Annotated in this window: 36 protein-coding genes, 1 pseudogene and 1 riboswitch (1 of these 38 running past the window's edge); of the genes and pseudogenes, 21 read left to right on the top strand and 16 right to left on the bottom strand. The window is 71.9% G+C overall.

Translation table 11 applies throughout. The features are described from left to right. The 3 genes from ACFVJX_RS17525 to ACFVJX_RS17535 form a co-directional block, all read right to left on the bottom strand. Positions 1–764: the 5' portion of a sulfite exporter TauE/SafE family protein gene (locus ACFVJX_RS17525; protein ID WP_384122562.1), read on the bottom strand. 16 nt of this gene lie to the left of the window's left edge; the window shows 764 of its 780 coding nt (coding positions 1–764); it begins with the start codon at positions 762–764; the stop codon falls past the left edge of the window. A 4-nt stretch (positions 765–768) separates the two neighbouring features. Next, positions 769–1,488, bottom strand: coding sequence for a GntR family transcriptional regulator (locus tag ACFVJX_RS17530; protein WP_384122564.1), 720 nt, complete (start codon positions 1,486–1,488; stop codon positions 769–771). Positions 1,489–1,689: 201 nt separating this feature from the next. Continuing rightward, positions 1,690–2,007 carry a hypothetical protein gene (locus tag ACFVJX_RS17535; RefSeq protein ID WP_384122566.1) on the bottom strand — a complete coding sequence of 106 codons (318 nt, stop codon included), beginning with the start codon at positions 2,005–2,007 and terminating at the stop codon, positions 1,690–1,692. A gap of 452 nt (positions 2,008–2,459) precedes the next feature. Between ACFVJX_RS17535 and ACFVJX_RS17540 the strand changes: the two genes are divergently transcribed. The 8 genes from ACFVJX_RS17540 to ACFVJX_RS17575 all read left to right on the top strand — a co-directional run bounded on the left by ACFVJX_RS17540 (position 2,460) and on the right by ACFVJX_RS17575 (position 18,831). After that, entirely contained in the window at positions 2,460–12,878 is a 10,419-nt protein-coding gene (locus ACFVJX_RS17540; protein ID WP_384122568.1) for an amino acid adenylation domain-containing protein, read from the top strand. Further along, positions 12,875–13,081 (top strand): MbtH family protein, encoded by a 207-nt coding sequence (locus ACFVJX_RS17545; protein ID WP_384122570.1) that lies wholly within the window; start codon positions 12,875–12,877, stop codon positions 13,079–13,081. Before ACFVJX_RS17540 ends, ACFVJX_RS17545 begins: the two co-directional genes overlap by 4 nt. Positions 13,082–13,119: 38 nt before the next feature. After that, positions 13,120–14,187, top strand: coding sequence for an ATP-binding cassette domain-containing protein (locus tag ACFVJX_RS17550; protein ID WP_384122572.1), 1,068 nt, complete (start codon positions 13,120–13,122; stop codon positions 14,185–14,187). Further along, positions 14,184–14,984, top strand: coding sequence for an ABC transporter permease (locus tag ACFVJX_RS17555; protein WP_384122574.1), 801 nt, complete (start codon positions 14,184–14,186; stop codon positions 14,982–14,984). The genes ACFVJX_RS17550 and ACFVJX_RS17555 overlap by 4 nt, the downstream gene beginning before the upstream one ends. A gap of 179 nt (positions 14,985–15,163) precedes the next feature. Further along, positions 15,164–15,361 carry a hypothetical protein gene (locus tag ACFVJX_RS17560; protein ID WP_384122576.1) on the top strand — a complete coding sequence of 66 codons (198 nt, stop codon included), beginning with the start codon at positions 15,164–15,166 and terminating at the stop codon, positions 15,359–15,361. Positions 15,362–15,566: 205 nt separating this feature from the next. Then, positions 15,567–16,319 (top strand): (5-formylfuran-3-yl)methyl phosphate synthase, encoded by a 753-nt coding sequence (locus tag ACFVJX_RS17565; protein WP_384122578.1) that lies wholly within the window; start codon positions 15,567–15,569, stop codon positions 16,317–16,319. An 8-nt stretch (positions 16,320–16,327) separates the two neighbouring features. After that, positions 16,328–17,740, top strand: coding sequence for an aldehyde dehydrogenase family protein (locus ACFVJX_RS17570; protein WP_384122580.1), 1,413 nt, complete (start codon positions 16,328–16,330; stop codon positions 17,738–17,740). Then, complete coding sequence (locus tag ACFVJX_RS17575; protein WP_384122581.1) at positions 17,737–18,831, top strand: NAD(P)-dependent alcohol dehydrogenase; 1,095 nt, start codon at positions 17,737–17,739, stop codon at positions 18,829–18,831. Before ACFVJX_RS17570 ends, ACFVJX_RS17575 begins: the two co-directional genes overlap by 4 nt. Here the strand turns inward: ACFVJX_RS17575 and ACFVJX_RS17580 are convergent. Together ACFVJX_RS17580 and ACFVJX_RS17585 are read right to left on the bottom strand one after the other, a co-directional pair. After that, positions 18,809–19,747 carry a class I SAM-dependent methyltransferase gene (locus ACFVJX_RS17580; protein WP_384122583.1) on the bottom strand — a complete coding sequence of 313 codons (939 nt, stop codon included), beginning with the start codon at positions 19,745–19,747 and terminating at the stop codon, positions 18,809–18,811. The genes ACFVJX_RS17575 and ACFVJX_RS17580 overlap by 23 nt on opposite strands. Positions 19,748–19,833: 86 nt before the next feature. Further along, positions 19,834–20,367, bottom strand: a complete 534-nt coding sequence (locus ACFVJX_RS17585) for an EF-hand domain-containing protein (protein ID WP_384122585.1) — start codon at positions 20,365–20,367, stop codon at positions 19,834–19,836. A 398-nt stretch (positions 20,368–20,765) separates the two neighbouring features. Here ACFVJX_RS17585 and ACFVJX_RS17590 point away from each other — a divergent pair, with 398 nt between their 5' ends. Both ACFVJX_RS17590 and ACFVJX_RS17595 read left to right on the top strand, forming a co-directional pair. Beyond that, positions 20,766–21,680, top strand: coding sequence for a diiron oxygenase (locus ACFVJX_RS17590; RefSeq protein WP_384122587.1), 915 nt, complete (start codon positions 20,766–20,768; stop codon positions 21,678–21,680). A 28-nt stretch (positions 21,681–21,708) separates the two neighbouring features. Beyond that, complete coding sequence (locus ACFVJX_RS17595; RefSeq protein WP_384122589.1) at positions 21,709–23,346, top strand: FAD-dependent oxidoreductase; 1,638 nt, start codon at positions 21,709–21,711, stop codon at positions 23,344–23,346. Between the two features lie 130 nt (positions 23,347–23,476). On the opposite strand, the gene ACFVJX_RS17600 is transcribed toward ACFVJX_RS17595, so the two are convergent. Continuing rightward, positions 23,477–24,001 carry a DoxX family protein gene (locus ACFVJX_RS17600; protein WP_384122591.1) on the bottom strand — a complete coding sequence of 175 codons (525 nt, stop codon included), beginning with the start codon at positions 23,999–24,001 and terminating at the stop codon, positions 23,477–23,479. A gap of 235 nt (positions 24,002–24,236) precedes the next feature. On the opposite strand from ACFVJX_RS17600, the gene ACFVJX_RS17605 reads away from it, so the two are divergent. After that, positions 24,237–26,252 carry an FAD-dependent oxidoreductase gene (locus tag ACFVJX_RS17605; RefSeq protein WP_384122593.1) on the top strand — a complete coding sequence of 672 codons (2,016 nt, stop codon included), beginning with the start codon at positions 24,237–24,239 and terminating at the stop codon, positions 26,250–26,252. Between the two features lie 57 nt (positions 26,253–26,309). Then, positions 26,310–26,861, top strand: a complete 552-nt coding sequence (locus ACFVJX_RS17610) for a PadR family transcriptional regulator (RefSeq protein WP_384122595.1) — start codon at positions 26,310–26,312, stop codon at positions 26,859–26,861. A gap of 121 nt (positions 26,862–26,982) precedes the next feature. Here ACFVJX_RS17610 and ACFVJX_RS17615 read toward each other — a convergent pair whose 3' ends face one another. Together ACFVJX_RS17615 and ACFVJX_RS17620 are read right to left on the bottom strand one after the other, a co-directional pair. Then, complete coding sequence (locus tag ACFVJX_RS17615; protein ID WP_384122597.1) at positions 26,983–27,939, bottom strand: hypothetical protein; 957 nt, start codon at positions 27,937–27,939, stop codon at positions 26,983–26,985. Next, positions 27,936–28,811, bottom strand: coding sequence for a phosphatase PAP2 family protein (locus ACFVJX_RS17620; protein WP_384122598.1), 876 nt, complete (start codon positions 28,809–28,811; stop codon positions 27,936–27,938). Before ACFVJX_RS17620 ends, ACFVJX_RS17615 begins: the two co-directional genes overlap by 4 nt. A 165-nt stretch (positions 28,812–28,976) precedes the next feature. Here ACFVJX_RS17620 and ACFVJX_RS17625 point away from each other — a divergent pair, with 165 nt between their 5' ends. The 8 genes and pseudogenes from ACFVJX_RS17625 (at position 28,977) to ACFVJX_RS17660 (ending at position 35,376) form a co-directional block, all read left to right on the top strand. Then, the gene (locus ACFVJX_RS17625) at positions 28,977–29,606 is read left to right on the top strand and encodes a TetR/AcrR family transcriptional regulator (RefSeq protein ID WP_384122600.1); all 630 of its coding nucleotides are present in this window, start codon (positions 28,977–28,979) and stop codon (positions 29,604–29,606) included. 162 nt (positions 29,607–29,768) lie between these two features. Next, positions 29,769–30,782, top strand: coding sequence for an SPFH domain-containing protein (locus tag ACFVJX_RS17630; protein ID WP_384135909.1), 1,014 nt, complete (start codon positions 29,769–29,771; stop codon positions 30,780–30,782). After that, entirely contained in the window at positions 30,779–31,678 is a 900-nt protein-coding gene (locus ACFVJX_RS17635) for a hypothetical protein (RefSeq protein ID WP_384135907.1), read from the top strand. Before ACFVJX_RS17630 ends, ACFVJX_RS17635 begins: the two co-directional genes overlap by 4 nt. Positions 31,679–31,772: 94 nt before the next feature. Then, positions 31,773–32,279 carry an NUDIX hydrolase gene (locus ACFVJX_RS17640; protein WP_384135905.1) on the top strand — a complete coding sequence of 169 codons (507 nt, stop codon included), beginning with the start codon at positions 31,773–31,775 and terminating at the stop codon, positions 32,277–32,279. A 50-nt stretch (positions 32,280–32,329) separates the two neighbouring features. Beyond that, the gene (locus ACFVJX_RS17645; protein WP_384135903.1) at positions 32,330–32,824 is read left to right on the top strand and encodes an FBP domain-containing protein; all 495 of its coding nucleotides are present in this window, start codon (positions 32,330–32,332) and stop codon (positions 32,822–32,824) included. 374 nt (positions 32,825–33,198) lie between these two features. Further along, positions 33,199–33,396, top strand: a pseudogene (locus tag ACFVJX_RS17650) (hypothetical protein); the annotation flags it as partial. Further along, positions 33,363–33,457, top strand: a riboswitch (TPP riboswitch). It overlaps the preceding pseudogene by 34 nt. Next, positions 33,448–34,845, top strand: coding sequence for a purine-cytosine permease family protein (locus ACFVJX_RS17655; RefSeq protein ID WP_384135901.1), 1,398 nt, complete (start codon positions 33,448–33,450; stop codon positions 34,843–34,845). Its footprint overlaps the riboswitch before it by 10 nt. A gap of 174 nt (positions 34,846–35,019) precedes the next feature. Further along, entirely contained in the window at positions 35,020–35,376 is a 357-nt protein-coding gene (locus ACFVJX_RS17660; RefSeq protein ID WP_384135899.1) for a DoxX family protein, read from the top strand. A 15-nt stretch (positions 35,377–35,391) separates the two neighbouring features. Here ACFVJX_RS17660 and ACFVJX_RS17665 read toward each other — a convergent pair whose 3' ends face one another. Together ACFVJX_RS17665 and ACFVJX_RS17670 are read right to left on the bottom strand one after the other, a co-directional pair. Next, entirely contained in the window at positions 35,392–35,934 is a 543-nt protein-coding gene (locus tag ACFVJX_RS17665; RefSeq protein ID WP_384135897.1) for a hypothetical protein, read from the bottom strand. 29 nt (positions 35,935–35,963) lie between these two features. Beyond that, the gene (locus ACFVJX_RS17670; RefSeq protein ID WP_384135911.1) at positions 35,964–36,728 is read right to left on the bottom strand and encodes an ArsR/SmtB family transcription factor; all 765 of its coding nucleotides are present in this window, start codon (positions 36,726–36,728) and stop codon (positions 35,964–35,966) included. Positions 36,729–36,904: 176 nt separating this feature from the next. Between ACFVJX_RS17670 and ACFVJX_RS17675 the strand changes: the two genes are divergently transcribed. Then, complete coding sequence (locus ACFVJX_RS17675; protein WP_384135895.1) at positions 36,905–37,459, top strand: NUDIX hydrolase; 555 nt, start codon at positions 36,905–36,907, stop codon at positions 37,457–37,459. 471 nt (positions 37,460–37,930) lie between these two features. On the opposite strand, the gene ACFVJX_RS17680 is transcribed toward ACFVJX_RS17675, so the two are convergent. From ACFVJX_RS17680 to ACFVJX_RS17705, 6 genes are all read right to left on the bottom strand, one after another. Beyond that, positions 37,931–38,581, bottom strand: coding sequence for a LuxR C-terminal-related transcriptional regulator (locus tag ACFVJX_RS17680; protein WP_384196037.1), 651 nt, complete (start codon positions 38,579–38,581; stop codon positions 37,931–37,933). 378 nt (positions 38,582–38,959) lie between these two features. Next, positions 38,960–41,719, bottom strand: coding sequence for an AAA family ATPase (locus ACFVJX_RS17685; RefSeq protein WP_384135891.1), 2,760 nt, complete (start codon positions 41,717–41,719; stop codon positions 38,960–38,962). Beyond that, complete coding sequence (locus ACFVJX_RS17690) at positions 41,709–44,510, bottom strand: LuxR C-terminal-related transcriptional regulator (RefSeq protein WP_384135889.1); 2,802 nt, start codon at positions 44,508–44,510, stop codon at positions 41,709–41,711. The genes ACFVJX_RS17685 and ACFVJX_RS17690 overlap by 11 nt, the downstream gene beginning before the upstream one ends. A gap of 23 nt (positions 44,511–44,533) precedes the next feature. After that, positions 44,534–47,440, bottom strand: a complete 2,907-nt coding sequence (locus tag ACFVJX_RS17695) for an AAA family ATPase (RefSeq protein ID WP_384135887.1) — start codon at positions 47,438–47,440, stop codon at positions 44,534–44,536. Between the two features lie 405 nt (positions 47,441–47,845). Further along, on the bottom strand, positions 47,846–48,601 hold the full coding sequence (locus ACFVJX_RS17700; RefSeq protein ID WP_384135885.1) for a thioesterase II family protein: 756 nt from the start codon (positions 48,599–48,601) through the stop codon (positions 47,846–47,848). 324 nt (positions 48,602–48,925) lie between these two features. Then, positions 48,926–52,117: type I polyketide synthase (locus tag ACFVJX_RS17705; protein WP_385745017.1), on the bottom strand; the 3,192-nt coding region annotated here is incomplete at its 5' end.

Genomic DNA, 52,117 nt, shown 5'->3' on the forward strand with positions numbered 1-52,117 from the left:
AGGTAGGGCGCCATGGCCAGCAGGGAGACGACCAGGGCGTATTTCAGGCGTCTGGCCGGGATCCGGTGGGCGATGCGCCAGCCGATCAGGACGCCGGCCAGCTCCGGCACGCCCACCAGCGCGGCCAGCGGCCAGTTCACGTCGCCATGGATCACGTACGCGACCGTGCCGACGCTCGCGATGACGATGGACTGGGCCTGGGCCGCGGCCAGCGACGCGAGCACGGGCATCCCGCAGACGACGAGGAGGGGCACGCTCAGCATCGGGCCGCCGAGGCCGAACAGACCCGCCACGAGCGATACGACGACACCGATCGCGGCCGTGCGCCCCCACGGGATGCCGGGGGCCGTGAGCTCGTCCGGCAGGTCGCCGGCGCGCCGGTCGCGCACCCACACCAGCGCCCCGGTGACGGTGACCGCGAAGGCGAGCAGGAGCCCGAAGCCGCGTCCTTCGACCATGGTGTTGCACAGCACGCCCAGCGGGGTGCCGGCCAGTGCGGCGGCGGCGAGTACGGCGGCGCAGCGGCGGGTGCCCGGTGCCTTCAGCTGACCGGAGTGGGTGTAGGCGGTCGTGCCGAGGACGCCGGTGGCGACGTGCGTGACGATCGCGGTGCCGGCGACACCGGACGGTGGCAGGCCGGTGAGCAGGAAGAGGCCGATGGTCGGCAGCACGCCGCCCGGCCCGATGGCCGTGATCCCGATGCCGCCGAGCAGCCCGATCAGCGCCAGGAGGACGAGGTGGGCCGCGTCCGGTTGGGCCGTCATGCGGTCAGTTCCTCGGGAGTACGGCGCGCAGCGCGAACCGGTCGGCCCGTACGCGCAGGGACTCCACGTCGACCGGGCGCCCGTCGGGCAGCCGGGTGATCCGGTCGATCGCGAAGAGCGCCGCGCCGTCCGCCACGTCGAGCACGCGGGCGGTGTCCGGCTCGGCAGTGACCGCGTGCACGGTGACCTCGGCGCTTCCCAGACGGGCCCCGGTCACCTCCTCGATGAGCGCGAACAGGTCGCGTCCCGCGAGGTCGCGGTCGAGCAGTGGACGGCCGATGTCGGGTGCCAGCCACGTCGAGTCCAGGGAGAGCGGGGTGCCGTCGAGACGGCGCAGCCGTTCGATGTGGACGGCTGCCGAGCCCTCGGGGAGATCCAGCCGTGCGGCGATCGCCGGGGGCGGGTCCGGGACGACGCGCGCCTCGCGCACGTCGTTGGAGACGGTGCCGTACGGGGTGAGTTCCTCGGCGAGACCCGCGAGGCGGTCGAGGCCGTGCCGGTAGGTGTGTGCCGTGAGGAGGGTGCCGATGCCGCGCCGCCGGGTGACCAGGTTCTCGTCCCGCAGCAGGTTCAGCGCTTCGCGGACGACGTTGCGCGAGGTGCCGAGCGACCGGCTCAGTACGTACTCGTCGGGGAGTCTGCCGTCCGTGAACTCGCCGGCGACGACGCGCTGTCGCAGCGCGTCCGCGGCCCGCCGTGCCTGTGCTGCCCGGCCCGTGGCCATGTGCTGCCTCCCGGATGTGTCAAGGGTTGCAGACCGTACCCCCACTCATGTTTCGCCGGTGTTACGCCACCCCCTGTGACCTGGGGGAACGCCTGACCTGCGGTTCCGTCTCCGAGGCGGCGGCCAACGCCGGGTCGCCGCGGGCGGGGCGGTGCCCCAGGAGTGCCCGCGGCGACCCGGCACCGTGGCCGGGGGACGGTGTCAGGGCCGCACGGTGCAGAGTGCGAGCAGGCACAGGTTGAAGCCCTGGGTGTTGCTCGGCCCCGCGTCACGGCCGGGGGCGGACTCCCCCACCGAGCAGCGTGAGAGCAGGCAGAGGTTGCCGCCCTGGACGCCGCGGTAGGAACCGGTCGACGCGATACCGCCTCCGCGCGACTGGTCCGCCCGTATGGAGTGGCCGGCCGGGGCCGGCTGACCGGCGGCCGAGACCGCTCCGGCACCGGCCGCCGACGCCATCACCAGTGCCCCCGCGGCCGCCAGGGTGAGGAACGGGCGCGGGACACCTGCGGAAAACTTCATGGACGCTCCAGAGATCTCGTGATGTTCCGAGTGGTCGTTTTCGACATGGACACTTCGAAGCTGTCGGCCGCTCCGGCTTGGTCGCCGGCTCGAATCCATCGCTCCACCGGCTTTATGCACACGCGAAGCGCAAAGCCGAAGGCTCGCGACTGTGTCCCGCGTCACATCGCCAATCCGGGACATCTGTGACTCCGAACAACTGCTGTGACAGCCCATTCGGGGCGGCAGCGACTTTCGAAGGAGCACGGCACGGTGTCGGTGCGTCAGATTTCCGCTTCACAACCGCGACGCGTGAAGGCCCGTCAGCGCGGAGCGGGGGCGCGGCCATGAGGTAGCCGCCCGCCATGGAGCCGCCCGTGCGAACAGGGGCTCCCGTACCGAATCCGTCCTGAACCGGCGCAACGCCTTGAGCCGTTCCCCGGCCCTCAGGCCTTCCACAGAGGTGAGAACGCGTGACCGACGCCCCACACACCATGGCTCCCCAGGATGTTCTGCCGCTGACAGCCGCCCAGCGGGGCATCTGGTTCGCGCAGCGCATCGACGCGGACGACCCCGCGTACAACGTGGCGGAGTACGCGGACGTCCGGGGCCGGCTGGACCCTGCCGTGCTGCGGGCCGCCGTCAGCCGTGTGGTGAGCGGGAACGAAGCGCTTCGGGTGACGTTCGGTGAGCGTGACGGTGTCCCCTTTCAGCGGATCCACGGCGCCGACGGCACCGGCCGGCCCCCGCTCGACGTACCCCTGGTCGATCTCTCCGGTCACGCGGATCCCCATGGCGAGGCGTTGCGGCGCATGGAGGCAGCGCTGCGGCGGCCCGTGGACGTCACCAGCGGTCCGCTGGTGCGGATGACCCTCTACCGCCTGGCCGAGACGCGTCATCTCTTCCACCAGCAGGTCCATCACCTCGCGCTCGACGGGTACGGCGCCGCGCTGGCGCTCTCCCGGATCGCCGAGGCCTACACCGCTTCGCTCGACGCTGCCGGGGGCACGCCGCCGGCCGGCGCGGGCGGCACACTCGCGGCGCTCATCGACGAGGAGGACGCCTACCGCGCGTCCGGACAGCACGCCGAGGACAGCGCGTTCTGGTCGCGGTACCTGGCGGGCGCCCCCACTCCGGCCGGGGCCGGCCGGACCCGGCCCGTGTCCGGCCGAGGTTCGCTGCGGGTACGCGAGGAGCTGTCGCCCGCGCGGGCGGACCGGCTGCGGGCCGCGGCCCGGGAGTCGGGGGTGGGATGGCCGACGTTCTTCATGACCGCACTGGCCGTCTACCTGCACCGGAGCCAGGGCGTCGGTGAGGTCGTGCTGGGGCTGCCGGTCACCGCGAGGCGGACCCCGCTCGCCCGTGCCACACCGGGCATGCTCAGCTCCATCCTGCCGATGCGGCTGGCACTCGCCCCGTCGGACCGGGTGGCCGATGTGGCCAGGCGCGCCTCCGCCGAGGCCCGAAAGGTTCTGCGGCATCAGCGCTACGCCGCGCAGGAGTTGCGGCAGGACCGGGGTCTCGCGGGCACGGACGTGCCGTTGAGCGGCCCTTCGGTCAACATCCTGGCCTTCGACGACAGCCTCCGCTTCGGCCCGCACCCGGCCACCCTGCACAACCTGTCCATCGGTCCGGTGGACGACCTGGCCGTCGCCGTGCACGCCTCCTACGCCGACGGCGGCCTCCACATCGACCTGCACGGCAACCCCGAGCGCCACACCGCGCAGGAGCTCGCGGGACATCACCGGCGGCTGTGCCGGCTGATCGAGGACTTCGCCGACGAGCCGTCCCGCACCGTCGGATCGCTGAACTTCCTCAGCGACGCCGAACGCCGGCTCGTCCCGGGGCTCGGCGCACCGCACACCCCCGCAGCGGGCGGCACCCCGCCCGTCCCCCTGCCCGAGCAGCTCTCCCGGCAGGCCAGGATCTCCCCGGACCGCACCGCGGTCGTGTCCGGGTCCACCCGGCTGACCTTCGCGGAGCTGGACAGCCGAGTCGACGCGCTCGCCGGAGTGCTCGCCGCCGCCGGGGCCCGCCCCGGGGTCCGGATAGCCGTCGGCCTGCCCCGCACCACGGAACTCGTCGTGGCGATGCTGGCGGTGATGCGGGCGGGGGCCGCCTATCTGCCGCTCGACCCGTCCTACCCGGCGGACCGGCTGGCCTTCATGATCGAGGACTCGGCCCCGGCCGCGCTGGTCGCGACCACCGAGTCGGCGCACCTGATCGATCCCGCACGCTCGCTTCCGCTCGTGGACCCGGACCTCGTCCAGCAGGAACCCGACGTGAGCGCGCCGGTCAGCCCCGGCCCCCGGGACGCCGCCTACGTCATCTACACCTCGGGTTCCACCGGCAGGCCCAAGGGCGTCGTCGTCGAGCACCGCTCACTCGGCAACCTCCTCGAACACCACCGGCGGGAGTCCCACGCCCTGGCGGAGCGGGCGTACGGCCGCGGGCTCCGTGTCGCTCTCACCGCGCCGGCCTCCTTCGACGCGTCCTTGGACCCGGTCCTGTGGATGGCCGCCGGACACGAGCTGCACATCGTCGGCGACGCCGTCCGGCGTGACCCCGAGGCGCTCGTGGAGCACCTCGTCCGGGAGCGGATCGACGTCATCGAGACGACACCCGCCTACCTGCGCCAGCTGCTCACCGCCGGGCTGCTCGCGACCCCCGGGCACCGGCCGCGCGTCATCGCCCTCGGCGGCGAGCCCGTCGACGACGCCCTGTGGAAGCGGCTCTCCGCCCTGGACGACCTCCTCGTCTTCAACTTCTACGGACCGACCGAGGCCACCGTGGACGCCGTGACCGCCCGGCTCGCGGGCCCGGCCCCCGTCATCGGACGGCCGGTCGCCGGTGTCCGGGCGTACGTGCTCGACCCGTCGCTGCACCCGGTGCCGCGCGGCGGATCCGGTGAGCTGTACCTCTCGGGCGAGGGCGTGGCCCGTGGATACTCCGGACGTCCCGGGCTCACCGCGGAGCGCTTCATGCCGGACCCGTTCGGAGCGCCCGGGGGCCGCATGTACCGCACCGGGGACCTCGCCCGGTGGGACGACGACGGAATGCTGGAGTTCCTGGGCCGCGGCGACCGTCAGATCAAGATCCGCGGCCACCGTGTGGAGACCGGCGAGATCGAGTCCGTCCTGCGGGAGGTGCCGGGGGTCACGGCCGCGGCGGTCACCGCCGCCCCGGACCAGGACGGTGCCGAACGCCTCGCGGCCTTCGTGGTGCCCGCCGACGCCACGGCCGGTCTCGATCTCGCAGCCGTGCGGGACGCCCTCGTCGAGGCCCTTCCCGACCACATGGTGCCGTCCGCGTACGCGACGGTGGAGCGGCTGCCCCTCACACCGAACGGAAAGCTGGACGCCGGGCTGCTGCCGCCCGCCCACCCCGTGGCCACCCGGGGCGGGGCACCGCGCACACCCGACGAGGAGCGGATGTGCGCCGTGTTCGCGGGGTGCCTGGAACTGCCGCGGGTGGGCCGGGACGACAGCTTCTTCCTGCTGGGCGGCCACTCGCTGATGGCGACGCGTCTGGTGGGCCGGATCCGGGCCGAGTTCGGCGTCGAACTGCCGATCCGGTCCCTGTTCGAGTCGCCGACGCCGGCCGGGCTCGTCGCGCTGCTGGCCACCGCCCCGCCCGCCCGGCCCGCCGTGACCGCGGTCCTGCCCCGCCCGGAGCGGCTGCCCGCCTCGTCCGGACAGCAGCGCCTGTGGGTGACGGAGGCCATGTCGGACGCCGGAACCGCCTACCACGTACCCCTCGCCCTGCGCCTGTCCGGGCCGTTGGACCGGGACGTCCTGGCGATGGCGCTCGGTGACGTCGTCGCCCGGCACGAGAGCCTGCGGACGGTCTTCGCCGAGGACGCGGAGGGCGTGCGGCAGCACGTGCTGACCGCCGCCGCCGCCGGGTCGCCCCTGGTGGTCGAGGAGGCCGGCGACGCCCTGACCGTACGGCCCGACCCCGCGCCCTTCGCGCTGGACCGGGAGCTCCCACTGCGGGCGCAGCTCTTCCCGACCGGAGCGGACGAGCACGTCCTGGTGCTCGTGCTCCACCACATCGCCGCCGACGGCTGGTCGATGGGGCCCCTGCTGCGCGACCTCTCCACCGCGTACGCGGCCCGCGCGTCGGGCACCGCGCCCGGGTGGGAGCCGATGCCGGTGCAGTACGCCGACTACACGTTGTGGCAGCGGTCGCTGCTCGGTGACCCCGGACAGCCGGACAGTGTCGCGAGTCGGCAGCTGGCGCACTGGGCGGCGGCCCTTGACGGGCTCGCCGAGGAGAGCGGGTTCCCCACGGACCGCGCCCGGCCCGCCCGTTCGTCGGGCCGCGGCGGGCGGGTGCCGGTCGTGGTCGACGCGGCCGCACACCGGGCGCTCGCGGAACTGGCCGCCGACAGCGGGGCCAGCGCCTTCATGGTGCTGCACGCGGCGCTCGCGGCCCTGATGACCAGGCTGGGCGCCGGGAACGACATCGCCGTCGGCACACCTGTCGCCGGCCGCACCGACGAGAGCCTCACCGAACTGATCGGGTTCTTCGTCAACACACTGGTCCTCAGAACCGACACGTCGGGGGCCCCCGCCTTCCGGGAACTCCTGGCACGGGTCAAGCGGTCCGACCTCGCGGCCTACGCACACCAGGACCTGCCGTTCGAACGTGTCGTGGAGGCGCTGGCACCGCAGCGGTCCGCCTCCCGCCACCCCCTCTTCCAGGTCATGCTCAGCCTCAACAACACGCCGCTGCCCCGCCCCGTGCTGCCCGGTCTCGCGGTCAGCCACGAGACCTCCGTACGGGGCACCGGCGCGAAGTTCGACCTCACCTGGGACCTGGCCGAGCGGTACGACAGCGCGGGCGCGCCCGCCGGTATCGAGGGTGAGCTGGAGTTCGCCCGGGATCTCTTCGACCGGGCCACGGCAGAGCGGTTCGCCGAACACTTCTCCCGGCTCCTCACCGCGTTGCTGGCCCATCCCGACCGGCCTGCCGACGACGCCGGTTTCCTCACGCCCGGTCAGCGCGACGCGGCACTGGACGAGTTGCCGCGCGCCTCCCGCGCCAGGCCGGCCGCCGGTTCGCCGGGCTCCGGCGACGGCTCCGACTGGACGGTGCTGGACGTCCTCACCACACGCGCCGCCCTGCAGCCCGGCCGCACCGCAGTCGTCGCGCCCGACGGGCGGCTCACCTTCGGCGAACTGCTGGCCGGCACCGAGCGGCTTGCGCGGCACATCCGCGCGGCGGGCGTCGAACGGGGCGACCGGGTGGCCGTGGCCCTGCCGCGCACCTCCGGTCACATCGTGGCGCTGCTGGCCGTGTTGCGCGCCGGCGCCGCCTACGTACCGCTGGACCTCGCCCAGCCGCCGGCCCGCAACGCGTCGATCCTCGACACCGCGGCACCCCGGCTGTTGCTGACCGTGTCCGGCACGCAGGACATCCCGGACGGGAGGGTGCCCCGTCTGTTCCTGGACGGGCAGAGCCGGCCGGACACGCACGCCGAGGACGCCCTGCCGCCCCTGCCGCGTGCCGGGGACGTGGCCTACGTACTGCACACCTCGGGATCCACCGGCCTGCCCAAGGGGGTCACGGTGGAACACGGCGCCCTTGCCAACCTGTACGCGGGACACCGCGAGCGGCTCATGGAGCCCGTGGAGGCCTCAGCGGACGGCCGCCCCCTGCGGGTCGCCCTGACAGCCGCCCTCACCTTCGACGCCTCCTGGGACCCACTGCTCTGGATGATCGCCGGCCACGAACTCCACCTGGTGGACGACACCGTCCGGCGCGATCCCGAGTCCCTCGCCGCGCTGGTGCACGACCGCGCGATCGACGTCGTCGAAACCACCCCGTCCTTCCTCGAACAGCTCGCGCTGAACGGTCTGTTCGCTCCCGGCCGGCGCCGTCCCCGAGTGGTGGCGCTGGGTGGTGAGGCGCTGGGCGAGCAGCTCTGGGAACAACTGGCCGCGATGCGCGATGTCATCGTGTGGAATCTCTACGGGCCGACGGAGACCACGGTCGACAGCGTGATGGGACGGGTCACCTTCGGCACGTCCGCGCACCTGGGCAGCTCGGTCGCCGGTTCCCGGGCTCGGGTGCTGGACGCACGGCTGAGGCCGGTCGCTCCGGGGGTGACGGGTGAGCTCTATATCTCCGGTGCCGGACTGGCCCGCGGCTACGAGAACCTCCCCGCCGCCACCGCCTCCCGCTTCCTCCCCGACCCGTACGGGGTCCCCGGCGCCCGCATGTACCGCACGGGTGACCTCGTGCGGCGACGGGAGGGGCGGCTCGTCTACGTGGGCCGGGCCGACGGCCAGGTCAAGGTGCGCGGCTTCAGGGTCGAGACCGGCGAGGTCGAGAGCGTCCTGCGCGGCCACCCCGACGTGGCGCAGTGCGCGGTCGCCGTCCGCGCCGGCACGGACGGTGCCGGACAGCTCGTCTGCTGGGTCGTACCCCGTGACGGCCGCGGGCTCCCGGCGGGTGAGCTGCGTTCCTTCGTGGCGGAGCGGCTGCCCGCGTACATGGTGCCTGCCGTCGTGCTCTCCGTCGCCTCGATGCCCTTGACCGCGCACGGCAAGGTGGATTTCCGGGCCCTTCCGCAGGACGGGGGTTCCTCCTCCGGCCCGGGGGCAAAGCCGTCGGCGGCGGAACCGCCCCGCTCACCGCGCGAGGAGATACTCTGCGCGCTGTTCGCCGAGTGCCTGGGGCACGAACACGTGGGCAGGGGCGAGGACTTCTTCGACCTGGGCGGGCACTCGCTGCTGGCCACCCGTCTCATCGGCCGCGTCCGGGGCGCCTTCGGGGTGGAGCTGCCGGTGCGCACCCTCTTCGAGTCCTCGACTCCCGCGGCGCTCGCCGGCCGGCTGGACGGAGCGGAGAGCGCACGGCCTGCGTTGCGTCCGGCCGTCCGCCCCGACCGCCCCCCACTCTCCCCGGCGCAGCAACGGCTCTGGTTCCTGCACCAGTTGGACCCCAATGGCGCGTCCTACCACATCGCGTTCGCGGTGGAACTGGAAGGCGCCGTGGACCGTACGGCGCTGCGTCGGGCCATCACGGATCTGGTCGACCGGCACGAGAGCCTGCGGACCCTGATCGGGGTGAGCGACGGCGAGCCGTTCCAGTCCGTGCTGCCGCCCGCGGACGCCGGCCCCGCGCTGCCCGTCACGGAGACGGCGGAGGCGGACCTCCCGGGTGCGCTGCGGGAGGCGGCCGGCCGGCCGTTCGACCTGGCGCACGAACTCCCCCTGCGCGCCCGACTCTTCAGTACCTCGGAGGAACGGCACACCCTGCTCGTCGTCGTGCACCACATCGCGGCCGACGGGTGGTCGATGGGACCGCTGGCCCGGGACCTGGCTGAGGCCTACGCGGCGCGGACGGCAGGCCGGTCACCGGACTGGGCCCCGTTGCCGGTGCAGTACACGGACTACACCCTCTGGCAGCGGGATCTGCTGGGAGACCCCGGCGTGCCCGGCTCGGCCCTCGCCACGCAACTCGCCTACTGGAAGGCGGCGATGGCGGGTGCACCGGAGGAGACGCCGTTGCCCGCCGATCGTCCTCGGCCCACCGTGCCGAGCGGCCGGGGCGGGTCGGTCGCCTTCCGTGTCCCGCCGGCGACGACGGCGGCGCTCGCACGCCTGGCCGGGGCGTCGGCCACGAGCACCTTCATGGTGCTGCACGCCGCACTGGCCGCGGTTCTGCACAGGGCCGGTTCGGGCGACGACATCACCATCGGTACACCGGTGGCGGGGCGGACCGACGAGGCGCTGGAGCCACTGGTCGGCTTCTTCGTGAACACACTGGCGCTGCGGGCCGACGTGAGCGCCGATCCCACCTTCGGTGAACTGCTGGCCCGGGTGCGGGAGACCGATCTCGCCGCCTACGCCCACCAGGACCTCCCGTTCGAACGACTCGTGGAGGAGGTGCGCCCGGCCCGCTCGCTCAGCCGCCATCCGCTCTTCCAGGTGATGCTGACCCTCAACAACACCAGGCCGCCCCGTGCCGAGCTGCCCGGTCTGCGTACGAGGATCCACGAGGTCGACACCTCCGCGGCCAAGTTCGACCTCTCCTTCGGCTTCACCGAACGTCCGGGCACCGGCGATGACGGTGCGTTCCTCGACGGCACGCTGGAATTCGGCCGGGACCTCTTCGACACCGCCACCGCCGAACGGATCGTGGAGTGGTTCCTCGCGCTGACGGCCCAGGCCGTCGGTTCGCCGGACACCCCGGTGAGCGAACTGCCGTTGCTGGCTCCGGCCGAGCAGTCCCGGCTGCTCGCGCTCGGGGACGGCGGACCCGGCAGTGGGGCGGCCACCGTCCTGGACCGGTTCGCCGAGACCGTCGCCGCGCACGGCGACGCCGTGGCGGTGGCGGCTCCGGACGGAGAGGCGACGTTCAACCAGCTCGACGCGGGCTCCGACCGCATCGCCGCCCTGCTGCACGCCGAGGGCGTCCGGGCCGGTGCGTGCGTGGGGGTGCTGCTGCCCCGGTCCCTCGACTCCGTCGCCGCACTTCTCGGTGTGCTCAAGGCGGGCGCGCTCTACGCGCCGCTCGACGCGAGCCTCCCGGCGGGGCGGATCGAGGCGGTCCTGGACGACGCCCGGCCGGTACTGGTCCTCGCTGCCGAAGCCACCGCCCACCGGGTGCCGGCCGGGTGGCGTCCGCTGGTACTGGGCGCCGGTCCGCACGGGACGGCGCACGCTTCCCCTCCCCCGGCCCGTCCGGCTCCCGGGGACGCCGCGTACCTGATCCACACCTCGGGCTCCACCGGCCGCCCCAAGGGCGTGCGCGTGGGCCACGGCTCGCTGGGCCGTCTGCTGGACCACCACCGTTCCCAGGTATTCGCCCCCGCCGTGCGGGCCCGTGGCGGCCGGCGGCTGCGGGTCGCCCTGACCGCCGCGCTCTCCTTCGACGCGTCCTTCGACCCCGTGCTGTGGATGATCGACGGCCATGAACTCCATCTCCTGGACGACGGCACCCGACGCGACTCCGAGACACTGGTGGACGTCGTACGCGGCCGGGGCCTCGACGTGCTGGAGTCCACCCCCACCCATGTCGGCCAGTTGCTGGAGGCGGGGCTGCTCGCCCCGGACGCGGCACACCGTCCGACGGCCCTGGTCCTGGGCGGCGAGGCGGTACCGGCCGCCCTGTGGACAGCACTGCGGGCGATCCCCGATGTCCAGAGCTGGAACTTCTACGGTCCTACGGAGGCCACCGTCGACACCCTGGTCGCCCGGATCGCCGACACCGTCCGCCCGGTGCTCGGCGGGCCCGTCACCGGCACCCGGGTCGCGCTGCTCGACGGCAGGATGCGCCCGGTGCCGCAGGGGGTGACCGGGGACCTGTACCTCTCGGGCGAGAGCCTCGCCCACGGCTACCACGGCCGCCCGGCCGAGACCGCCCGCAGTTTCGTACCCGACCCCTACGGGCCGGCCGGCGCCCGGATGTACCGCACGGGCGACCGCGCTCTGCGCGCGTCCGACGGCTCCCTGCTCTTCGCGGGCCGGGCCGACGGCCAGATCAAGGTGCGCGGCTTCCGGGTCGAGCCGGACGAGGTCGCGGCCGTGCTGAGTGCCCACCCCGACGTCGTGCGGGCCGCGGTGGTCGCGCACGAGGACGATGCGGCGGGCACTTCGCTGTCCGCCCATGTAGTCCTGTCCGGAGCACCGGACATCGACGGCGCCCGCCCTGCCTCCGGGCGTCTGGTGGCGCTCAGGGAGTACGCGCTGCGGCAGCTGCCCGGCTACATGGTCCCGACCGGCTGGCAGTCCCTGGAGCGTCTCCCGCTCACCCGGAACGGGAAGCTGGACCGCGCCGCCCTGTCCCGCCCGGCTCCCCTCGTAGCGGCGGACGCCGCCGGGCGCAGCCCGCGCAATCCGGCCGAGGACGTGCTGTGCACCCTGTTCGCCGAGGTGCTCGGTGCCGAACGCGTCCTGATCGACGACGACTTCTTCGCACTGGGCGGGCACTCCCTGCTCGCCGCACGGCTGATCGGCCGTGTCCGGTCGGCCCTCGGCGTCGAACTCACCATCCGCAGCCTCTTCGAGGCACCGACGGTCGCCGGGCTCGCCGAACGGCTCCTCGACGGGAAGACGGACAACCCGCTGGCCACGCTTCTCCCGCTGCGCACGGCGGGCAGCCGGCCCCCGCTCTTCTGCATCCATCCGGCCGGCGGGCTCGCCTGGTCCTACGGCGGACTGCTGCCCCACCTGGACCCCGGTCAGCCGGTGTACGGACTGCAGACGCCGAACCTCGACGGCAGCCGGCCGTTCCCCACCAGCATCGAGTCGATGGCCGCCGTGTACGTCCGTGAGCTCCGGGCCGTCCAGCCGGACGGGCCGTACCACCTGATGGGCTGGTCCTTCGGCGGCAACGTGGTGCAGGAGGTGGCGGTCCAGCTCCAGGAGGCCGGCGAACAGGTGGCTCTGCTGGCCATCCTGGACGCGTTCCCGCTCGCCCCGCTGGACGACCTCGACGACGCGGACCGGGACACCGTGTTCCGGGCCCTGCTGACCAACATGGGGGTGGGCGACGAGGCCCTGGGCCGGGACGGCGCGGTCGAGGCGAGCGCGGTCCGCGACGAGTTCCGTCGCAGCGGAAGCCCCCTCGGTTCGCTGGAGCCCGCCACCATCGACGCGATGGTGGACAACTTCGCGGGCCAGGCCCGGCTGATGCGGACGTACACACCCCGCCGCTTCGAAGGCCCGGCACTCTTCTTCACCGCGACCGAGGGCCGCCCCGCCGACACCTTCGGCCTCGGACTCTGGGCCCCGTACATCACGGGCCCCATCGACAACCACGACGTCGCGTGCGCGCACGCCCAGATGATGCAGCCCACCGCACGCGCGCAGATCGGCACCACCCTGGCCGCCGCACTGAGCGACGCCCACGACACCTCTCAGGGAGAGAACCGATGACCAACCCCTTCGACGACCCGCAGACCCAGCACCGTGTCCTGGTCAACGACGAGGACCAGCACGCCCTGTGGCCCTCGTTCGCCGAGATCCCGGCGGGCTGGCAGGCCGTGTACGGGCCCGCCGGACATACCGCGTGCCTGGAGTACGTCGAGGTGCACTGGACGGATCTGACCCCGCGGAGCGCACGCGTCGCCGTGGCCTGACGCACCCGTTCACTCCGACCGCACGACGAGAGGCAATGATGACGGAGCGGCGGAACCAGCCGGCGATACGTGCCGAGGGGCTCACCAGGAGGTTCGGCGACAGGACCGCCCTGGCCGGGGTGGATCTGGAGGCGGCGCCGGGCACCGTACTCGGTGTCCTGGGGCCCAACGGCGCGGGCAAGACGACCGCCGTACGCATCCTGAGCACGCTGCTCCGTCCGGACAGCGGGGAGGCCTGGGTGGCCGGGCACGACGTACGCAGGGATCCCGAGAGCGTCCGCCGGAACCTGGGCCTCTCCGGCCAGTACGCGGCGGTCGACGAGAAGCTGACGGGCCGGGAGAACCTCTGTCTCGTCGCCCGGCTCTACGGGATGGGCCGGCACGCCGCCCGGCGCAGGGCGGGGCAGCTGCTGGAGAGCTTCCATCTCCAGGACGCCGCCGACCGGCCGAGCGGCACCTATTCGGGCGGCATGCGCCGACGGCTGGATCTGGCCGGCGCTCTCGTCGCCCGTCCGGTCGTCGTCGTACTGGACGAGCCGACCACCGGGCTGGACCCGCGGGGCCGGGCCGACACCTGGCGCTGCATCCGGGAGCTGGTCGCCGGCGGCACCACGGTGCTGCTGACCACGCAGTACCTGGAGGAGGCGGACCAGCTCGCGGACACCATCGTCGTCATCGAGCACGGCCGGGTCATCGCCCGCGGCTCCGCCCTCCAACTGAAGGGGCTGGTGGGGGGTGAGCGGCTGTCGCTGACCGTGCCCGATCCCCTGCTGCGGACGACGGCCGCACAGATCCTGGACGCGCTGGGGCGGCACACACCGACGCTGGACGCGCGGACGGGCCGGCTCACGGTCACCACCGATCACGGCGCCCTCACCCTGGAGGACGCGCTCGGCCGGCTCCGGCTGTCGGCGGTGGGAGTGAGCGAGGTGGAACTCGCCCCGCCCACCCTGGACGACGTTTTCATGGCCCTGACAGGACAGTCGGAAACCGGACCGTCGGATCCCGGACCATCGGACTCCGGACCGTCGGACCCCAGGCGCGAGTGGGCCGCCGCGCCGGCCGGCGCACCGGGCGCGGCCACCGGTGTGGAGGGTCCCCGATGAACACGCTCCGACGGCCGGCGCGCGACGCCTGCCTCATCGCCGGACGCAATCTCCTCAACCTGCGCCGCACCCCGGGCTCCGTGATCGCCGCCCTGGTGCAGCCGGTGATGTTCGTGCTGCTCCTGGCGTACGTCTTCGGCGGGAGCCTCGGAGGCGCCGGATACCGCACCTTCCTGATGGGAGGGATCTTCGCCCAGTCGGTCACCTTCAACGCGGCGTTCACCGCCCTGGGACTCGCCAACGACATGGACAAGGGCATGGTGGACCGATTCCGCGCCCTGCCCATGCCCCGGATCGCCGTGCTGCTCGGCCGCACCCTGTCCGATCTGGTCATGAGCGCGGTGACCGTGTCCGTGACCTCGCTGTGCGGTCTCCTGGTGGGCTGGCGCATCGCCGCTTCCGCGGCCGACGCCGTCCTCGCCTACCTGCTGGTCCTGCTCTTCGCGTTCGCCATGTCATGGGTCGGGGCCACCATCGGACTGATGGCCCGGAGCGTGGAGGTCGCCCAGAGCGCCGGACTGATCTGGCTCTTCCCCGTGACCTTCGTTTCGTCAGCGTTCGTTTCGACCCACACGATGCCCGGACCACTGCGCACCGTCGCCGAGTGGAACCCGGTATCGGCGACGGCGACCGCCGTGCGGAAGCTCTTCGGCAATCCACCGCCCGCGGGCATGCCGGTGAGCGAGGCGTGGCCGGTGGTCCACGCGCTGCCGTACGCACTGCTCTGCGCGGGCCTGGTCATCGCGTTCTTCATGGCTCTCGCCCTCTCCCGCTTCCGCCGGATCACGCTCGGCTGACGTGTGGGAGCCGGCTCACGACGGGCGGTAAGCCGCGGCTGCTCGCCGACTCGTTGGGGTGGATCCCGGCATGTCGCCTGGCTCCTGGGCACCGCCGAGAAAAGGATCAGGACGTGCGGCGGGCCCGCCGAGGGCTGCCGCCCACAACAACGCCGGGCGAGGGACCGAGGAGCGGACAGATGTCGCAGCAGGAAAGCATCGCGGCCCGGACCGGGCTCGGGGAAGTGGCGGGCTCCGGCGGTCCCGATCTCCCGACGGACCCGGTCGCACCCGGCCCGCCCTCCCCGCTGAACAGCGGCTCCGCCTACGACGAACACGTCGAGCGCTGGGGCACCAGCTATGAACTGGGCCTGCTGAAGCAGCTCGGGCTGGCCTGACCGGCGCGGCCGGCCCCGATCGTCCGCGCCCGGCGCGGACGGCGGTCCGGGGCGCGTGGAAGGGGCGGGGCAATGACCCGTTCCAACTCCGCACGCCCTGCCGGTGAGTGCGGTCCGCGGCGATGATGAGCGGGACGGCGAGTGATCCGAGCTGTTCCGCACATCAGCCCTCCGGGCCGGCGGACATGCGTGGAAGGAACCCACATTGTTGCTTCTCATCTCCCCGGACAGCGTCGAGGAAGCCCTCGACTGTGCGAAGGCGGCGGAACACCTCGACATCGTCGACGTGAAGAAGCCCGACGAGGGGTCGCTCGGCGCGAACTTCCCATGGGTCATCAAGGCGATCCGCGAGGCGGTTCCGGCGGACAAGCCGGTGTCCGCCACGGTGGGAGACGTGCCCTACAAGCCCGGCACGGTGGCTCAGGCGGCACTCGGCGCGGCGGTGTCCGGGGCCACGTACATCAAGGTCGGCCTCTACGGCTGCGCCACGCCGGAGCAGGGCGTCGAGGTGATGCGAGGGGTCGTCCGAGCCGTGAAGGACTACAGACCGGACGCGTTCGTCGTCGCCTCGGGGTACGCCGACGCCCACCGGATCGGCTGCGTCAACCCGCTGGCCCTGCCCGACATCGCACTGCGCTCCGGAGCGGACGCGGCCATGCTCGACACCGCGATCAAGGACGGGACACGGCTCTTCGACCATGTTCCGCCCGATGTCTGCGCGGAGTTCGTCCGGCTGGCCCACGAGGCCGATCTGCTCGCCGCCCTCGCGGGCAGCGTCAAGGTGGGGGACCTCGCCGCGCTGACCCGTATCGGCACGGACATCGTGGGGGTGCGGGGGGCCGTCTGCCAGGGGGGCGACCGCACCACCGGAAGGATCGTGCCGCAACTGGTGGCCGCGTTCCGGGCCGAGATGGACCGGCATGCCCGGGAGTACGCGGCTGCCGCCACCGCGGGCTGACCGCCGGCATGCCGACACGTCAACCCCGTCGCGCCCCTGTCCCGCGCGTCGGGCACCTCGACCGCTTCCCCGTCGTCGATCCGGCGACGGGCGAGGCCTTCGACGAGGCACCGGACCAGCGGCCGGAGGAGTTGGACTCCGTGGTCGGCCGGGCACACGCGGCCTGGCCGAACTGGCGGTCCGACCCCGCCGCCCGTGCCACCGCGCTGCTCGCGGCGGCCGATGCCGTGGAGGCGGCCGGCGCCGAACTCGCTCCGCTGCTCACCCGTGAACAGGGAAAGCCGCTGGCCGAGTCGTACGCGGAGATCGCCCGTACGGCGGCCCGGCTGCGCTACTTCGCCGATTCGGCCCCCGTGCCCCAGCCGATCACCGATGACCGGCCGGTGCGCAGCGAGATCCGCTGGCGGCCGCTCGGGCCGGTCGCCGCCATCGTCCCGTGGAATTTTCCGCTTCAGCTCGCGTCGGCGAAGTTCGCGCCCGCACTCGCCGCGGGCAACACGGTGGTGCTCAAGCCCTCCCCGTTCACTCCTCTCGCCACCCGGCTGCTGGTCTCCGTGGTCTCCGCGGCCCTTCCCGAGGACGTGCTGACGGTCGTCACCGGTCACGAACCGCTCGGCGCCCGCCTCGCGGCCCATCCGGGGATCCGCCATGTGACCTTCACCGGTTCGGTCCCCACCGGGCGGGCCGTCGCGGCGGGTGCGGCGGCCTCGCTGGCCCGGGTCACGCTGGAGCTGGGCGGCAACGACGCCGCCGTACTGCTGGAGGACGTGGATGTGGAGCGGATCGCCGACCGGCTGTTCTGGGCGGCCTTCCGCAACTGCGGTCAGGTCTGCATGGCGGTCAAGCGCGTCTACGCCCCTGCCCGGCTCCACTCCTCCGTGGTCGAGGCCCTCGCCCAGCGCGCGAAGGCCGCGGTTGTCGGAGCCGGGCTCGATCCGGACACGCAGCTGGGACCGGTCAACAACGCCCCCCAGCTGGCCCGGGTCGAGCGCCGCACGGCCCAGGCCCTGACGGACGGCGCCCGGGCGGCGTCCGGTGGACACCGTCTGGACCGGCCGGGCTACTTCTTCGCTCCGACGATCCTGACCGGTGTCCCGCCCGGCAGCCCGGTGGTGACGGAGGAGCAGTTCGGTCCTGTGCTGCCGGTACTGCCGTACGGGAGCCTCGACGAGGCCGTCGAGGCGGCCAACAGCACCGGTTTCGGCCTCGGCGGCTCGGTGTGGGGGGCCGACCTCGACCGGGCCGAGGCAGTGGCCGACCGGCTGGAGTGCGGGACGGCGTGGATCAACCACCACGCCGAGCTGTCCCTCGCCCAGCCCTTCGCGGGCACCAAGGACAGCGGTGTCGGCGTGGCCGGTGGGCCGTGGGGGCTCTACGGGAATCTCAGGCCGTTCGTCGTGCACCGTCCGGAGGAGGTGTGACGAGGAGGTTCGGCGCAGCGGTACTGCGCTCGTACGGGAGCCCGTTCACCGTCGAGGACGTCCTGCTCGACGCGGGGCCGGCCGTGGGCGAGATCCTGGTCAGGGTCGCTGGGTGCGGGATGTGCCGGACCGATCTGGCGGTCCGGCGGTCCGGCGGCCGGTCACCACTGCCGGCGGTGCTCGGCCATGAGGGTGCGGGGGTCGTGGTGGAGACGGGCGGCCCGGACACCGGTCTGGTCGTCGGTGACCATGTCGTGCTCAGCTTCGACTCCTGCGGACACTGCCGGTTCTGCCTGAACGCGGCCCCCGCCTACTGTGAGTCGTTCGCCTCGCTCAACCTCTTCGGAGGACGGGCGGAGAACGCGGCCCGGTTCAGGGACGCGGCCGGGGGCGGGCTGGCCCCGCGGTGGTTCGGCCAGTCCTCGTTCGCCGAGTACGCGATGGTCCCGGCCCGCAATGCCGTCCGGGTCGACCCAGCGCTCCCGGTCGAACTGCTGGGACCGCTCGGCTGCGGCTTCCTCACCGGCGCCGGAGCGGTCCTCAACTCCTTCGCCGTCTCCCCCGGCGACACCGTCGCGGTCTTCGGAGCCGGGGCGGTGGGCCTGGCCGCGGTGATGGCGGCCACCGCCGCCGGAGCGGTGACGGTGGCCGTCGACCGGCACCCCCAACGGCTGGCTCTCGCTGAACGCTTCGGCGCGATTCCGCTGCACGTCGATGCGGCCGGCCTGCCCGGCCGCATCGAGCGGCTGACCGACGGAGGCGCTCAGTACGCGCTCGACACCACGGCCTCCGGCCCGTTGATCAACGACGCGCTGCGCGCCCTGCGTCCGACCGGCCGTCTCGGGCTGGTGGCGCGGCTCCACACCCCGCTGTCGCTCGAACCTGGCACGCTGGACCGGGGGCGGCGGATCTCGCACATCTGCGAGGGGGACGCGGTGCCGGGGGTGCTGATCCCACGGCTGACCGGGCTGTGGCAGGCCGGGCGGTTCCCCTTCGACCAGCTGATCCGTACGTACCCCCTCGCCGCCATCAACGAGGCCGAACGCGACTGCGAAGCGGGCCTCGTGGTCAAACCCGTCCTGATCCCGTAGCGGGCACCCCCTGGCGCTTGGGCTTGTTCGCGAACGCCCAGCGGTTGCCCGCAAGTGCGTCGTTCTGCTCGGGCAGCGGGCCGCGTCCGTGCTGATGAGTGAAGTCGAAGGGGGTGTGAACCGCGGTGGACCAGCCCTTGCCTGCCAGGTTTCCTGCCGAGTCGGGTCGCGGCTCCCGGTTGAAGAGGTTCAGCAGGTCGATGCCGATCTGCTGTGTCGTCGCGGTGTAGAGCGGGCTGTCGCGGTACTCCAGCAGGTCCTTGTCGAGCTTGACCTCGAAGGCCAGGGCGCTCCCTTCCGCACTCAGCCGGTCCACGGTGTCGATGAGGTACGTCTCGGCGGCGCTGGGCAGGTAGAACAGCAGCCCCTCGGCGAGCCAGACCGTCGGGGCTGCCGGGTCGAAGCCTGCCCCGAGCAGCGCTCCGACCCAGTCGGCACGCAGATCGACCGGGACCGGTACACGTGCGGCCTTCGGGGTCGCCGAGAGCGAACCGAGCACCTCGTGCTTGAACGCCAGCACGCCTTCCCGGTCGATCTCGTAGATCACGCAGCCGGGTGGCCAGTCGAGCCGGTACGCCCGGGAGTCCAACCCGGCCCCGAGCAGGACCACTTGGCGAGCGTCCGAGTGCACCGACCGGAGGAGGAAGTCGTCGAGGACCCTCGTCCGCAGACCGAAGTAGCGGGCGAACCGACCCCACAGCGGGTTCGCGTCCCCGTCCGGCACCTGTTGAATGCGGACCGGCCAGCCGGTGCATGGCGGGGCGGCGAGCACGAAGTGCTCCGCGTAGACGTCCTCGGCGAGGGCGTCGTGACGGTGGGTCTCGATCGCCCGCGCCGCCGCGACCAGGAGGGCGGTGAGGCCGACACCCCCCTCGACGCCTTCCACGCCGGTGTTCCGATGCGCCGTACCGACCACATGTCCCCCTTGGTTGCGATTGAAGACCACAAAGAGCACAGAATGCGGAACGGGCCCTTCTCTTTCCGATGAGAAGGGCCCGCATTTCAGGCCGCCGGAGTACCCACCAGATGGTCACCCGCGATTCCGGCTTTGTCCGGGCTGTAGTAGTCCTTGATTCCCTCGACCCAGGTCTCGACCTTGATCAGATCGGCATCCGTGGGTTCGAAGGCGTCGAAGAGAGCCTCGATGTTGGGGCGTCCGAACCCGATCGCGGTCATCAGCGCCGCGAAGAGCGGGCGCTCGATGAGCCCGTCGCCGTCCGGGTCACCGAGCGCGGCGAGCGATTCCGCGAACTCGCTGATCGTCGCGTCGAAGCGCTCGGGGGTGAGTACGCAGACGGCGTACTCGTCGAAAGTGATCACGCCGTCTCCGTCGGCGTCCAGCTCGGCCTCCAGGGTCGACCAGTACCGCCGGAACGCGGCCGCCATCGCACTCTTTGCCGTGTCGTCCGAATCCACTGCCGCCTCGACGACCCGGCCGGCCATGATCTCGAAGTCCTCGGAGTCGAGAACCCCGTTCCCGTTGGCATCGAGGAGGGTGAAAACGAGCTTGACCCGGTTGGTTGCCTCTACGCGCACAGACCCGCCACCTTTCTTTTGGCCATGCCTCGCAGGCCGGCACAAAAGGAATTGAGGAATGATCGGTCATCGCATGCACGGCCCGCTCCGAATCCGGGATCCGCGGCCGCCTCTTCACTATCCGGCCGACGAACGCCCCGTTGCGAAAAAGTCAGCAGGATTCACCTGAACGGGTGCATTTCACCCAGAGGGGGTGTGATTGTGCGCCATCACCCCTTCGAGGCACCGGCGTTGAGTCGCCCCGTGGAGAGATCGTACGGATTCCCTACGCGGGGGTAGGCCCCCGCCACCCTCTTGCTATACCTTCCGTCTAACAGCTTGCTAGACGCGACGTCTAACAAGCGGGAGCGGCGCCTGGCGGCGTCGGGTCGATCTCTCTTGATTCAAGGAGCCGCAGCATGGCAAGCAGCACTGTTCGGCCGGAGGACCAGGACCGGCTCGCCGAGCAGGACGTCGCCCGACGTCTGCTCGACTCGGCCGCGAAGCTCTCGTACGACCCGGCCACCGAGGTGGACTGGGACACCCCCCTGGACACGGACCACCACGGCGCGAGCCCCGAGTGGAGCACTCTCTACGGGACCGCGTACTGGCAGGAGTTGACCGAGGACCAGCGCAAGGCGCTGACGCGCCAGGAAGCCGCCTCCGTCGCCAGTACGGGCATCTGGTTCGAGATGATCCTGCAGCAGATGGTGCTGCGCGACATGTACGCGAAGGACCCGACCGATCAGCGGTTCCAGTGGGCGCTGACCGAGGTCGCCGACGAGTGCCGGCACTCGATCATGTTCGCCCGCGGCGCGGCCAAGCTCGGCGCCCCGGCCTACCGTCCGCGCCGCCCGGTGGTCGAACTGGGCAGGGCCTTCAAGACACTTGCCTTCGGCGAGGCCGCGTACGCCGCGATCCTCGTCGCGGAGGAGGTGCTCGACGTGATGCAGCGCGACTGGATGCGGGACGAGCGGGTCGCGCCGTTCGTCCGCACCATCAACAACATCCACGTGGTGGAGGAGTCACGGCACATGAAGTTCGCCCGTGACGAGACCCGCAGGCGGCTGCGCGGCGCGGGTCCGGTGCGCCGGCACATCAACTCGCTCGTGGTCGCCATCGCCTCGTACTACATCGTCACCAGCATGGTGAACCGGGACGTCTACGCCAACGCCGGACTGGACAGCGAGCGGGCCCGCACCGAGGCCAGGAGCAACGAGCACCACAAGTCACTGATGCGCTCTAGCTGTTCGGGTCTGATGGAGTTCCTCGCCTCGGCCCGGCTGCTGACCAAACCGGCTCTGTTCTTCTACAAGCGCGCCTCCCTGATCTGACCGAGCCCGACCGACCCGAGCTGACGAGATGACCTACGCCATCACCCAGACCTGCTGCAGCGACGCCACCTGCGTCGCCGTGTGCCCCGTCAACTGCATCCATCCGACACCCGACGAACGGGCCTTCGGCAGCACGGAGATGCTCTACGTCGACCCGGCGACCTGCATCGACTGCGGCGCCTGCGCGGACGCCTGCCCGGTCGACGCCGTCTTCCCCGTGGACAGCCTCTTCGGGGCGCAGAAGGAGTACGCCGGGATCAACGCCGCCTACTTCGAGGACCGGGAGCCGGAGCCTGCCGCCGGACCGAACTTCCACGCCTGGGGCGAGCCCTCGTTCCCGCGCAGCCTGCCGTCCGACTTCGCACCGATCCGGGTGGCGGTCGTCGGTACGGGACCGGCCGGGATGTACGCCGCCGAGGACCTGCTGCTGCACACCAACGCCGAGGTGACGCTGGTCGACCGGCTGCCGGTGGCCGGTGGCCTCGTCCGGTACGGTGTCGCGCCCGACCACCCCGCGACGAGGAAGGCCGGCGAGACGTTCGCGCGCTTCCACACGCACCCCCGGGTGCGGATGCATCTGGGTGTCGAGGTGGGCCGGGACGTCACCGCCGAGGAGCTCGCCGCCCATCACGACGCGGTGATCTACGCGGTCGGGGCGTCCACCGACCGGCGCCTCGGCGTCCCGGGCGAGGATCTCGCGGCCAGCGTCTCGGCCACTTCGTTCGTGTCCTGGTACAACGCCCACCCCGAAACCCCGCCCGATGCGGTGGATCTGACGGCGGATCGGGTGGTCGTCGCCGGCAACGGCAACGTCGCCCTGGACGTCGCCCGCATCCTGGTCTCGGATCCGGCGGCCCTGGCGGGGACGGACATCGCCGACCACGCGCTGGCGGCCCTGCGGGACTCGAAGGTGCGCGAGGTCGTTCTGCTGGGACGGCGCGGCCCGGAACACGTGGCCTGCACGGCGTCCGAGCTGCTCGCCCTGAAACACCTGCCGGGCGTGGACCTGGTCGTCGACGACCACGACCCGAGGACCGGTGCGACGATCGACGGCGCGGCGCCGGGAGAGAAGGCCGCGCTGCTACGGGGAACGCGACGGGAGACGGTCGACTGGTCCCTTCCCCCTGCGGCGGGGCGACGCATCGTCTTCCGCTTCCACTGCGCGCCGGTGGAGATACTCGGCCGGGACCGCGTCGAATCCGTGCGGGTGACGGCCGCCGAGGGCGAGCAGGAGATACCGGCGGGTCTGTTCCTGCGGGCGATCGGCTACCGCGGGCTGCCGGTGCCGGGGCTGCCGTTCGACGAGACGACCGGCACCGTCCCGCACGAGGGCGGCCGGGTGACGGGCCTGCCGGGGACGTATGTCGTGGGCTGGATCAAGCGTGGCCCCTCGGGCGGCATCGGGACCAACCGCACCTGCGCCGCCGAGACCGTAGGCACCCTCCTGGGCGACGCCGTGGCGGGCGTACTGCCCTCCCCCGCATCCCCCGCCAAGGCGTTCCACCGGCTGGTCCGGAGCCGCGGCGCGAACGTCGTCGACGCGAGGGGTCTGGCGGCCATCGACCGCGCCGAGCTGGCGAACGGCCGCCGGCAGGGCCGCCCGAGGGTCAGGCTCGCCACGGTTCCCGCGCTGGTCGCTGCGGCGAAGGGCGGACGCTGGAGGTAGCCGGGCCGGGCCGGCCCCGTGGGCCCGTCGCGGCGGCGGGTCCCGTCAGCACAGGAGCGGACCCCGGGAGGCCCACGCCGGGGTCCGCTCCTGTTCGGCCGGCCGCGCCCGATCCCGCGGATCCCACCGATCAGAAATGCTCAGGCTCCGGGGCCTGTGCCTTGGCTCGCTTGCCCACGACGAATGCGGCCGCCGCCGCGCTGCCCGCGAAGGCCAGTGCCACCGTCCAGGGCTGGTTGAACGCATGGCAGGTGGCGTGGTCGACGGAGTAGCGGCCGGGGCCGATCAGTCCGATCGCGGCAGCGGTGAAGCCGAGGAAGGCCGGGTACTCGTAGCCGCCGCCCTGGGCGAAGAACCCGGCGGGCGCGTGGACGGCCACGGCTCCCGCCATCGCACCGGCGGCCGCCGCCCCGGCCGCGGGGGTGGCCAGACCCAGGGCCAGCAGCACACCGCCTCCCGCCTCGCCCGTTCCGGCCGCGACCGCACTGTGCTTCGGCGGCCGGAAGCCCATGGCCTCCATCGCCGCGGTGGTGCCCTCGATGCCTCCGCCACCGAACCAGCCGGCCAGTTTCTGGCTGCCGTGCGCCGCCAGTACCGCGCCGGTGCCGACGCGCAGGATAAGCAGGCCGAGATCACGACGGTTCACGCTGCCCATGAGGGTCTCCGGGTGGTTTCGGGGTCCCGCCGCGGACAGCGGGGCCTCGGATGCGGTTCGGAACCACTCTCCGTGTCGCCGCGCCCCGACGGGTCACGTTGTTACGCCGTCCGGGCACGGCAGGGGGCGGCGTGAGCCGTGACACAGTGCGACGTACGCCATTGTGCAACTTGTTGCACAATGGCGTCCCGGTGGTCTAGAACTGGATGGCCGACACTGCGCGAGGAGCCGCCGCATGAGCCCGTACCCGCATCTGCTGAGCCCGCTCGACCTCGGGTTCACCACTCTCCCGAACCGGGTCCTGATGGGATCGATGCACATCGGTCTCGAAGAGGTCGAGCACGGCTTCGAGCGCATGGCCGCGTTCTACGCCGCCCGTGCACGCGGCGGCGTGGGGTTGATGGTCACGGGTGGCATCGCGCCCAACGACCACGGCTGCACGTTTCCCGGTGGCGCCAAGATGACCACCGAGGCGGAGGCCGCCGAACACGCACGGGTGACCGCGGCCGTGCACGAGGCGGGCGGCCGGATCGCCATGCAGATCCTGCACTTCGGGCGCTACGCCCACCACCCCGGCCTGGTGGCACCGAGCGCGATCAAGGCGCCGATCAGCGCGTTCACCCCGCACGCGCTCACCGACGACGAGGTCGAGTCGACCATCGAGGACTTCGTCACTGCGGCCGCGCTGGCCCGGCGCGCGGGGTACGACGGCGTCGAGATCATGGGCTCCGAGGGCTACCTGATCAATGAGTTCATCGCCGCGGAGACCAATCACCGCGAGGACCGCTGGGGCGGCTCGTACGAGAACCGCATCCGCTTCCCCGTCGAGATCGTGCGCCGGGTCCGTGAGCGGGTCGGCAGCGACTTCATCCTGATCTACCGCCTGTCGATGCTGGACCTGGTGCCCGGCGGGTCGTCGCTGGAGGAGGTCGTACGGCTCGCGCGGGAGATCGAGGCGGCCGGGGCGACGATCATCAACACCGGCATCGGCTGGCACGAGGCGCGTATCCCGACCATCGCGACATCGGTGCCGCGGGGAGCCTTCACCTGGGTCACCGAGAGGGTGCGCGGCGCCGTCTCCGTACCGCTGGTGACGAGCAACCGGATCAACACCCCCGAGGTCGCCGAGGAGGTCCTGGCGGCGGGCCGCGCGGACATGGTGTCGATGGCCCGGCCGTTCCTCGCCGACCCGGACTTCGTCGTGAAGGCGAGCGAGGGCCGCGCTGACGCGATCAACACCTGCATCGGCTGCAACCAGGCCTGCCTGGACCACATCTTCAGCGGCCAGGTCACCTCCTGCCTGGTCAACCCGCGGGCCTGTCACGAGACGGAACTCGTGCTGTCGCCGACGCGGACCCGCAAGCGTGTCGCGGTGGTCGGCGCCGGACCCGCCGGGCTCGCCTGCGCCGTGACGGCGTCCGAGCGCGGCCACGAGGTGACGCTCTTCGACGCGGCCGAGGAAATCGGCGGGCAGCTCGACGTGGCCCGCCGGGTGCCGGGCAAGGAGGAGTTCAACGAGACGCTGCGCTACTTCCGCACCCGGCTGGCGGAGGAGAAGGTCGAGCTCCGGCTCGGTGCCCTGGCCACCGCCGCCGGACTCGACGGCTTCGACGAGATCGTCCTCGCAACCGGAGTCACCCCCCGCACCCCCGCGATCCCGGGCGTCGACCACCCGAGCGTGGTCAGTTACCTCGACGTCCTGCGCCACGGGGCACCGGTGGGCGACCGGGTCGCTCTCGTCGGGGCGGGCGGCATCGGTTTCGACGTGGCCGAGTTCCTGACCGACGGCGGGGAAGCGGCGAGCCTGGACCCGGAGGCGTTCTTCCGGCAGTGGGGCGTCGACACCGAGTACCGGGAGCGGGGAGGGCTGGGAGCCGCCGAGCGCACGAAGTCCACGCGCACGGTCCATCTGCTCCAGCGCAAGGCGAGCAAGGTCGGCGCGGGACTCGGCAAGACCACGGGGTGGATCCACCGCACCGAGCTCCGGCACCGCGGCGTCACCATGCTGGCGGGCGTGGGGTACGACCGGATCGACGACGACGGGCTGCACGTCACGGTCGAGGGCGAGCAGCATCTGCTGCCGGTCGACACGGTGGTGCTTTGTGCGGGCCAGGAGCCCCGGCGGGACCTGTACGAGGAACTGCTCGCCGCGGGCCGGCCGGCGCATCTGATCGGCGGCGCGGACGTCGCGGCCGAGCTGGACGCCAAGCGGGCGATCCGCCAGGGCACGGAACTCGCCGCCTCGCTCTGACCGGGCGCGCCCGGGAGGGGCGGCCCGCCCCTCCCGGGCGTCCTTAGGATGCACCCCATGTCACTCCCGCACGCGATCCTCACCGCCCTGCTCGAGAAGCCTTCGTCGGGGCTGGAGCTGACCCGCAGGTTCGACCGGTCGATCGGCTACTTCTGGTCGGCCACGCATCAGCAGATCTACCGCGAGCTGGCGAAGCTGGAGCGGGCCGGGCACATCAGGGCGCTCGTCCCGGCCCAGCCCGCCCGGGGGCAGAAGAAGGAGTACGAGGTGCTGGCGGCGGGCCGCGAGGCGCTGGCCGCCTGGGTGGCCCTGCCGGAGGACCCCAGACAGGTCCGTGACCCCCTGCTGCTGCGGATGCGGGCTGCGGCGGTCGTCGGCGCACCGGGCCTGGAGGCGGAGCTGCGCCGGCATCTGGCGCTGCACCGGGAGCAGCTCGCGGAGTATCTGGCGATCGAGGAGCGGGACTTCCCTCCGGAGCGCGCCGCTGCGCAGGACCGGCTGCGGCATCTGGTGCTGCGTGGCGGCATCGACCTGGAGAACTTCTGGATCGGCTGGCTGACCCGCGCGCTGGCCGAGGACACGGTCCCCGCAGCGGCCGGCCCGGAGTAGGCACCCCGGCACGCCACCCGGGGCCGCTCCGCTCGAACGCCAGCCGGAGGCCCGGGAGGAAGGGCTGCTGAAGAGCCGCTGGGGCACTCCCGCAACGCCGCCGGACGCCGCGGGGCAGCCCTCAGGAGCGGCCGGCCCTGATGCGCCGGAGGTGGCCGTGGTCCGGGCGGTGCACGCGCGGGCTCTTGATGACCACCCGCGACGGTACGACGGGGGCGGGCCCGGCCACGGTCGTCGGCGCGGCGGGCGCCGCCACGGCCTGGGCGCGGCTGAGCAGGAACACTCCGCGTACCGCGGCCGCCGCACCCAGCAGCGCCAGGACCAGGCTGGTCGTGCCGCCCTGGAGGCGCTCCCCCAGCAGGGCCAGGCCGATGGCCGCCGCGGCGACCGGGTTGGCGAGGGTGACGACGGCCAGCGGTGCGCCGAGGCCGCCCCGGTAGGCGGTCTGGGAGAGCAGCAGCCCGCCCATCGCGAAGGCCGAGACGAGCAGGGCGACGACCACCAGCCGCCAGCTGAACAGCGGGCCCGTGGTGTGGTCGGTGACGGCGACGGTGAGCGTCTGGGTGAGTGCGGACGCGACACCGGAGGTGATGCCGGAGGCCGCGGCGTGCCGCAGCCCCGGGCGGGCGCCCGGCCGGCTGAGGCCCGCGACGACGGCCATGGTGCCGGCGCCGACGGCCAGCGCCTCGACCAGGCTGAGGGTCTCGTGCGGCGCGGAACCACCCGCGGTCATGAGCAGGGCCCCGAGGCCGAGCAGGGTCAGGAGGGTGCCGCGCCACTCGGTCGTGGAGACGCGGCGGCCGGCCGCGCGGGCGCCCAGCGGGACGGCGGCGACCAGGGTGAGTGCGCCGAGCGGCTGGACGAGGGTGAGCGGGCCGTACTTCAGTGCGGCCACGTGCAGCAGCGCGCCGCCCGCGTTCAGCCCTACGGCCGACCACCATGCCCCGCGTCCGAGCAGCCGGAGCGTTCCGGTGCCGGGTGCGGTGCGCCCTGCGAGCCGTGCCTGCGCCACCGCGGCCGACGCGTACGCGGCGGCGGAGACCAGGGACAGGGCCACGGCGATCAGGGTGGCGTTCATCGTCCGCCTCCGGACGACGAGGCGTAGGCGCGGGGACGGGCGCCCGCGTCGGCCCGCGGGCCGGCGGCGGATGCGTGCGGTCCGGTCGGTGACGTGTACGAGCCGGTGGCGGGCGCCGTCGGCCAGGGGATGTGTGCCCTGACCGGTTCCGTGCGCGGCAGGCGCAGTGCCGCGAGGGCCACCGAGAGCAGCGCGGCCACCACGATCGAGTCGAGCCAGTAGTGGTTGGCGGTGGCGACTATGACGAACAGGGTGATCGCCGGGTGCAGCAGCCACAGCCAGCGCCACCGGGAGCGCGTCGCGACGACGAGGCCGACACCGACCATGACCGCCCAGCCGAAGTGCAGCGAGGGCATCGCTGCGAACTGGTTCGCCATCGAGTCGGTGGCGGGCGTCGCCCCGTACACCGTGGGCCCGTACATCTGCCCGGTGTCCACCAGTCCGGTGGCGGGGAGCAGCCGCGGCGGGGCGAGCGGGAAGAGCAGGTGCAGTGCGAGCGCGGCCCCGGTGAGCGCGGCGAGGATGCGGCGCGACCAGACGTAGTGGCGCGGCCGGCGCCAGTACAGCCAGCCGAGGAAGAGCAGGGTGGCCGGGAAGTGCACGGTCGCGTAGTAGGTGTTCGCCAGGTGGATCAGCGTCTCGTTGTGGAGGAGCAGGCCCTGCACCGCTCCCTCGCCGGGCAGGTGCGCGGCTCGTTCGAGGTCCCAGACGTGTCCCGCGTTGTGGAACGCCTCGTCGGCGTGACCGTTGGCCGCCTGGCGGCCGGACTTGTAGATCACGAAGAGTCCTGCGACGAGAAGAAGCTCGCGGACGAGGGGCGGTCGGGCAGAACTGTCCGGCTCCCGATCTGCGGGCCTGTTACCGGCGAACATCACCCGGTGCCCCTTTGCTGACGAAGCGGTGTTTCGGTGGCACGGATCGATCCATGCCACATCGATACGCCAGTGTACCGATACGCGAACGTATCGGAACACTCGCGTATCGGTACACTGGCGTATCGATGGACCTCGTCGCAGAGTCGCAGAGAGGGAACGCGCATGTCGTCGCAGGAAACCGAGCAGGAGACGGCCCCCGCGCCACGCCGCTCGAAGATCACGCCGGAGCGGGCACAGGAGCTCTACACGGCCGTCCTCGACATGCTCAGGGAGAACGGCTACGAGTCGCTCACCATGGAGGGCGTCGCCTCCCGGTCCCGCTGCGGCAAGTCCACGCTCTACCGCCAGTGGGGCTCGAAGCCCGAACTCGTGGTCGCGGCCCTGCACGGAACCAGGCGCGGGCTGCTGCGACGGATCGACACGGGCACCCTGGCCGGTGATCTGCGCGAGGCGGCACGGGCCATCGGCGCGGGTTCCGTGCGTGACACACCGCTGATGCTCGCCCTGAGCCACGCCGCGCTACAGAGCCCCGAGCTGCTGTGCGCGCTGCGCGAGTCGCTGATCCTGCCGGAGCTGGCCGCGATCGACGCGATCGTCCGGCGCGGGGTGGAGCGCGGCGAGGTGGCGGCGGACAACCGGGCCACGGAGTTCGTCTCCGCCCAGCTGCTGGGCGTGATGCGCGCCCGCCCGATGCTGGAGGGCGCCATCGCGGACGAGACCTATCTGGTCCGCTTCCTGGAAGACGCCGTCTTCCCCGCACTCGGCCTGGACGCCACGGCGTCCGGGCCCTGACAGACGTGGGCCGTCGTTGCAGCGGATGACGACGGCCCGCTCGCGCCGCACCGTGGGGACGGGGGCGGCGCACCCCCGGGCCGGACCGCACCCTTCTCGTCCTCTTGACGATATCCCTCACTCTGATTATCGTCGCAATGACGACAACGAGGGGGGCCACTCATGGCCGACATCACCAGGCGCTTCGGCTGGCGCCATCTGCGCTCGGCACCCACCGCACACATCCGCCACCACAAGCGCGGCCGGCTCGCGCACGACGGGGCGGGACTGAGCTTCTGGTACCGCTCGCTCAGTGCCGCGCTCTCCGAGGTGCCGGTCAACGACCGCGAGCTGGCCATGGCGTTCCACGCCCGCACAGCCGATTTCCAGGACGTCACCGTGCAGGCCACCGTGACGTACCGCATCAACGATCCCGCCGAGGCCGCCGTCCGCCTGGACTTCTCCGTCGACCCGGACTCCGGTGTCTGGCGCGGAGCTCCGCTCGAGCAGATCGCGACGCTCCTCACCGAGACGGCTCAGCAGCACACCCTGGACGTGCTGGCCCGCACCCCGTTGGCCGGCGCGTTGGTCGACGGTGTCGCAGCTGTACGCGAACGGGTCGCCGCGGGCCTGGCCGGTGAGCCCCGGCTGCCCGCAACCGGGATCGAGGTGGTGGCGGTGCGCGTCGTCGCGATCAGGCCCGAGGCCGAGGTCGAGCGGGCCCTGCGCACTCCGGCCCGTGAACAGATCCAGCAGGAGGCCGACCGGGCGACGTACGAACGGCGGGCGGTGGCCGTCGAGCGCGAACGGACCATCGCCGAGAACGAACTCGCCAGTCAGATCGAGCTCGCCCGCCGCGAGGAGCAACTGGTCGAGCAGCGCGGCACCAACACCCGGCGCGAGGCCGAGGAGAGCGCGGCGGCCGACGGCGTACGCGCCGAGGCCGAGGCGGCGCGCACGGTCCGCCTCGCCCGGGCCGAGGCGGAATCGGCGCGTGAGGTCGGCGCGGCCCGCGCCGAGTCCCAGGCGGCCTGGCTGCGAGTGCACGGAGAGGTGGAGGCCGCGACCCTGCACGCGCTGGCCGCCACCCGGCTCGCCGAGAACCTGCCGCGCATCGACAGCCTCACGCTCTCGCCCGACGTACTCACCGGACTGCTCACCAAGCTCGGCCGACCCGCTCCGGAAACCCGGGCATGAGCCTGGCCCCGAGAGCGGTTCTGGTCCACCGCACCACCGAGTACGAGGAGTTGATCGCCCGGCACGGCACCCATGGTCAGGCGGCCTTCTTCCTGGCCGGCCGGGGCCGGTCCATCGACGAGGTCGCCCGGCGGCACGAGCGGACCCGGCAGGCGCTGGCCGACGTCGCCGCGGCCGTCCCGTTGCAGTGGCGCCAGTCGCGGGTGGAGCGCCAGGATCTGGACCGGTTCCTTTTCGCCCCCGAGGACGTGGTGGTCGTGGTCGGCCAGGACGGCCTGGTCGCCAACGCCGCCAAGTACCTCTCCGGCCAGCCGGTCGTGGGCATCGACAGCGATCCCGGGCGCAATCCCGGAGTCCTGGTCCGCCACCGGCCCCGCGACGCGGCCGCGCTGCTGCGTGCGGCCGTGACGGCGAACGGGGCGGCGGACGAGCTGACCATGGTCGAGGCGGTCGCCGACGACACGCAGCGGCTGCTGGCACTCAACGAGATCTACCTCGGCCCGTCCGGGCACCAGACGGCCCGCTACCGGCTCGGCCCCGACGCGGCCGGCTCCCCCACCGAACCGCAGGCCTCATCCGGTGTCCTGGTCGGTACGGGCACCGGCGCCACCGGCTGGCTGCGCTCCCTGTGGCAGGAGCGCCGAAGCCCGCTCGCCCTGCCCGGCCCCACCGACTCCCGGCTGCTCTGGTTCGTACGGGAGGCGTGGCCGTCGCCGGTCACCGGGACCTCCCTGGTCTCGGGCGAGCTGGGCCGGGGCCAGGGGCTGCGGCTGACCGTCGAGTCCGACCGGGTGGTGGTCTTCGGCGACGGCATGGAGGCGGACGCGCTGGAGCTGACATGGGGCCAGACCGTACGGCTCGGCATCGCGCCGACCTCCCTGCGACTGGCCGTGTGAGCTGCGCCCGCCGGGACGCCCCCTCCCGGTGGCACGCCGTAGGCTCGACGCCCCGTACGGTCACCGACCGCCGTCGATCCGAGGAGCCCGAGAGATGAACAGCGACGCGGCGCAGGTCCCCGCCCGCAACTCCCGTCCACCACTGGCCCAGGCCGCGCTGGGCGTGGGCGTGATCGTGCAGGACGGGCAGGGGCGAATCCTGCTCGGACGGCACCACAGCGGCACCTGGGAGCTGCCCGGCGGGAAGGTCGATCCGACACACGAGTCCATCGCCGCGGCGGCGGTACGGGAGCTGCGCGAGGAGACCGGGCTGGAGGTCGCCCAGGCCGACATGGGCGTCTTCGCGATGCTGCACGACGCGGTCGGTGGCATCAACCGGGTGACGATGGCCGCCCTGGTCACCGTGGCTTCGGGCAGCCCGCAGGTGACCGAACCCCACCTCATCGCCACCTGGCGGTGGACCCGGCCCGAGGAACTGCCTACACCGTTGTTCGACCCCTCGGCGCAGATCCTCGCCGCCTGGCGGCCCGACCTCGGCATCGAGCACCCGCCCGCACACCGCCTCTCCGTACTGCCCGAGGATGCACAGGTGAACCCCTAAATCATTTATTCGTTTGCCTAGGGGTCGTAGGCAGAGTTAGCGTCGTATCCATGAAGGCCGTGACCGAGCAGGACATCCGCGCATCGTTCGTCAACTGCTCCAAAGGAGAAGCCAAGCGCCTGCCGCTCCCCCGCGATCTGGAGGAGCGGCCGTGGGAGCATCTGGACTTCCTCGGCTGGCGCGACCTCTCCGCCCCCGGGCGCAGCTACATCGTCACCGAGCACGAGGGGAGGCTGACCGGCCTCTCGTTGCGCTTCCCCTCCCAACAGCGCGGGTTTCTGCACCGCAGCATGTGCTCGCTCTGTCTGACCACGCACCCGGGCAGCGGGGTCTCGCTCATGACCGCCCGCAAGACCGGCCCCGCGGGGCGCGAGGGCAATTCCGTCGGCCTGTACATGTGCACCGACCTGGCCTGCTCGCTCTACGTACGGGGAAAGAAGGCCGTGGCCGCCGGCGCGCGCTTCAAGGAGTCGCTGACGACGGAGGAACAGATCGCCCGTACCACGGCCAATCTCTCCGCGTTCGTGGGCAAGGTCCTCAGCTGAGCGGTGCGACCGGCTGCGCCGGTCAGCGGATGTCGGCCTCCACCGGGGAGGGGTCGGCCGGGTCCCGTAGGCCGGCCGGAACTCCAGCGTGATCGTCCGGGCACCGGCCGGCGCGTCCGCCGTGGCCCGCACCCACCGGGGCGGGTCCCCGACCGCGTCCCGCCGAGCGCGCGACGTGTCGTCGCCCGCCGACGCCCACCCACTCGGTGTCGCCCCGGGTGCCGCGCACCGTCGGCGTGCCGCTCTACGGCTCCAGGACGATGCCGTCGGGTGCGGTGGCCGTCCAGTGGACGGTGTGTCCGGTGAAGTCGACGTCCTGGGCCTCGACATCGAGCTCCGAGGGGTCACCTCCGCGGCTCAGCACCAGGAATCCCGGGGCGCCGTACCTGCGCCACCGCTCGTACCGCAACCGCTACCGGATCGCCGCCCGCACCCCCAACACACCCGACAGCACGACGGGCCACGGCGGCTTCCGCTGCGCGCTCACGCTCCAACCCCCCGCATCACGCTTCGCGCACACCCGGCTATCCTGGCCGCCGCACCGGACACGGGGTGCCCCTCGCAGGGGCTGAGAACACACCCGTCGAACCTGAACCAGTTAGCACTGGCGGAGGGATGTCTTCATGTCATTGCCGTATGCCCAGGACGAGCGCGACACCGCGGCCCGGCCCGCGTTCGACGGGCGCATGCCCACCGCCCCCGGCGATCTCCGCGTCGAGGCGCACGGGATAGCCCCCGTGCCGGAGGACCGTCGTTACGGCGGGCCCGGCCGGCTGTTCACCGTATGGTTCGCCCCCAACCTGACGATGACGGGCGTCTTCACCGGGACCGTCGGCATCGCGCTGGGCCTGGACTTCGCCACGGCGCTCACCGCCGTCGTACTCGGCACACTCGTGGGCGCCGCGCCCACCGCGTATCTGGGGACCTGGGGCAGCCAGACCGGCGCCGGTCAGCTGCCGCTGGCCCGGCTGGCCTTCGGCCGGGGAGTCGTGCTGCCCGGCGCACTCCAGTGGCTGTCGTCCATCGCCTGGGACGCGTTGATCGGCCTGTTCGGCGGGGACGCGCTGGCCCAGCTGTGCGGCTGGCCGTTCTGGCTGGGGGTGCTGGTCATGATGGCGGCACAGGGCGCGCTCGGCGTCCTGGGATACGAGGTGATCCACCGGCTCCAGACCGTGATGACCTTCGTCCTCGCGGCCGCCTTCGTGGTCCTGTCCACGAAACTGCTGGACGGGGTCCACCCCGCCGCCACCGGCAGTGTGCACGGCGCGGACCGGGCGGGGGCGTTCGTCCTGACCTGCACCATCGCCCTGAGCCTGGCGCTGTCCTGGGCCCCGTACGCCAGCGACTTCAGCCGTTATCTGCCACGCGGCGCGTCCAGGCCGCGCATGTTCTGGTGCACGCTGCTCGGCGTCAGCGCCTCCTTCGTGGCCGTCCAGACCCTCGGGCTGTGGGGTGCGTCCGTCTTCACCGACCAGACCGCGCGCGGCATCGACACACTGCTCGGCGGGGGCGCACTCGGAGCCTTCGGGCTGCTCGCCGTGGCGCTCGCCGCGCTGTGCAGCAACGCCATGAACGACTACAGCGGATCGCTCGCGCTGCAGACCATGGGCGTACGTCTGCCGCGCCCGGTCGCCGCGGCACTCGCCGCCGCCCTGGGCTTCCCGCTCGTCCTGTGGATGCACGCGGCCGACACCACGACCCGCTTCCAGAACGTGCTCCTTCTGGTCGGCTACTGGATCCCCGGGTTCGTCGCGATCGTCGCCGTCGACTGGCTCGTCCGGGCCAGGGACCGCGGCCACTCCCCCATCGACCTGGCCGCCGAGAGCGCCCGCAGGCAGCCGTGGTGGCCCGCGCTCACCGCCTTCGCCGCCGCCTTCGCGGCAGCGGTGCCCTTCATGAGCACCAGCCTGTACGTGGGTCCGGTCGCGGATGCCCTGCACGGGGCCGACCTCGCCTACGGGGTGGCGTTCCTCGTCGCACTGGCGGTCTACGCCCCGCTGCGGCTGCGCCACCGGGCCTGACGGCGCGGCCGCCCCAGGAGCACCGCGGACAGTGCGGCCGACCGCCGGCCGCGCGCATCCCACTCCACTTCGCCGGCCCGCCTCACACTTCGAGTCGCCGGCTCGTCATCCATGGGAACGGCATCCCATATCGGTGCGCCTCCGGACGGCGCACCCCGGAGAAGCGGGGATATCGTGTCTGCCGCCTATGTCACGGTCACCATCCTCGGCGCGGTCTTCAACGGCGCCGCCGCCGTCACCTACCTGATCGGCCACGAATACCCCAAGACCCAGGCCGACATGAAGGGCATCCCCCGGAAGTACGTCCCGGTGCTCGGCACGCTCCTGGCCGCCGGCACCGTCGGACTGCTGGCCGGGCTCGCCGTGCCCGTCCTGGGCATCCTCGCGGCCTGCGGCCTCGTGCTGTACTTCATCGGCGCGATCATCGCCCATCTGCGGGTGGGCTCCCGCAACATCGTGGGCGGGATCCTGTTCCTCGCGACCGCCATCGCCGTCCTGGTGCTGGGCCTGGCCGGCCACGGCCCCTGGTAACCGTACGGAGAGCCCTCAGCGGTGCCGCAGGAGCCGTGCCTGCTCCGCCTTGAGCTGGGTGAATCCGCTACGGGCGTACGCCCCGAGCTCCTCGCCCGGGAAGGAAACGACCGAGAGGTTGGTGTCGTAGCGGCCCTGCGCCCAGCGGGCCGCCGTGATCTCGTAACCGGAGACGTGCGCACAGAGCTTGAGCAGGAGCGGCGGCATGTTCGGCTCCCTGAGGAGGTCCGTGTGCCCGAGGACGAGGTCGCGCATGGCCTGGATGTTCGGGACGAAGACGGTGGTGGCCCACAGTCGCCATTCGGCGGCCTCCTCCTCGGTGGGAGGGGTGTCGTCCGCGAACGGCGATATGCCGCCGGGGCGGGTGTGGCGCTCCACGAAGATGGTGAAGATGCGGCTGTTGGCCTCCGTCAGTGCGAACAACGGTCCGTACAGGTCGCTGAGTTGACGGTTGATCCGGGAGAGGCGTTCCTGGCGCTGCGACAGCCGGAGGCTGTTGAGGTAGGTCGCGAAGTAGCCAACGACTGCCAGACCGATCGTGATGACTGTTGCGATCATGGACGGTGATACTAAGGGCTGTCCTCCGGTCAAAGAATACGGGCAGGACCGTCCGCACCGGGCCGGTACTTGCGCAGGAGAAGAGAGCCCGGCAGGCCCAGATGGTGACGGAACGCCTCGCACCCCAGCGGGGTGACCGCGACGGCACGAGTGGTGCCCACGCGTGTGATCCAGCCCGTGTCGAGCGCGTGCCGGCACAGCGCCGCGCCGACGATGCCGGCCAGGTGTGGCCGGCGTTCGGTCCAGTCCAGACACGGCCGGGCCGCCGGCCGGCGCGTACCGGTGGGAACGGTGATGCCCAACTCGCCGAGCCAGCCGGCCCCGGCGTCGGTGAGCCCGAGTCCGTGCTCCGGATCCAGCAGATGACGCTCCGCCATCGCGTCGGTGATGGCGACGCCGACCGTCCCGGCAAGGTGGTCGTAACAGGTACGGGCATGGGCGAGGGCGTTTCGGCGGCCTGCCGCCGAGAGTGAACGCGGTGCGCGGGAGCGGTCGGGCGCGATCGCGGCGAGGCTCTCGATCAGCTCGGCCACGTGCGGGCCGGACAGACGCACGTAGCGGTGCCGGCCCTGCCGCTCCTCTGCGAGCAGGTTTCCGCGCACGAGTACGTGCAGGTGCTCCGTGGCCGTCGAGGGAGCGACACCCATGTGGTGCGCCAGTTCCGTCGCCGTCCATGCCCGGCCGTCGAGCAGGGCCAGGCAGAAACCGGCCCTGGTGCCATCGGCCAGCAGCTTGGCCACGGCGGCCAGATCGGGGCCGCTCTCCTGTGCGCGCCATGTGTCCATACGTTCCATTGTCACCCCCGGCACTTCGGCCGCCGCCGAAACGACCGGATCCCGGAACGCCTCCCCGGTGAGGTCGGCCCCTGTCGTCGGGCAGCCGGACACGATGCCCGCACCGGGCGGATGTTCCCTGTTCCCCGGCAGGTCAGTGCCCCTTTCCTCCGGGGCGGGTTGGGTAGGGTCTGCACATGAACGAACAGCACGATCCGCTGGCATGGCAGCTGAAGAGCGAACGCCCGGGCCCCGTCGGCTACCTGAACGTGCGCTGCCGCACCTACGTGCAGCCGGACGGCAAGGAGTCCGACTGGGATGTCCTGCAGGGCTCACGCGCGGTGGCCCTGGTGGCGTTCACCGAGGACGGCCGGGGTCTGCTCGCACGGCAGTACCGCCCGGGTCCGGACAGAATCCTGGCGGAGCTCCCCGGCGGCATCATCGAGCCCGAGGAGGACGTACTGACCGCCGCGGCCCGTGAACTCCGCGAGGAGACCGGATACGAGGCCGGTTCGGCCGAGATCGTCATGCAGACCTATCTGGCGTCCTTCGCCACCCACGTGCGGTACGCGGTACTGGCCCGTGACTGCCGCAAGGTCGGCGAACCCACCCCGGACGCCGAGGAGTTCGTGGAGCCGGTGCTGCTTCCGCAGGACGAGTACGTGGCCCATCTCCTGAGCGGTCAGTACACGGACGCGGACCTGGGCCTCGCCGGGCTGGTGGCAGCGGGCCTGCTCAAGCAGACGGGCTGAGTCCGCGGCGCCGGACCGGAACCGGTCGAAGCGGGCAGCAAACAAACACGCACGGAGCCGGAACCCACACGGTCCGGCTCCGCCTTCCGGCAATGGCGTGGTGAATTGCGAGAGCCGGCGCAATAGCCGAAATCCTCGGGCACGCAATTGCCGCACCCCCGTCCGGGCCGGAAACACGGACTTTACGCACTCCACCCCCGGAAATTTCCCGTCACCGGCGGAGTTCACTGTAGGGAACAACAGAATCGGGCACCGGGGGCGGCACTGCGTGCCTTCACCCCGAGCCTTTGCCGAACCCCACAGAGAACAAACAGCACCGAGGCCCAAACGGTCCCCGGCACGGTCCGCATCCGGTGTGCCCGCACACAAAAATCCACCGGCCCCACGCATAATGTGCGGGTCCGGTGGATGTCTACGGTGGAGCAGCGACGCACGGAGTCCGTTGGCGGCCGGCCCGTACGCGCTACGTCATTACTTGATGAAATCTCCGACAACCTTCGGCGGCCAGGTGCCCACGTTGAGGACTCCCATGGAGTAGGCGCGCGACACCAGGGCCGCCCGGTTGGGCACCCTGAGCTTCCGCAGCAGGCCGGTCACGTGGTACTCGACGCCCTGCCGGCTGAGGTGGAGGCGGGATGCCAGCGGAATGGTCGACATTCCCGCCGCTATGCCTTCGAGGATGCGCGCGTCGATCTCGGTGAGGATCTTCTTCTGGTGGGTCAGAACGCCCGCGTCCTCCTCGGAATCGTCCGAAGAGCGCATAAGGACCAGGATCGCGGCCAGGTCAGAGGTACCGCCACTCACAGCGGCGGCGGTGAGCGTACCGGCGAAAGCCTCGTCCTCCGGCCCCACTGCCACTACGTGAGAGGCGAACCGCTGCCGCTTCCCTTCCACCAGCCGCGAGAACTGCCTCATCAGCGGCTGCTGGACGCTGGGGTGCACCAGCTCCCGGAAACTGCGGCCGTAGAGGCCGGTGGAGGCGTCGCCGAACCTGCGGAAGAACTCCTCGTTCGCCTGCCGGACGGTCAGGCCCGGGTCGAGCGAAGCGACGCAGAGTCCGGGCCGGTCGAAGTCCTGGGCGCCCCCATATCCGTTCTGGTCAGTTTTGAGGTCACTCGCTATGACCTGCACCGAATCAGTGAGCGCAGCAATCGCCACGAGACCGCCATCCTTTCGGGTACCCCCCCGATTCAATTGATTGCAGAACATCGCCCTGCCGATGGAATAATCCCGACCTCCGACCTCAAGTGCTGCCATTGACGGGTTATCCATTCACAGAACGGAGACTAGGTAGCCCGGCGCTCGCCCGTCAACGGCTCCCGGCGCAGATGGCTAATGCCGTGGTCCGCACCGTCGAAGGTTCGGTCCGCAATGCGGGTGCACACGGGGGAAGAATCAAGTTTTGAGGTTGATTTGAGGTCCGTCACGTACTCGCGAAGTGCCCATGTACACGCCCGGGCCATCGCCCTGTAGTGCCCAGTTAACATCGAGGTCCGATGTCTACGCGGGGAGAACTCCCGCCAACTCGTTTCTACCCGAGATTCCGAGCTTCCTATAGGAATTCGTCAGATGTTTCTCGACGGCTCGCGAACTCACCCCGAGCTCGTCGGCGATCTCCTGGTTGGTGAGACCCCGGCTCACCAGGGCGATGACCTTGCGCTCGCTGGGGGTGAGGGTCGTGGTTCTCGGGACCTGGGCGGTGTCGAGCCCGTGTTCTGCCTGTTCGACCAGCCAGGGGGCTCCGTATGCCGCCGCGATGGTGCCCGCTTCACGGAGCGCGGCCTCCGCTTCGGGCCCGCTGCCCAACTGGCGGCCCAGGAGCACGAGCGTCCTGGCGAGTTCGAGCCGGAACTGCGAGCCGCGCAGGACGGTTGCGGCCTCGCGCAGCAGGGGGATGCCCCGCGCGCCCTGGAGCCGTCCCTTGAGCCGCAGTGCACGGCCGAGCGTGGCGGGTGCCCCCCACTCCTTGGCCCAGCGGAGCTCCTCGTCGGCGAGGTGCAGCGCGGCGGCTTCGTCGCCGAGCCGCTGGTAGAGGCCGACGGCTTGCGGACGCCAGGGGAAGAGCGCCGAGTTGCGCCAGCCGGAGTTGCTCAACTGGCGTCCACAGGCGAGCAGTCGCTCCAGGGCTATGGCCCGCAGACCGCGCTGGGCGTCCACCGATGCCTGGAGGATCTGCAGGGACGCGGTGAGGGCGAGGCCGGTCGCCCCGCGCCGTCTGGCCAGAGCCAGGATCCGCTCACTGAGCTTCGTGTCGCGCAGTTCGAGCGCGGCAGTCGCCAGGATCATCAGCGACGCCTCGCGCCAGTCCGCGTCGGCAAGGGTCATGGCACGCTCCACGTACTCGCGGGCCAGGGTCGGCCGGCCCTGCGAGACGAGGACGAACGACCGTGCGGCGAAGAGGAGCAGACCGTCGGCGTCGGTCGCGTTGGGTGCCCCGCTCTGATGTGCGCATGACATCCAGGAGTCCACGTCCCGTACCGACTCGGTGGTGAACAGGGTGATGACGACCAGGGGCAGCACGGTGTGCGCGCCTCCCACGACGGCCGGTTCGCGTTCCAGGACGAGGCCGGCCGTGCGGGCCGCTTCCGCGGCGGACACCCCGCCGGCGAGTGTGGCCGAGAAGAGCAGCACCGCCAGCAGTTCGCGTTCGGCAGCGGAACCGATCGGCGGTTCCTCCCCCAGCCCGCGCAGGCGTTCCGTCGCGGAGGCCAGCTCTCCCGGGTTCTCGTGCCCGGAATGCCGCACGCGGGCCTCCAGCCGCAGCGACATCTCGCGTACCTGTGCCTCTCCTGGGGTGCACAGGACCATCTCGTCCCGGACCTCGCTCAGCAGCTCGGCCGCGGAGGAACGCGCGGCACCGAGCAGAAGAGGCGGAATCCGCAGGACCGCGGCGGCCCGGTCCCTCGCCGTGGCCAGCAGCGGCAGCGCCTGTGCGATGTGGCGTTGGCACGCTTCGAGGTCGAAGCCGCGCTCCGCGGTGGCCAGTTCGACGAGCAGGCCGGCCCGGCTCTCGTCCTGCGTACGGTGTCCGAGCAGCGCGCGGCGCAGATAGCGGGCGGCGTTCTCCGGCGCGCCCCGGTGGAGCGCGTCCTCGGCCGCCGCCCGCAGTGCCATCACCGACCAGTGCCGACCGGAGACCGCGCCGGCCATCAGGTGGTCGGCGACCTGGTCGGCGGGGCGGCCACTGGAGAACAGCAGGTCCGCGGCTGCAGCGCACCAGTGTTCGCGCTCCACGACCGACAGGGAGGAGTCGACGGCTTCCCGCACGGCGGGATGGGTGAAGCGCGGATCGGGCGTCCCGGCCAACAGCCCCGCCTCGCACAGCGCGCGCCGAGCGGCCCCGAAGCCGATCTCGTCCAGCCCGGCGAGTTCCGAGACGAGTCCGAGGTCCCCGTTCCCGCCCAGTGCGGCGACGGCCGAGGCGACGTCGCGAACTCCTTGCGGCCCGGTCCGCAGATAGTTCGCCAGCCGTTCCCGGAGCCCGGCCGACCCCGCGCTGCGCGCCTGGCAGGCGTGCTCGGCGGTGAGTGCGCCGTCCTGTGTCCGCGTGCTCAGCAGAATCGAGGTCAGGAACAGCGGATTGCCGTGACCCGCCTCATGGCAGGCTCGTACGTACTCCTCGCGGACGCCCGGGCCGAAGTGCTCGTCGGCCATGGCCCGGGTGGCGTCGAGCGAGAGCGGCGCGAGGCGCAGTCTCAGTGTGGCCGAGGCGGCGATCCGCCGGACGAGGGCGTGCCCGGTGCCCTGGTCGCCGTCGCGCAGCGTGCAGACGAACGCGGCTCGCAGCCCTCCGAGTTCTCTGACCAGCTGGGCGAGCCACCTCAGGGATTCGGCGTCCGCCCACTGGAGGTCGTCGACGAGGATGAGCAGCCGGGCGTTGCCGCTGAAGTCCGCGAGCAGCGAGCGCAGGACGTGCGGGCTCTCCTCGGGGGCAGCCGGATCGTCGGTGTCGGACAGCAGCCGTTCGGCCGGACCTGGATGCCGCCGCCACCGTTCGCGGTCCTGCTGGGAGGCGCCGGCCAGCAGGCTGTCGAGCAGTTGTCGAACCACCCCGTACGGGAAGTGCCGTTCGGCGGAGCCGGCGTTCGCCCGCAGGACCCGGACGTCACCCCCGGGCACGGCGCCGGGGAGTTCACGCAGCAGGGCCGTTCGTCCGATGCCGAGAGGCCCGGACACCACCGTCACCGATGGTTCGCCCCGATCGGCCGTGTTCAAGGCGGCTGTCAGACGGGACAGTTCCGGTTCCCGCTCATGAAGCATCGCTCGACCGCTCTCCCATGTCGCGCAGCAGCCGGCACAGTTCCTCACGCCCGTTCAGCCGGAGCTTGCGGTAGCTGTTGCTCAGTCTCAGTTCCACGGTGCGTCTGCTCACGGAGAGCAGTGCGGCTATCTCCCGGTTGCCGTTGCCGCGTCCGGCGAGGGTCGCGGTGCGCTGTTCGGCCTCCGAGAGTGAGGTCCATTCGGGGGGCAGGGCGGGGCCTGCGGGCCGCGGCGGGCGTTCCAGTCGTTCCGCGAGTGCGCGCACCGCGGCAGCCAGACGGCTCGTCGGGTGGGTCACGCTGAACTCCGCGAGCCGGGCCAGGGAGCGCCGGGCCGCGGTGCCGTCGCCGTTGTCCAGTTCGCCGACGGCCAGTCGGGCGAGTGCCCATGCGTACAGCAACTGCGAGGGTGAGTCGCGCAGCATACCCACCGCTTCGCGCACCTCGGAACCGGTCGGCGGGACACTCCACAGGTGGGCCAGGCCGAGCGTGCTCGCCGAACCCCAGCGCCGGGACAGCCGCAGATTCTCCCGGCTCAGCCGGGCCGCCTCGTCGGAGTCACCGAGGGCGTAAGCGGCCTCCGCGGCCTGGGCGCGCCAGCTGAGCAGTGCGGGATTGCTCCACTGCGCGGTGAGCAGGCGCCGTCCGCTCTCCTTGGAGAGCTCCGCGGCCTCCGCCCAACGCTCCTCGTTGGCGCAGACCCGTGCTCTGGCGAAGAGGAACGCCGCCCAGGGCATACCCCGGTCCGCACCCGGGGGTGCCGGAGCCGCGGCCAGGGCGCGCGCGAGCGCCTCACGGCCGGTCTCCAGCGCGGCCTGGATGCGCAGAGCGGTGACAGCGGGCGCGATGAGCGGGTGGCGCCTGGCCGCAGGCAGGGCCAGGTCTGCGGCGTCCAGGTCTCGTTCAACGGCGTCGAGCCGGCCGGCACGCATCGCGAGGTCGGCCCGCACGGTCAGCACCTGCGCGGCGGCGGCCCTGCGCTGGTCCTGCCGCAGGGCGGTGAGCAGCCGGTCCAGCTCGCTCTCCGCTTCCTCGTGGTCGTCGGTCAGGATCAGTGCCCGGCAGGCGGCCAGGCGGGGCATTGTCAGTGTGGTGTCCGTCCTGCCGCCGGTGAGCGCCGCGCGTGCGAGCTCTCTCGTGGTGCGCAGGTCCTCGCCCCTGACGGCGAGCTGCCAGGCACGGACGCCCGCCTGCGCGGGGTCGGAGGGTTGGCCGGCCAGCGCGGGCACGGCCGGCACCACGAAATCGGGAGCGCTCAGGTCTTCGTCGGCCAGCCAGAACAGCGCGGTCAGGCCGTCGCGTTCGTCCGGCCGGGAGTGCGGCAGTGCCTCTGCGGCCGCCCGGCGTGCCCAGTCACCGTTGCCGCGGGCGAGGCCGATGTCGACGGCGTGGGTGCGCAGACCCCCGGAAGCGTCATCGGCTCCGATGAACTCGCCGAGTCTCCGGTCCCCCGCCAGGGGCGCCGATATCGCTTCGGCGGCGGCGAGCTCCAGGGTCAGCCGGGCGCGCTTCCCCGGCTCCATCGGCTCCCGCAGTGCTCGGGCCAGGAAGGCGGTGGCCCGGTCGTGGTCATCCGCGTCCAGTGCGGTGGCGAAGCACCCCCGGAGCGTGGTGACCACCCAGGGCGCGCCGAGGGGAGGTGTCCGGAGCAGGACGCGGGCGACGGCTTCGTCGTCGGCCCCGGCGCGGTGTGCCAGGTGGGCGGCCCGGGAGTGGAGACGGGAGCGCTCCTCGGCGCTCATGTCCTCCAGCATCCGGTTCTGCACGGCCTGGTGACGGACCTGCGTCTTCGTGCCTCCGGAGACGATGAGCCCGTCGGCCTCGAGCATGTTCGCCAGGTCCTGCGCGCCTGCCGGTTCCAGACCGGCCAGCGTGCACACGAGGGGAAAGCTCAGCAGCTCGCCGCCCACGGCCAGGGCCCGCATCAGGCCGGCGGATTCCGCGGGCAGGCAGGCCAGCGCACGGGCCGCGTGGTCGCCGACCACGGCGTCGGCGAGGTCGCGCAGCTCGGCCAGCCGCGCGGCGACGGGTGCGTGGCCCCGCTCGGTGAACCGGTCGAGTACCTCGCGGAGCACGGCGGGGTTGCCCTCGGTCGCCGCAGCGACCGCTGCGGTGAACCGCGCGTCGCCGGGGGTCCGGCAGACGGCCTCCACCATGGCCGCGACCCCCTGCCGGGTGAGTCCGCGCACCACGAGCTGCTGGGTGGGCACCGGGGTGGTGGCCACCGGATCGAGCCAGCACCTGGCACCGTCCGAGGCTCCACTGCCGCTGGTCAGCACGGCGACGGGGGTGTCGGTGGACAGCCGTACGACCAGGTCGCGCAGCCAGGACAGGGATGTGGGGTCGAGCCACTGGGTGTCCTCGACGACGACCAGGGCGGGCGATGCGGCTTCTCCCGTCAGGGTGAGCGAAGCGGCTCGGAGCCGGTCCAGCTCGGTGGGCAGCGGCCCGGACTGCTCCGCCCGGCCCGTCATCGTCGTCATGAAGCGTGGCACCACGTCCTGGGGCCGGTACCGGTCCTCCGGCGAGGCCTGTGCCCACAGAACGCGTAGGCCGCTTTCCCGGGCGCGTCGGGCCGCCCAGCCCAGCAGGGCGTTCTGCGCGTGGCCCGCTCTGCCGGCCAGCGTCACGACGCCGGAACGCCCGCGGCCCGGCGCGAGGACCAACGAGGCCAGCGCCCGCTGCACCTGCTCCTGTTCGAGCAGTTCCGTGCTCCGGTACAGGCTGTCCCTCCCGTGTCCGGGCGGCGCCGGGTTCGGCATCTTGTCACCACTGTCGTTCAGGCCAGTCATACGCATCACCTCGCCCGTCCGTTTCAGCGGCGCCAACGTGATGCGGATATCCGCCCGGACGGCTGCCCGTCGGGGACGCTCGGTGTTCGCAGGGCGGAGCCGAGTTCGGTACGCCCGCTCACACCCAGCTTCCGGTACACATTGGTCAGATGGGTTTCGATAGTCCGAACAGTGAGGAACAAGGTCTCCGCTATCGACCGGTTGCTGGCGCCCGCCGCCGCGAGCTCCGCCACCCTGCGCTCCATTCCGGTCAGCATGTCGAGGGGTGAGGCGCTCATCTTCCGCATCCTGCCGCCGGCCGTGACCAGCATCCTGCGCGCGTGGGCTGCTGTCGCGAGGGCACCGCAGCGCTGGGCGAGGTCGGTCGCCGAGCGCAGGTGCTCACGGGCTGCCCGCTGGTCACCCGTCTTCAACAGTGCCCGGCCCAGGACGAGCTCGGCCTTGGCCTGTTCCGCCCTGGCGGGCGAGTCGGCCAGCGTGGCCACGGCTTCGGTGAGTGTCTCTATCCCGGCACCTCCGGGCGTGATCGCGCCTCGGGCCAGGGCGGCGAGCCCCAGGGCCCGGGAGGTGCCCCAGCGCCGGGCCAGCTCGTCACCGTGTGCGCTCAGGTCACGGGCCTCGTCGGCCCTGTTCATCGTGGCGAGCAGAAGGGACGCCTCGGACCACCAGGGCACGAACACCGCGTTGCTGAACCGCGCTTCCTCCAGGGACCGGCCGCACTCCAGGTACAGGCCGAGGGAGGCCTCCCGGTCGCCGAGTGCCCAGCGGGCACGCGCGTGTGCCATCAGAGCCAGGTGGTACTGCAGGACGAACCGTTCCATCCCGGTCCTCTTGATGTTCGCCAGCACCTCCTCGGCCTGTCCGGGATCGCCGCGCTCGACGAGCAGGGTCGCGAACGCGATCTGCGGCAGGGCGCTGCCCTCACCCCACCGCTCCTCGCCGACGATCTCGACGGCGGTCTGCGCATCGGCGAGCGCGTCGGGGAAGGCACCCGCGCCGTGCAGCACCAGGGCGCGGGTGGCCAGTGCGAGCACGTACGTCCACACCGCCGCGTTCTCCTGGCTGAACTGCAGCAGACGGTCCAGCGCCTCCAGCGACTCGTCGACCTCGTCGGCGAGGCTGAGCGCGTAGGACGACGACACCGACGACCAACCCTCCAGTTCGGTACCCGGGGAGGTGAGTGCTCGGCGTGCGTGCTCGACGGTCCGTTCCGCCGAACGGCCGCCCATCGCGGTCAGTACGGTCATCATCGCGAGCATCTGCCGCTGGGCCGGGGTGTCACCGGGGGGCTGGGTCAGCCGTGAGGCACGGTCCAGGGTGGCCGCGACGGTCGTCTTCTCGTCCGAGCCGATGATCAGCAGCACCGACTCGACGAAGGTGTGCAGTTCCCGGTCGGCAGGATCCGGGGCGGGACCGAGCGCGGCCTCCAGTTCGGCGAGGACCTCGCCCAGGACCCGTACCCCTTCGGGGGACCGCTGGAGCGCCAGGCAGAGCATGCCGTACCGCAGGGCGACCCTCGCCCTCGTACGCACGTCCCCGGCGAGGGGGAGCGCCTCCTCCATCAGCCGGGCCGCTTCCGCCGGGTCGATCTCGGCGAGCGAGGCCGCCATCTGGATGCGTACCGGCACACTGTCCGGCTCCGTCTCCAGCACCCGGCGCAGATAACGCGCGGCGGCCTCGGGCGCTCCTCGGCCTTCCGCCTGGACGGCCGCGTCGCGGAGCGCCGCAGTCATCCACGGCTGTGTCAGCGTGGGCAACAGCATGAGTCTGCCCGCGACTTCCTCGGCGGGCCGGCCCGCGTCGCTGAGCAGCAGAGCCGCTCTGGTGCGCAGGGCGGCCAGCGCTTCGCCGCCCATCGGAGCGAGTGCGGCCGAGCGCACCACGTCGTGCACCAGGTCCGTGCGGTCCGCCGCGAGGATCTCGGCGCGTCGGAGTCTGGCGACGCCGTCCTCCACGAGCAGGGGCGGTACGCCGGCCAGCATGCCGATCAGTTCCACGGTCTCGTCGCCGAGGACCGCGACGGCGGTGGCCACGTCACGTACCCAGCGCGGCTGGCTGTCCAACAGCGCGCCCACCGAGGACGCGACCACCTGGCCGCCCACCTCCGCGACTCGTCGCAGCCCTGTTTCGTCCGGCTGTACGCCCTCGGCGTTCAGTTCGCTCAGGAGTCTGCTGAGGGTCAGGGGATTGCCGCCCGTGACGGCGGCGGCGCGTTCGGTGAAGGCCGGCTCCGCGGTTGTCCGGAAGATGTGCCGGGCCATCTCGCCGACGGCCGGGTGTCCGAGCGGGGCGAGCCGGATCGTCGTGGGGGTGTGCTGCGCGGCGATGTCCGTGAGTAAGGCGGGCGCGAGTGGCTCGGCCTCACTGCGGTGGGCCAGCACCACCAGGAGCGGCAGGTCGTCGGCGCGTCGCAGCAGGAAGTCCACCCAGCCGAGGGAGCGCTCGTCGCACCAGTGCACATCGTCCAGGACGAGGACCAGCGGCCGGTCCGCCATCAGGTCGGCGGCGAGCCAGTAGAGCCCGTGCAGCACTGGATAGGCGGCGGAGACGGCCGGTCCGCCCTCCTGGCCGACGTGCTGGGCAAGGAGGGCGGGCAGGGCCCGCCGGGCGTTCCCGCGGAGCAGCGGTGAGTCCGCAGCGTCCTTGCCGCTCAGCCCCAACCCGGCGAACAGCGCCCGTACACCGCCGTATCCGGCCCCTGCGACTGTTTCGCCGCACGAGCCGTACAGCACCGTCATGTCCTGGCACGCCTCGCTGCGCACGAAGGTCCGGAGCAGGCTGGTCTTCCCGATCCCCGCGGGGCCGGACAGCATCACCAGCCCGGCTCTACCGGCACGCGCCGCGTCCGCCTGCCGGGAGAGCAGCAGAAGCTCATCCGCGCGTCCGACCAGAGGCTCGCGTGTATCCGCGCGGTCGGCCTGTACCGGCATGAGGGTCTCCTCGCCTCTCGGGGGACTCAGCAGAGGTTGAGCGGCCTGCGTTCGACGGACTTGCAAGCACAGATTCCCGCGCCTCGCAAGGCTTGTTTCGGCGCATGTCGCCTACCCCCTGCGAACCGGATCAACCAGTCGGACCGTCCGTGGCGTTATGACGCCACAGGAGCTTCCGGCGTGTCCACAGGGAGTGCCGCCGTGCATCCTGACAGCACTCTCCCTCCAGGAAAACCGGGTGAGCCGGGGCCCGAACGAGAGCACATTCTGACAGAACGATCACCGTGTTCCGGCCGCCGCCCGACTTCAGTACAGCTCGGAGCACCGAGGGTGGCCGAAAATAGCGGTCAACCGAAGCCGGGCCGCAGGGCGTGCCGAGCGCTTCACGGGCGGGCGGGCAGCCTCCTACGCCGAGGTGGAGAAATGTTTCCGCAGGAGCGCGAGGACTGCCGGTGCCTGGGCACTCAGGTAGAAGTGCCCACCGGGGAAGGTAAGGAGCTCAAAGGCTCCCGTCGTGTGGCGACGCCAGTCCTCCGCCTCGCTCAGGGACGTCTTCGGGTCATTGTCGCCGGTCAGCGCGGAGATGGGAGCACGGAGCCTCGTCGCCGGATCGCAGCGATAGGTCTCAATGGCTTGATAGTCACTACGGATCGCGGGGAGGATCATGCGCAGGATCTCCTCGTCACCGAGCAGCGCCGTGTCGGTACCGGACAGAAGCCTGAGCTCGGCGACGATGCCGTCGTCGCTGCGCGTGTGCACACTCTCATCGCGGTGGCGCGAAGGTGCGCGCCGGCCCGAGGCGAACAGATGCGACAGCTCACCGCCGTCGGCCTCGAAGCGCCGGGCGACCTCGAAGGCGATCGTCGCACCCATGCTGTGCCCGAAGAACGTGGTCGGCCGGGCGTGGAGCTGTCTGCGCAGCGCCTCGTACACCTGGTCGGCCATGACCCCGAGATCGTTGGGGCAGGTCTCCTTCCGCCGGTCCTGACGGCCGGGGTACTGCACCGAGTACACCTCGGCCACGGACGACAGCTGTGCGGAGACGGGGAAGTAGAAGGACGCCGAGCCACCCGCGTGGGGGAAACAGAAGAGTTGTTCCGCGTTTGCGGGTGCCGGATGGAAGCACCGCGCCCAGAGACTCTCCTCGGTGGACGTCGTCATCGTGTTGCATCCTCCTGGAGCTGGGCCGGGCGGCCGGGACCGAAACGGTCCGGGTCGGCCGGCCTGTGACAGCGGGACATAGAGGGGCACACCGCGAACACCATGATCGCGCCGATGTGACCGAAGCCAACCCGCAGCCCTCCTGCCCGACAGAGCGAGCGGCGGCGCACGTTACCGGCCGCCTGTCCGCCTGACCGGCCCGGTGGCCGGCACCCCCCATTCCACTAGGACGAGCAGTGGGAATTTCCCTAGACTCTGGACGGATGTCGCTGCCCCGAGCCGGGCTCCGGGCAGCGATGTCCGCCGCTGCCCGGAGCCCTGAGGTCAGGAAAGGCCCAGCTCTTCGTCGAGCAGTGCGAACACGTCGTCGTCCGAGGCCGTGTCCAGATCCAGGTCGGCCGAGTCCTTGGACGACTCCTGTCCCAGCGCGGCCCACTTCGTCCGCAGTACCTCGATCCTCCCTGCGACGTGCTTGAACTCCTGTGCGCCGACCGTCATTTCCGTGATGCTCTTCTCAAGACGGTCGAGGACGGCGAGCACCGCTCCGGCTCCCTCCGTCTCTTCCGTCACCAGGCGGGAGTAGAGATGGTCCACGACAGCGGCCGGTGTCGGGTAGTCGAACAGCAGCGTGGCCGGCAGTCGCAGTCCGGTGGATGCGTTGAGCCGGTTCCTGAACTCGACTGCCGTGAGGGAGTCGAAGCCCAGTTCCTGGAACTGCCGTGTGGCGGCGACCGCAGTTCCGTCCGCGTGTCCGAGCACGAGCGCGGCCTGTTCCCTGACGAGTGCCAGCAGAACGTCCCGGCGCTCCTCCTCGGTGAGGGGCGCCAGTCGCTGTCCCAGTGGTTCGGCGGTCTGCTGAACCACTGTCGCCGTCCGCCGGGACGACGTCCTGAGCAGACCTCGTAGCAGGAACGGGGTGTCTCCGAGTGCCCTGAGGGCCGCGAGGTCCAGTCGCACGGGCAGGACGAGCGGCCGGGAATCGAGTGCCGCGTCGTACAGGGCGATGCCCTGCTCGACGGTGAGCGGCGGCATCCCGGAACGCGCCAGACGCTCCATGTCCGCCTCACTCACACCACCGGTCATCCCACCGGCCTGCTCCCACGGACCCCACGCCAACGACACACCCGGCAGACCCTCAGCCCGCCGACGCGCCACCAACGCATCCAAGAACGCGTTCCCCGCAGCGTAATTCCCCTGACCGGCACCACCGAACACACCAGCCACCGACGAGAAGACCACGAAGGCCTCCAGATCAAGCTCCTCCGTGAGCTGGTGCAGATGCCAGGCCGCATCCACCTTCGGCCGCAACACCCTCTCCAACCGCTCCGACGTCAGCGAACCCACCACTCCGTCATCCAGCACACCAGCCGCATGCACCACAGCCGACACACGGTGCCGCGACAGCAGCCGCTCCAGCGCATCCCGATCCGAGACATCACACGCCTCGACCACAACCTCGGCCCCGTGGAGCTCCAGCTCAGCCACCAACTCCTCAGCACCCTCCACACCCAGCCCACGACGGCTCACCAACAGCAACCGCCGCACACCACGACCCACCACCAGATGCCGGGCCAACACCGCACCCAGACCACCCGTACCACCCGTGATCAGAACCGCACCGTCGTTCTGTCCGTTGTCCGCTGCCCCGGTCTCCTCACCGGCCGGGGACACCGGCTCCGGGAGAGGAACCCGGTCCAGCCTGGCGGCCCTGATCCCGTCGCCCCGCAGAACCAGCTGCGGTTCGTCGCAGGCCAGCGCACGGATCAGGGTCACTCCGTCACCGACGTCCTCGGGGTCCAGATCCAGCAGCCCGAAGCAGCCCGGGTTCTCCGTCTGGGCGGATCGGACCAGGCCCCATACGGCGGAGGCAGCCAGGTCGGTGACGGTGCCGTCGTCCACGGACACGGCCCCTCGCGTGACGAAGACCAGCCGTGAACCGTCGAAGCGGTCCTGCGACAGCCATTCCTGGAGGAGTGCCAGCACCTCGGAGGTCAGCGCGTGGGCCGACTCGACAACACCGGCCTCGGGCCGCACCGCTATTGCCACGAGTACGGTGCCCGGCACCGGGGAGTCCCCCGCCGCCAGCGCCCCGAGGCCGACTGCCGTTTCCACCGTCCCGCCGGACCGCGCCACCGCGGCGGCGAGATTCAGCGCGTCCGGACCGATGACGGCGACCGGCTCGGTGGACGCCGGCTCCGGTGTGTCCTGGACGGGCGCCCAGTCCACACCGAACAGCATGTCCCTGCCGGGGCCGGTGGGCCCACCCAGCTGCTCGGCCGAGACGGCCCGCACGAGCAGCGACTCGACGGATACGACCGGCTGCCCGGAGGGGTCGAACGCCGAGATGGAGACCGCGTCCTTACCCGCCGGAAGGAGCCGCACCCGCAAGGTGGCCGCACCGGTCGCGTGCAGGGAGACGCCCTCCCATGAGAACGGCAGTCCGCCGCCGCCCTGCTCCCCCTCGTCCGCGAGGAGCGAGGCGTGCAGCGCGGAGTCCAGCAGCGCCGGGTGCAGCCCGAACCCGGCCGCCTCACCCCGTGCGCCTTCCGGCAGGCTCACCTCGGCGAAGATCTCGCCCTCCCGACGCCACGCGGCACGCAACCCCTGGAACACCGGGCCGTAGCCGAAGCCAAGCTCCGCGAAGCGCTCGTAGCAGCCCTCCGTGTCAAGGGGATCAGCCCCGGCAGGCGGCCAGACCGTCGTGTCGAAGCCGGTGTCCGTGGGCGCGGAGCCGCTGGTCAGCATGCCGGTGGCGTGCTGGGACCACGGGGCGTCGTCGATGTCCGCCGTCTCTTCGGTGCGGGAGTAGATGCCTACCTGGCGCCGTCCCGACTCGTCGGCGATGCCCACCGTGACCTGCACCTGTACCGCGCCACGTTCGGGAAGCATGAGCGGGGCGGCCAGGGTCAGTTCCTCGATGCGGCCGCAGCCGACCTCGTCACCGGCCCGGATCGCCAACTCGACCAGAGCGGTACCCGGCAGCAGGATCCGGCCCATGACCGCGTGATCCGCGAGCCACGGATGCGACTGGAGCGACAGGCGGCCGGTGAACAGCAGCCCCTGCCCAGAGGCGAGTTGGACGGCCGCTCCGAGCAGCGGGTGCTCGGCCGAGCCCAGTCCGGCGGCTCGTACGTCACCGGACGTACCGGCCTGCGAGCCGGCCGGCCAGAACCACTGGTGCTGGAAGGCATACGTCGGCAGCGCGACCCGGCGCGCCCCGGTCCCGGCGAACAGCGCGCTCCAGTCGAGTGCTGTCCCATGCACGTGGAGGCGGGCCAGTGCGGAGACCGTGGTCAGTTCCTCGCCCTGGTTCCTGCGCAGGAACGGCACGGCGACCGCGTCATCGGGTGCGGATTCCAGGACCATGGCCGACAGGACGCTGTCGGGTCCGAGCTCCAGGAACGTCGTCACCCCCTGCTCTGCCAACGTCCTCACACCGTCGGCGAACCGGACGGCCTCACGCACATGCCGCACCCAGTACTCCGGCGAGCACAACTCATCCGCGGTGGCGAGCAG

Source organism: Streptomyces sp. NPDC127177, from assembly GCF_042672475.1.
In the GTDB taxonomy this organism is placed as follows: Bacteria; Actinomycetota; Actinomycetes; order Streptomycetales; family Streptomycetaceae; genus Streptomyces.

Coding starts and splice junctions, on each gene's coding strand:
- ACFVJX_RS17655 (WP_384135901.1), top strand. CDS start 33,448: ATGTCATTGCCGTATGCCCAGGACGAGCGCGACACCGCGGCCCGGCCC.
- ACFVJX_RS17545 (WP_384122570.1), top strand. CDS start 12,875: ATGACCAACCCCTTCGACGACCCGCAGACCCAGCACCGTGTCCTGGTC.
- ACFVJX_RS17600 (WP_384122591.1), bottom strand. CDS start 24,001: ATGGGCAGCGTGAACCGTCGTGATCTCGGCCTGCTTATCCTGCGCGTC.
- ACFVJX_RS17630 (WP_384135909.1), top strand. CDS start 29,769: ATGGCCGACATCACCAGGCGCTTCGGCTGGCGCCATCTGCGCTCGGCA.
- ACFVJX_RS17640 (WP_384135905.1), top strand. CDS start 31,773: ATGAACAGCGACGCGGCGCAGGTCCCCGCCCGCAACTCCCGTCCACCA.
- ACFVJX_RS17675 (WP_384135895.1), top strand. CDS start 36,905: ATGAACGAACAGCACGATCCGCTGGCATGGCAGCTGAAGAGCGAACGC.
- ACFVJX_RS17555 (WP_384122574.1), top strand. CDS start 14,184: ATGAACACGCTCCGACGGCCGGCGCGCGACGCCTGCCTCATCGCCGGA.
- ACFVJX_RS17625 (WP_384122600.1), top strand. CDS start 28,977: ATGTCGTCGCAGGAAACCGAGCAGGAGACGGCCCCCGCGCCACGCCGC.
- ACFVJX_RS17690 (WP_384135889.1), bottom strand. CDS start 44,510: ATGACTGGCCTGAACGACAGTGGTGACAAGATGCCGAACCCGGCGCCG.
- ACFVJX_RS17570 (WP_384122580.1), top strand. CDS start 16,328: ATGCCGACACGTCAACCCCGTCGCGCCCCTGTCCCGCGCGTCGGGCAC.
- ACFVJX_RS17615 (WP_384122597.1), bottom strand. CDS start 27,939: ATGAACGCCACCCTGATCGCCGTGGCCCTGTCCCTGGTCTCCGCCGCC.
- ACFVJX_RS17595 (WP_384122589.1), top strand. CDS start 21,709: ATGACCTACGCCATCACCCAGACCTGCTGCAGCGACGCCACCTGCGTC.
- ACFVJX_RS17700 (WP_384135885.1), bottom strand. CDS start 48,601: ATGACGACGTCCACCGAGGAGAGTCTCTGGGCGCGGTGCTTCCATCCG.
- ACFVJX_RS17665 (WP_384135897.1), bottom strand. CDS start 35,934: ATGATCGCAACAGTCATCACGATCGGTCTGGCAGTCGTTGGCTACTTC.
- ACFVJX_RS17560 (WP_384122576.1), top strand. CDS start 15,164: ATGTCGCAGCAGGAAAGCATCGCGGCCCGGACCGGGCTCGGGGAAGTG.
- ACFVJX_RS17645 (WP_384135903.1), top strand. CDS start 32,330: ATGAAGGCCGTGACCGAGCAGGACATCCGCGCATCGTTCGTCAACTGC.
- ACFVJX_RS17590 (WP_384122587.1), top strand. CDS start 20,766: ATGGCAAGCAGCACTGTTCGGCCGGAGGACCAGGACCGGCTCGCCGAG.
- ACFVJX_RS17610 (WP_384122595.1), top strand. CDS start 26,310: ATGTCACTCCCGCACGCGATCCTCACCGCCCTGCTCGAGAAGCCTTCG.
- ACFVJX_RS17530 (WP_384122564.1), bottom strand. CDS start 1,488: ATGGCCACGGGCCGGGCAGCACAGGCACGGCGGGCCGCGGACGCGCTG.
- ACFVJX_RS17605 (WP_384122593.1), top strand. CDS start 24,237: ATGAGCCCGTACCCGCATCTGCTGAGCCCGCTCGACCTCGGGTTCACC.
- ACFVJX_RS17535 (WP_384122566.1), bottom strand. CDS start 2,007: ATGAAGTTTTCCGCAGGTGTCCCGCGCCCGTTCCTCACCCTGGCGGCC.
- ACFVJX_RS17550 (WP_384122572.1), top strand. CDS start 13,120: ATGACGGAGCGGCGGAACCAGCCGGCGATACGTGCCGAGGGGCTCACC.
- ACFVJX_RS17695 (WP_384135887.1), bottom strand. CDS start 47,440: ATGCCGGTACAGGCCGACCGCGCGGATACACGCGAGCCTCTGGTCGGA.
- ACFVJX_RS17620 (WP_384122598.1), bottom strand. CDS start 28,811: ATGTTCGCCGGTAACAGGCCCGCAGATCGGGAGCCGGACAGTTCTGCC.
- ACFVJX_RS17685 (WP_384135891.1), bottom strand. CDS start 41,719: ATGCTTCATGAGCGGGAACCGGAACTGTCCCGTCTGACAGCCGCCTTG.
- ACFVJX_RS17635 (WP_384135907.1), top strand. CDS start 30,779: ATGAGCCTGGCCCCGAGAGCGGTTCTGGTCCACCGCACCACCGAGTAC.
- ACFVJX_RS17670 (WP_384135911.1), bottom strand. CDS start 36,728: ATGGAACGTATGGACACATGGCGCGCACAGGAGAGCGGCCCCGATCTG.